Source organism: Rossellomorea vietnamensis, from assembly GCF_025398035.1.
GTDB classification, from domain to species: Bacteria; Bacillota; Bacilli; order Bacillales; family Bacillaceae_B; genus Rossellomorea; species Rossellomorea vietnamensis_B.
In genome coordinates this window covers 746,251-803,921 of sequence record NZ_CP104558.1, presented here as the reverse complement: position 1 = coordinate 803,921, position 57,671 = coordinate 746,251, and the positions used below count along the sequence as shown (strand labels likewise).

General features: G+C 41.8%; 54 protein-coding genes, 1 tRNA gene, 1 riboswitch and 1 other annotated feature (2 of these 57 only partly in view). Of the genes, 48 read left to right on the top strand and 7 right to left on the bottom strand.

The genetic code is table 11. The features are described 5' to 3' along the window. From N5C46_RS04260 to spoVK, 4 genes are all read left to right on the top strand, one after another. Positions 1–321, top strand: partial view of a penicillin acylase family protein gene (locus N5C46_RS04260; protein ID WP_261752278.1) — the 3' end only. 2,049 nt of this gene lie to the left of the window's left edge; 321 of the gene's 2,370 nt are visible here — the last part of the coding sequence; its start codon lies beyond the left edge, outside the window; the stop codon is at positions 319–321. Between the two features lie 224 nt (positions 322–545). Beyond that, the gene (miaA, locus tag N5C46_RS04255) at positions 546–1,505 is read left to right on the top strand and encodes a tRNA (adenosine(37)-N6)-dimethylallyltransferase MiaA (RefSeq protein ID WP_272501225.1); all 960 of its coding nucleotides are present in this window, start codon (positions 546–548) and stop codon (positions 1,503–1,505) included. A 27-nt stretch (positions 1,506–1,532) separates the two neighbouring features. Continuing rightward, on the top strand, positions 1,533–1,766 hold the full coding sequence (hfq, locus tag N5C46_RS04250) for an RNA chaperone Hfq (RefSeq protein ID WP_079534150.1): 234 nt from the start codon (positions 1,533–1,535) through the stop codon (positions 1,764–1,766). Positions 1,767–2,150: 384 nt separating this feature from the next. Beyond that, positions 2,151–3,107, top strand: coding sequence for a stage V sporulation protein K (gene spoVK, locus N5C46_RS04245; RefSeq protein WP_061811328.1), 957 nt, complete (start codon positions 2,151–2,153; stop codon positions 3,105–3,107). A 119-nt stretch (positions 3,108–3,226) separates the two neighbouring features. On the opposite strand, the gene N5C46_RS04240 is transcribed toward spoVK, so the two are convergent. Together N5C46_RS04240 and N5C46_RS04235 are read right to left on the bottom strand one after the other, a co-directional pair. Continuing rightward, positions 3,227–4,582 (bottom strand): IS1182 family transposase, encoded by a 1,356-nt coding sequence (locus tag N5C46_RS04240; protein ID WP_261748840.1) that lies wholly within the window; start codon positions 4,580–4,582, stop codon positions 3,227–3,229. 119 nt (positions 4,583–4,701) lie between these two features. After that, on the bottom strand, positions 4,702–5,310 hold the full coding sequence (locus N5C46_RS04235) for a trimeric intracellular cation channel family protein (RefSeq protein ID WP_261751060.1): 609 nt from the start codon (positions 5,308–5,310) through the stop codon (positions 4,702–4,704). Positions 5,311–5,513: 203 nt separating this feature from the next. On the opposite strand from N5C46_RS04235, the gene hflX reads away from it, so the two are divergent. The 4 genes from hflX (at position 5,514) to glnA (ending at position 9,990) form a co-directional block, all read left to right on the top strand. After that, positions 5,514–6,767 (top strand): GTPase HflX, encoded by a 1,254-nt coding sequence (hflX, locus tag N5C46_RS04230; protein WP_261751059.1) that lies wholly within the window; start codon positions 5,514–5,516, stop codon positions 6,765–6,767. Positions 6,768–6,784: 17 nt separating this feature from the next. Then, the gene (locus N5C46_RS04225; protein WP_261751058.1) at positions 6,785–8,053 is read left to right on the top strand and encodes a methionine gamma-lyase family protein; all 1,269 of its coding nucleotides are present in this window, start codon (positions 6,785–6,787) and stop codon (positions 8,051–8,053) included. Positions 8,054–8,201: 148 nt separating this feature from the next. Continuing rightward, positions 8,202–8,618, top strand: coding sequence for a MerR family transcriptional regulator (locus N5C46_RS04220; protein ID WP_060673272.1), 417 nt, complete (start codon positions 8,202–8,204; stop codon positions 8,616–8,618). Positions 8,619–8,655: 37 nt separating this feature from the next. Continuing rightward, positions 8,656–9,990 (top strand): type I glutamate--ammonia ligase, encoded by a 1,335-nt coding sequence (gene glnA, locus N5C46_RS04215; RefSeq protein ID WP_159361917.1) that lies wholly within the window; start codon positions 8,656–8,658, stop codon positions 9,988–9,990. A 195-nt stretch (positions 9,991–10,185) separates the two neighbouring features. On the opposite strand, the gene lexA is transcribed toward glnA, so the two are convergent. Beyond that, positions 10,186–10,806 (bottom strand): transcriptional repressor LexA, encoded by a 621-nt coding sequence (gene lexA / locus N5C46_RS04210; protein ID WP_034759911.1) that lies wholly within the window; start codon positions 10,804–10,806, stop codon positions 10,186–10,188. A gap of 155 nt (positions 10,807–10,961) precedes the next feature. On the opposite strand from lexA, the gene yneA reads away from it, so the two are divergent. The 9 genes from yneA to N5C46_RS04165 all read left to right on the top strand — a co-directional run bounded on the left by yneA (position 10,962) and on the right by N5C46_RS04165 (position 20,490). Continuing rightward, the gene (gene yneA / locus N5C46_RS04205; protein WP_261751057.1) at positions 10,962–11,288 is read left to right on the top strand and encodes a cell division suppressor protein YneA; all 327 of its coding nucleotides are present in this window, start codon (positions 10,962–10,964) and stop codon (positions 11,286–11,288) included. Between the two features lie 11 nt (positions 11,289–11,299). Further along, on the top strand, positions 11,300–11,950 hold the full coding sequence (locus N5C46_RS04200; RefSeq protein ID WP_261751056.1) for a YneB family resolvase-like protein: 651 nt from the start codon (positions 11,300–11,302) through the stop codon (positions 11,948–11,950). 104 nt (positions 11,951–12,054) lie between these two features. Further along, positions 12,055–12,288, top strand: coding sequence for a DUF896 domain-containing protein (locus N5C46_RS04195; protein WP_061811332.1), 234 nt, complete (start codon positions 12,055–12,057; stop codon positions 12,286–12,288). A gap of 188 nt (positions 12,289–12,476) precedes the next feature. Next, positions 12,477–14,480: a transketolase gene (gene tkt, locus N5C46_RS04190; RefSeq protein WP_261751055.1), complete on the top strand. Its 2,004-nt coding sequence runs from the start codon at positions 12,477–12,479 to the stop codon at positions 14,478–14,480. A gap of 253 nt (positions 14,481–14,733) precedes the next feature. Beyond that, a complete protein-coding gene (gene sirA, locus N5C46_RS04185) occupies positions 14,734–15,171 on the top strand; it encodes a sporulation inhibitor of replication protein SirA (RefSeq protein WP_034759904.1) in 438 nt (145 codons plus the stop codon). Positions 15,172–15,255: 84 nt separating this feature from the next. After that, a complete protein-coding gene (locus N5C46_RS04180) occupies positions 15,256–15,477 on the top strand; it encodes a YneF family protein (protein WP_034759902.1) in 222 nt (73 codons plus the stop codon). Positions 15,478–15,665: 188 nt separating this feature from the next. Continuing rightward, complete coding sequence (locus N5C46_RS04175; protein WP_079534371.1) at positions 15,666–16,787, top strand: CamS family sex pheromone protein; 1,122 nt, start codon at positions 15,666–15,668, stop codon at positions 16,785–16,787. Between the two features lie 148 nt (positions 16,788–16,935). Further along, entirely contained in the window at positions 16,936–18,681 is a 1,746-nt protein-coding gene (locus tag N5C46_RS04170; RefSeq protein ID WP_261751054.1) for an ABC transporter transmembrane domain-containing protein, read from the top strand. A 3-nt stretch (positions 18,682–18,684) separates the two neighbouring features. Then, a complete protein-coding gene (locus N5C46_RS04165) occupies positions 18,685–20,490 on the top strand; it encodes an ABC transporter ATP-binding protein (protein WP_261751053.1) in 1,806 nt (601 codons plus the stop codon). 95 nt (positions 20,491–20,585) lie between these two features. Here N5C46_RS04165 and N5C46_RS04160 read toward each other — a convergent pair whose 3' ends face one another. Next, on the bottom strand, positions 20,586–20,765 hold the full coding sequence (locus N5C46_RS04160; RefSeq protein WP_061811297.1) for an aspartyl-phosphate phosphatase Spo0E family protein: 180 nt from the start codon (positions 20,763–20,765) through the stop codon (positions 20,586–20,588). A 265-nt stretch (positions 20,766–21,030) separates the two neighbouring features. On the opposite strand from N5C46_RS04160, the gene N5C46_RS04155 reads away from it, so the two are divergent. From N5C46_RS04155 to N5C46_RS04140, 4 genes are all read left to right on the top strand, one after another. After that, positions 21,031–21,738 (top strand): cytochrome c biogenesis CcdA family protein, encoded by a 708-nt coding sequence (locus tag N5C46_RS04155; protein WP_261751052.1) that lies wholly within the window; start codon positions 21,031–21,033, stop codon positions 21,736–21,738. A gap of 126 nt (positions 21,739–21,864) precedes the next feature. Then, entirely contained in the window at positions 21,865–22,224 is a 360-nt protein-coding gene (locus N5C46_RS04150; RefSeq protein WP_272501224.1) for a response regulator, read from the top strand. A 120-nt stretch (positions 22,225–22,344) separates the two neighbouring features. After that, on the top strand, positions 22,345–22,824 hold the full coding sequence (locus N5C46_RS04145; protein WP_034759886.1) for a CcdC family protein: 480 nt from the start codon (positions 22,345–22,347) through the stop codon (positions 22,822–22,824). 163 nt (positions 22,825–22,987) lie between these two features. Then, complete coding sequence (locus N5C46_RS04140) at positions 22,988–23,467, top strand: site-2 protease family protein (RefSeq protein ID WP_034759883.1); 480 nt, start codon at positions 22,988–22,990, stop codon at positions 23,465–23,467. 150 nt (positions 23,468–23,617) lie between these two features. Here the strand turns inward: N5C46_RS04140 and N5C46_RS04135 are convergent, their stop codons facing one another. After that, entirely contained in the window at positions 23,618–24,043 is a 426-nt protein-coding gene (locus tag N5C46_RS04135) for a DUF2621 domain-containing protein (RefSeq protein WP_261751051.1), read from the bottom strand. Positions 24,044–24,240: 197 nt separating this feature from the next. Between N5C46_RS04135 and N5C46_RS04130 the strand changes: the two genes are divergently transcribed. Continuing rightward, entirely contained in the window at positions 24,241–25,563 is a 1,323-nt protein-coding gene (locus tag N5C46_RS04130; RefSeq protein WP_224520169.1) for an ATP-binding protein, read from the top strand. Between the two features lie 65 nt (positions 25,564–25,628). On the opposite strand, the gene N5C46_RS04125 is transcribed toward N5C46_RS04130, so the two are convergent. Next, positions 25,629–25,724 (bottom strand) — tRNA-Sec (locus tag N5C46_RS04125). Positions 25,725–26,019: 295 nt separating this feature from the next. Between N5C46_RS04125 and N5C46_RS04120 the strand changes: the two genes are divergently transcribed. The 25 genes from N5C46_RS04120 to N5C46_RS04000 all read left to right on the top strand — a co-directional run bounded on the left by N5C46_RS04120 (position 26,020) and on the right by N5C46_RS04000 (position 56,291). After that, on the top strand, positions 26,020–26,544 hold the full coding sequence (locus N5C46_RS04120) for a hypothetical protein (RefSeq protein WP_261751050.1): 525 nt from the start codon (positions 26,020–26,022) through the stop codon (positions 26,542–26,544). 136 nt (positions 26,545–26,680) lie between these two features. Continuing rightward, entirely contained in the window at positions 26,681–26,818 is a 138-nt protein-coding gene (locus tag N5C46_RS04115) for a YvrJ family protein (protein WP_034759872.1), read from the top strand. Positions 26,819–26,971: 153 nt separating this feature from the next. Next, positions 26,972–28,117, top strand: a complete 1,146-nt coding sequence (locus tag N5C46_RS04110) for an exonuclease SbcCD subunit D (protein ID WP_261751049.1) — start codon at positions 26,972–26,974, stop codon at positions 28,115–28,117. Next, the gene (locus tag N5C46_RS04105) at positions 28,114–31,248 is read left to right on the top strand and encodes an AAA family ATPase (RefSeq protein ID WP_261751048.1); all 3,135 of its coding nucleotides are present in this window, start codon (positions 28,114–28,116) and stop codon (positions 31,246–31,248) included. Before N5C46_RS04110 ends, N5C46_RS04105 begins: the two co-directional genes overlap by 4 nt. 142 nt (positions 31,249–31,390) lie before the next feature. Next, positions 31,391–32,470: a spore germination protein gene (locus N5C46_RS04100; RefSeq protein WP_261751047.1), complete on the top strand. Its 1,080-nt coding sequence runs from the start codon at positions 31,391–31,393 to the stop codon at positions 32,468–32,470. Positions 32,471–32,525: 55 nt separating this feature from the next. Then, positions 32,526–34,004, top strand: coding sequence for a spore germination protein (locus tag N5C46_RS04095; protein ID WP_261751046.1), 1,479 nt, complete (start codon positions 32,526–32,528; stop codon positions 34,002–34,004). Further along, positions 33,985–35,145: a Ger(x)C family spore germination protein gene (locus N5C46_RS04090; RefSeq protein WP_261751045.1), complete on the top strand. Its 1,161-nt coding sequence runs from the start codon at positions 33,985–33,987 to the stop codon at positions 35,143–35,145. Before N5C46_RS04095 ends, N5C46_RS04090 begins: the two co-directional genes overlap by 20 nt. A gap of 103 nt (positions 35,146–35,248) precedes the next feature. Further along, positions 35,249–35,545, top strand: a complete 297-nt coding sequence (locus N5C46_RS04085) for a hypothetical protein (RefSeq protein ID WP_098440646.1) — start codon at positions 35,249–35,251, stop codon at positions 35,543–35,545. Positions 35,546–35,707: 162 nt separating this feature from the next. After that, the gene (locus N5C46_RS04080; RefSeq protein WP_261751044.1) at positions 35,708–36,304 is read left to right on the top strand and encodes an SCO family protein; all 597 of its coding nucleotides are present in this window, start codon (positions 35,708–35,710) and stop codon (positions 36,302–36,304) included. Between the two features lie 112 nt (positions 36,305–36,416). Beyond that, the gene (locus N5C46_RS04075; protein ID WP_420720437.1) at positions 36,417–36,953 is read left to right on the top strand and encodes a GNAT family N-acetyltransferase; all 537 of its coding nucleotides are present in this window, start codon (positions 36,417–36,419) and stop codon (positions 36,951–36,953) included. 203 nt (positions 36,954–37,156) lie between these two features. Then, entirely contained in the window at positions 37,157–39,052 is a 1,896-nt protein-coding gene (gene selB / locus N5C46_RS04070) for a selenocysteine-specific translation elongation factor (RefSeq protein ID WP_261751042.1), read from the top strand. 94 nt (positions 39,053–39,146) lie between these two features. Beyond that, positions 39,147–39,698 carry a VanZ family protein gene (locus N5C46_RS04065; protein WP_261751041.1) on the top strand — a complete coding sequence of 184 codons (552 nt, stop codon included), beginning with the start codon at positions 39,147–39,149 and terminating at the stop codon, positions 39,696–39,698. A gap of 130 nt (positions 39,699–39,828) precedes the next feature. Beyond that, positions 39,829–41,040 carry a cardiolipin synthase gene (gene cls / locus N5C46_RS04060; protein WP_261751040.1) on the top strand — a complete coding sequence of 404 codons (1,212 nt, stop codon included), beginning with the start codon at positions 39,829–39,831 and terminating at the stop codon, positions 41,038–41,040. Positions 41,041–41,154: 114 nt separating this feature from the next. Beyond that, positions 41,155–41,334 (top strand): hypothetical protein, encoded by a 180-nt coding sequence (locus N5C46_RS04055; RefSeq protein WP_034759848.1) that lies wholly within the window; start codon positions 41,155–41,157, stop codon positions 41,332–41,334. Positions 41,335–41,544: 210 nt separating this feature from the next. After that, positions 41,545–42,201 carry an HAD family hydrolase gene (locus N5C46_RS04050; protein ID WP_261751039.1) on the top strand — a complete coding sequence of 219 codons (657 nt, stop codon included), beginning with the start codon at positions 41,545–41,547 and terminating at the stop codon, positions 42,199–42,201. Positions 42,202–42,223: 22 nt separating this feature from the next. Continuing rightward, a complete protein-coding gene (locus N5C46_RS04045) occupies positions 42,224–42,850 on the top strand; it encodes an NUDIX hydrolase (RefSeq protein WP_261751038.1) in 627 nt (208 codons plus the stop codon). 94 nt (positions 42,851–42,944) lie between these two features. Then, positions 42,945–43,571 carry a metal-dependent hydrolase gene (locus tag N5C46_RS04040; protein ID WP_261751037.1) on the top strand — a complete coding sequence of 209 codons (627 nt, stop codon included), beginning with the start codon at positions 42,945–42,947 and terminating at the stop codon, positions 43,569–43,571. Between the two features lie 66 nt (positions 43,572–43,637). Next, positions 43,638–43,879 (top strand) — a binding site (T-box leader). Positions 43,880–43,939: 60 nt separating this feature from the next. Further along, positions 43,940–44,938: a tryptophan--tRNA ligase gene (locus tag N5C46_RS04035; RefSeq protein WP_261751036.1), complete on the top strand. Its 999-nt coding sequence runs from the start codon at positions 43,940–43,942 to the stop codon at positions 44,936–44,938. Between the two features lie 107 nt (positions 44,939–45,045). Then, a riboswitch (SAM riboswitch) is annotated at positions 45,046–45,155 on the top strand. 91 nt (positions 45,156–45,246) lie between these two features. Next, positions 45,247–46,371 carry a methionine biosynthesis PLP-dependent protein gene (locus N5C46_RS04030; protein ID WP_261751035.1) on the top strand — a complete coding sequence of 375 codons (1,125 nt, stop codon included), beginning with the start codon at positions 45,247–45,249 and terminating at the stop codon, positions 46,369–46,371. Beyond that, positions 46,364–47,548: a cystathionine beta-lyase gene (gene metC, locus N5C46_RS04025; protein WP_261751034.1), complete on the top strand. Its 1,185-nt coding sequence runs from the start codon at positions 46,364–46,366 to the stop codon at positions 47,546–47,548. The genes N5C46_RS04030 and metC overlap by 8 nt, the downstream gene beginning before the upstream one ends. A gap of 16 nt (positions 47,549–47,564) precedes the next feature. After that, positions 47,565–49,415 (top strand): bifunctional homocysteine S-methyltransferase/methylenetetrahydrofolate reductase, encoded by a 1,851-nt coding sequence (locus N5C46_RS04020; RefSeq protein ID WP_261751033.1) that lies wholly within the window; start codon positions 47,565–47,567, stop codon positions 49,413–49,415. Continuing rightward, positions 49,396–52,842 (top strand): methionine synthase, encoded by a 3,447-nt coding sequence (gene metH / locus N5C46_RS04015; protein ID WP_261751032.1) that lies wholly within the window; start codon positions 49,396–49,398, stop codon positions 52,840–52,842. Before N5C46_RS04020 ends, metH begins: the two co-directional genes overlap by 20 nt. Positions 52,843–53,675: 833 nt before the next feature. Further along, complete coding sequence (locus N5C46_RS04010; protein WP_261751031.1) at positions 53,676–54,518, top strand: STAS domain-containing protein; 843 nt, start codon at positions 53,676–53,678, stop codon at positions 54,516–54,518. A gap of 173 nt (positions 54,519–54,691) precedes the next feature. Beyond that, positions 54,692–55,672: a ring-cleaving dioxygenase gene (locus N5C46_RS04005; protein WP_261751030.1), complete on the top strand. Its 981-nt coding sequence runs from the start codon at positions 54,692–54,694 to the stop codon at positions 55,670–55,672. 13 nt (positions 55,673–55,685) lie between these two features. Continuing rightward, positions 55,686–56,291, top strand: coding sequence for an alpha/beta hydrolase (locus tag N5C46_RS04000; RefSeq protein WP_261751029.1), 606 nt, complete (start codon positions 55,686–55,688; stop codon positions 56,289–56,291). A gap of 71 nt (positions 56,292–56,362) precedes the next feature. Here N5C46_RS04000 and N5C46_RS03995 read toward each other — a convergent pair whose 3' ends face one another. Continuing rightward, complete coding sequence (locus N5C46_RS03995) at positions 56,363–57,280, bottom strand: hypothetical protein (protein ID WP_261751028.1); 918 nt, start codon at positions 57,278–57,280, stop codon at positions 56,363–56,365. A 190-nt stretch (positions 57,281–57,470) separates the two neighbouring features. Here N5C46_RS03995 and N5C46_RS03990 point away from each other — a divergent pair, with 190 nt between their 5' ends. Beyond that, positions 57,471–57,671, top strand: the 5' portion of a protein-coding gene (locus tag N5C46_RS03990; protein ID WP_261751027.1) for a bifunctional transcriptional activator/DNA repair enzyme AdaA. 867 nt of this gene lie beyond the right edge of the window; the window shows 201 of its 1,068 coding nt (coding positions 1–201); its start codon is at positions 57,471–57,473; its stop codon lies off the right edge, out of view.

Sequence of the window (57,671 nt, the reverse complement as noted above, 5' to 3'; positions counted from 1 at the left end):
TTCGAACATCCATTGTCAAGCGCTTCCCCTATTTTAAAAAGGTTCTTAAATGAAAAAGATCCTGTACCTGTAGGTGGGAGCAGGGTCACAGTGGAAGCTGCAAGTTATAATGACGAAGGTATCGTGAATCACGGAGCTTCATGGAGATTCGCGATCGATACTTCCGATATGGAGAACGGCTATCATATTGTCGGCCCGGGACAGGCGGGGCATTACAAGAGTGAATGGTATCAAGATCAAATTGACGCCTGGGTAGATGGAGATTATCATAAAACCTCACTTGCAGGCTCGAAAGGAGATCAATTGATATTAAAACCGTAAAAAATCTAATCTGCTTAAAGGGAATTCCCTTTAAGCAGTTTTATTATCCTCGTTACAGCCATTACGTTTTATAGTGTTAAGAAAAGGGTACATTCACTCCATGGCAAGTTGTTTTTGAATAAGACAGGTGTAAATGGAAATACTGACAAGATGTGATTTCAAACCGTCTATTATTATGGTACGATAATATGTAAAGAAACATTTACATAGAAAGCAGTGAACGTATGACAAGTATGAATAAAGAGAAAGTGATTGTCCTTATTGGTCCGACTGCTGTAGGAAAAACCAGTACAAGCATAAGCCTTGCAAAACGATTCGATGGAGAAGTCATCAGTGGGGACTCCATGCAAATCTATAAGAGGATGGACATCGGAACTGCAAAAATCAGGGAAGAAGAGATGGAAGGCATACCCCACCACTTGATCGATATAAAAAACCCTGAAGACTCTTTTTCAGTGGCGGAGTTTCAAAATCTTGTAAGAAAGAAAATAACCGACATTCATTCACGGGGGAAAATCCCCTTGATCGTGGGTGGAACGGGTCTTTACATCCAGTCAGTCCTATATGATTATCAATTCACAGAAACACCAGGCGATGAACATTATCGTGCAAAGTTAGAATCAGAGCTTGAAGAGAATGGAGCTGAACAGCTTCATCATAAGCTGGTTAAGGTGGACCCGGTTTCAGCCGGGAACATTCATCCTAATAATACGAGGCGTGTGATCCGTGCATTGGAGATTTTCCATTGTACCGGTAAGACGATGAGTGAGTATCAAAGCTCCCAAACCCATGAGCTTCAATATGATGTTGCGTTAATTGGTTTAACCATGGATCGTGAAAAACTGTATGAGAGAATCAATCTTAGGGTAGACCTGATGATGCAAGAAGGGCTTTTAGCAGAAGTGAAAGCGTTATATGATGATGGCCTGAGAAACGTTCAATCTGTACAGGCGATAGGATATAAAGAACTTTATGACTACTTCAAAGGTACCCTCAGCCTGGAGACGGCCATAGAGAACCTTAAGCAAAACTCCAGAAGGTACGCCAAACGTCAGCTTACCTGGTTCCGAAACAAAATGGATGTTGCCTGGTACGATATGACAGAAGAAAGTTTGCACTGCAAAAATATTGAGGACATTTCAGAATTTATTGCAGGAAAGCTTCAATTAAAGTCGAATAAGTAATGTAGAGATAGAAGAGGAGGACTAACCATGAAACAATCCATTAATATCCAAGATCAATTCCTAAATCAATTGCGAAAAGACGGTTCACTCGTAACGGTATTCCTTTTAAATGGCTTTCAGATTCGCGGTCAGGTAAAAGGGTTTGATAATTTTACCGTCCTTTTTGAAACAGAAGGTAAACAGCAACTGGTATATAAACATGCCATTTCAACTTTCGCCCCGCAGCGAAATGTTCAAATAAATTTTGAAGAGCAAAATTAATGTTCGTGTGAAAGCTGCCCTTTGTGGCAGCTTTTTATATTGGGTCTGACTGTTGAATGTAAGAATAATTAATGAAATGTACGGTAAGTGAATAGGATAATAGAGAGGCTTAAATCTTCATCACCCTATGACTTTAAAAATAAAAAATGGACCCTGAGAAAGTAATCACTTAGGGGCTTTTGGAGAGTACCAAATTGTATTCCAAAATGATAAGTAAGTTCGAAATTAAAAATGCATTCACAGCGTAATTCTATTTATTTCTCGGGAAAGCGCAGGAATAGACAGGATTCTTTTTATTTGTCGAAAAAAATAAGAGACGACAAGCGTTTATCACCCTTATATCTTACATGTGTATATTGTCTTTAGAATGGTGAGGTGAAATCTTTGGATCAACCAATGAGAATGAAAAACAACGGGCAAATCAGTATAGTACTGAATTCACAAAAAAGAAGTTCAGTACGGGAAACGGTAGATTCGGCTCCTCAGTCCCTTCCCCAAGAACATGTAGCGTTGAAAGAAATTGAAGAAGAACTTGGCTCTCTTGTCGGAATGGAAGAAATGAAAAAAATGGTGAAAGAAATTTATGCATGGATATATGTGAATAAAAAACGGGAAGCCATGGGGCTGAAGGCCGGAAAACAAGCTCTTCATATGATGTTTAAAGGGAATCCGGGGACTGGTAAAACGACAGTAGCGAGAATCATCGGAAAACTGTTCTTAAAGATGAACGTGCTTTCGAAAGGACACTTAATCGAAGCAGAGAGGGCTGATCTGGTCGGTGAATATATAGGTCATACGGCACAGAAAACAAGGGATTTGGTGAAAAAAGCACTGGGAGGGATCCTATTCATTGATGAGGCGTATTCACTGGGCAGAGGTGGAGAAAAGGATTTTGGAAAAGAGGCCATTGATACCCTTGTGAAACATATGGAAGATAGGCAGCATGACTTTATCTTGATCCTGGCAGGGTATTCAAGGGAAATGGAGCACTTCCTAACCTTGAATCCAGGATTGCAATCACGATTTCCCCTTGTGTTTCATTTCCCTGATTATTCTGTAGATCAGCTGATGGAAATCGGGAAAAGGATGCTGGATGAAAAGCAGTACTTATTGAGTCATGATGCCGAAAGGAAAATCCGTGAACATTTAAGTGCAGCGAAAAACACCTTATCTCCAATGGCGTTTTCCAATGGACGGTATGTTCGGAATGTACTCGAAAAATCGATACGATCTCAAGCGATGAGGCTGTTGTTGGAGAATTGCTACGATCGGCACGATCTCTTGACCATCCGCAGCAATGACCTGGTCTTTACTAAAACGGCTTCGGATCACCATACTTAGTAAATCTAAAGACAAAAAAATGCATTCACTTGTGAATGCATCAGACTGTAGACAAACCCCACCTTCACTTTAACCGAAGGTGGGGTTTTCTGATATTTTAAAAGATTTTTCTCCTGTTTCTAGGCTGGACATGGCCCTCGCCATGTCCAGTTTGCCAACTTCTTAAGATTCATGGCAGCGAATGTAAGCATCGCCTGCATTGAAACTTTTTTAAGACCTCTTAAGGTCGTCCAACGCATGCCATGCTTTTCTTTTGCGTCCGCAAAGACCCGTTCGATCGTTTCTTTGCGTTTCGCATATAGAGTTTTATTAAGTTCTGTATGTCTCAAATGTTCTACTTCATCTATGTAATCCTGCCACACATGTCGATGAATCATCTTGGTGTGATTCTTACTTTGTGTACAACGTTCTAACAGAGGACAGTCTTTACATTCCAAAGGATTTGAAGCGTATTGTTTGTACCCGTCTCTTGTGGTAGTACGGTAAGGTAAAATTTGTCCTTCGGGACAAAGATAGGAGTCAAAATATTCATCGTAAACGTATTCGTATTTCCTAAGATATCCGTCTTTCGTTCTCGGCCGTGTATAAGGCATAACGGGTCTGATTTCTTGGTCCATGAGGAATTTAGCGATGTGGGGTGTTTTATATCCTGCATCAACAGCGACAGAACTGGGCTTACCGACTTTATCCGTGACTTGAGTGACGAGCTTGTCCAACATCCGACTATCGTGAACATTTCCTCCCGTGACAAGAGATCCTAAGATAAAACCCCGGGAGTCGCTTGCCGTATGAAAAGAATACGCAAACAGCTTTTCGCGCTCATCTTTTACGTAATACCCACTTTCAGGGTCTGTCGTGCTGACCTTTATTTCTTTTGACTCTTCTTTATTCTGTGGGGGGAAGGGCTTTTTTCCGTGTTCCTCTCGGTCAATGTTGATCTCTTTATCCAGCTGATCCTGATACGTTCTAGTTTCGACTCGGGCTATTTTCTTTTCGAATTTCTTCTTATTCGCATTCGCTTTTACATGAGTAGAATCTATAAACGCAACGGATGGATCCACCAATCCTTTGGTCATCGCTTCTTTCAAAATGCGGTAGAAAATTTGTTCAAAGAGATCCGTATCGTGGAAGCGCCTAACGTAGTTTTTACCGAAGGTTGAAAAGTGAGGGATTTTCTCTTTGAACGAATACCCAATAAACCATCGATAAGCAACGTTGGTTTCGATTTCTTTGATGGTTTGACGCATGGAGCGTATGCCAAAGAGGTATTGGGTAAAGACCATTTTAATGAGAACAACGGGATCAATACCAGGCCGCCCATTGTCTAAACAATATTTATCTTCTACTAAGTCATAAATAAATTCAAAATCAATCGCTTGTTCAACTTTCCTAACTAGATGATCCTCAGGAACAAGTTCATCTAGCGCAACCATTTCAATTTGATTTCTTCCTTCTTTAGTGTGTTTTGATAACATTTTTATCCCCCACAAAAGCTTTATTCCTTTCTATTATACAAAAAAAGCTTGTAGACTTGGTCTAATTCTTAGACTTTGTCTACAAGCTGATGCATTCACTTGTGAATGCATTTTTATCATTAAACATGAGCCCGTAAACTTCTATTTGGCAACCTCCATTTATATAGGTAGGAGAGTACCCGTAAAGCGGTCGTAATGACGAAAAGGGAATATAGTTCTAATGCTGAATTGACTATACCAAGTCCGATCGCCGCTCCACACAAAACTGCCCATACCGCATAAATTTCCGATCTGAGGACTAAAGGTTTCCGGCCAGCCAGAAGGTCACGGATCATTCCACCACCACTACCGGTTAAAACGGCAGCCACGATGATCGCACTGATGGGGTGGTTCATTTCAGAAGCATATAACGCCCCCTGAATCGCAAAAGCCGATAGACCAATGGCGTCAAAGAAATTCCCCCACTTCCTCCAATGTTTCAAAAGATTATTGGGGAACAGAAAGACCGCTGTAATGGAGAGAAGGGCAATCTGAAACAACATTCCCTGCTCCCATAAAGCAGAAACGGGTACACCGATCAGTAAATTCCGGATGGCGCCTCCCCCGAACGCAGTGACAATTCCTAATATATAAACACCGAGGATATCATATTCCTCTTCCATGGCAATGATAGCTCCTGAAATAGCAAAAGCAATGGTACCGATGATACTCAGTACTTCCCACGTCATACACATTCCTCCTCACCCTATTACAATATGCTACATGCCATTATGTAGAATCTTGAAGTAGTGTTATGTCATAATCAAACATACTGATTTTAACACGTATTTGCTTATTTGCAACCATTTTTCATTGCTTTTTACATAGAGTTTACGATGTGGATTTGATATGATGGGAAATAGAATGAAACGGAAAGAAAGAAGGTTGTTTTTTGAAGAATGAAAATCTAGAAAAAGTCATTCTGGTGGGATGTCAACTGGACGATGATGACCTGCATTTTCAGTATAGTTTAACGGAACTTGCGGAGCTGACAGCAACAGCTCAAGGTCAAGTTGCTGCCACCCTTATTCAAAAGCGTGACAGGATCCATCCAAGTACGTATATCGGAAAGGGTAAAGTGGAGGAACTGGTTCTATTGGAAGAACAGTTTGAAGCGGACATCATCATCTTTAATGATGAACTATCCCCCAGTCAGATTCGGAACTTATCAAAAGAATTAAACGGCAGGGTGATTGACCGTACACAACTAATATTGGACATTTTTGCACAGCGTGCCCGCTCAAGAGAAGGGAAATTACAAGTAGAACTTGCCCAGCTTCAGTACTTGCTGCCGAGACTCATCGGTCAGGGGGCGTCCCTCTCGAGGCTTGGCGGCGGGATAGGCACCAGGGGACCAGGTGAAACGAAGCTCGAAAGTGATCGGCGTCACATCCATAAAAGGATTGACGATATTAAGAAGCAATTACAAACCATAGTTGATCATAGAGAAAGGTACCGCGGGAGAAGAAAGCGGAACAAAGCTTTCCAGATTGCACTCGTCGGATACACAAACGCTGGAAAATCCACGTTGTTCAATCGGATTTCACTGGCTGATTCCTATGAAGAAAATCAATTATTTGCTACCTTGGATCCGATGACGAGGAAAATGCCTTTGCCCAGTGGATATTCCACGTTACTGACAGATACCGTAGGGTTCATTCAAGATTTACCGACCACATTGGTTGCGGCATTTCGCTCTACCCTTGAAGAAGTAAAGGAGGCAGACCTCCTTCTTCATATTGTGGACAGTTCAAATCCCGACTACAGTCAGCACGAAAAGACAGTGCAATCCTTATTGAAAGATCTGGAAATGGATGGACTGCAGCAGCTCACGGTATACAACAAGCGGGATGAGATGGATCCCGAATTTGTTCCCGACAGCGAATCAGATACCATCCTCATAAGTGCCTTGAACGAAGAGGACAGAGTGGAGCTGCTGATTAAAATAGAAGAAATCGTAAAGAATCAAATGATACCTTATCATGTATTTGTCCCTGTGAAGGAAGGGAAGCTGCTATCCCAATTAAAGAGTGAAACCATCTTGAGTAAATTGGAATTCCAGGAAGCGAGTCAAGAATATGAAATGACCGGATTTCACCTTGAAGATCATCCGATCGCAGGAAGCATCAAGAAATTTCAAAAGTAGAAGGGAACCAACACCAAATGTTTGAACAATTAGTAAATGGAACGGCATTACAATCACTTGTAACGAAAGTGGAAGCAGATATCAAAGACATACATAAAAAAATCGATGAACGGTCTGAAAGCAACCAGTTCAACGTTTTAAGAGCATTTCAGAAGCACCGGGTAAGCGATTCTCACTTCATCCCGTCCACAGGCTATGGCTATGACGATGCTGGAAGGGATACCCTTGAATGCATATATGCAGATGTATTTGGAGGGGAAGCAGGGCTTGTGCGTCCACAGATCATTTCTGGTACCCATGCCATCTCCATCGCTTTGTTCGGTATACTCCGGCCGGGAGATGAATTAGTGTACATAACAGGGAAACCTTATGATACATTAGAAGAAATTGTAGGAAGCCGGGGAAAGGGTACTGGTTCACTCAAAGACTTTCATATCGACTATCAGAGCGTTGATTTAGATGAGTCAGGAAAAGTCGATTTCGAAAAGGTGGCACGGACCATTTCAACAAAGACAAAAATGGTTGGGATCCAGCGATCAAAAGGGTATGCCAACCGCCCATCCTTTACAATTGAAGAAATTAAGGAAATGATTGATTTCATTAAAGAAATTGATCCTGGAATTGTTGTGTTCGTAGATAACTGCTACGGGGAATTTGTCGAAGTGAAAGAACCCTGTCACGTCGGGGCGGATCTAATGGCGGGCTCCCTTATTAAAAATCCTGGTGGCGGCCTTGCGAAAACAGGTGGATATATCGTCGGGAAGAAAGAGTATGTAGAAGCCTGTTCCTTCCGTATGACCTCGCCGGGAATCGGGGCGGAGGCTGGGGCATCTCTCTACAGCCTTCAAGAAATGTATCAAGGATTCTTTTTGGCGCCTCATGTGGTTGCGCAATCATTAAAAGGAGCGGTTTTCACTTCTGCACTACTGACCGCGCTTGGCATGAACACAGACCCTTCACCTCATTCCAGGCGCACGGACTTAATACAATCGGTGCAATTTGATGACAGGGAAAAGATGATCGCTTTCTGTCAGGCAATCCAATCTGCCTCACCGATCAATTCGCATTTCACGCCTTATCCGAACTATATGCCGGGCTATGAGGATGATGTCATCATGGCCGCAGGAACGTTCATTCAGGGAGCGAGCATTGAATTATCGGCGGATGGACCTATAAGACCACCTTATATAGCTTATGTTCAAGGCGGGTTGACATACTCCCATGTAAAAATCGCCGTTTGCTCTGCGGTGGACAACTTAATTGAAAAAGGTTTAATCACCATTTAAAAAGGATATTAAAGGAGTAATTGGATAGTCTAAAGTGGACTATCCAATTCTTTTGATTACTTATGTAAGAAAAACTCACATTTGATTGACAGAACTCCTGACATTACATATAATGAATTCAAGAAGGAAAACAAAAGGAGGAATCAAGATGAGCGGAAGTGAAATTCGTCGAACGATGGCATTATTTCCAATCAGTATTGTCATGCAGCTCACGGACTTAACGGCTCGTCAGATTCGATACTACGAAGAGCATCAACTGATAAACCCGGCAAGGACCGAGGGGAATCGCCGGCTCTTTTCCTTGAATGACATTGATAAGTTATTAGAAGTGAAGGATCTGTTAGATCAAGGTATCAACATGGCAGGGATTAAGAAGATCTTTTCTGTATCCGGTCATAATGAAAGCAAAGTCGTATCTGACGTAAGTAATGAAAAGGAAGAAAAAGCAAGACAGGATCTATCTGACGACGAGCTGCGTAAATTACTTCGCAATGAATTGATCCATTCCGGTCGATTCAATCGATCATCTCTGCGTCAAGGAGATATGTCCCGCTTCTTTCATTAAATAAACCCTTTAATAAACTTGAGGAGGAATTACGTAAATGGCAAAGTATACTAAGGAAGATGTTGCAAGATTAGCGAATGAAGAAGGAGTTAAGTTCATTCGACTACAATTCACCGACATTTTAGGGACGATCAAGAACGTAGAAATCCCTCTAAGTCAGCTTGAAAAAGCTTTAGATAACAAAATGATGTTTGATGGTTCTTCCATTGAAGGATTTGTCCGTATCGAAGAATCAGATATGTATCTTTTCCCTGATTTAGACACATGGTTGGTTTTCCCTTGGACAGCTGAAAAAGGGAAGGTAGCCCGTCTGATCTGTGATATTTACAATCCTGATGGCACTCCGTTTGAGGGAGATCCCCGTAATAACCTAAAACGCATTTTAGGTGAAATGGAGGAACTTGGGTTCACTGACTTCAATCTTGGGCCAGAGCCGGAATTCTTCCTCTTTAAATTAGATGTAAATGGCGAACCAACGTTGGAATTAAATGATAACGGTGGCTATTTCGACCTCGCCCCTACCGATTTAGGGGAGAACTGCCGTCGTGATATCGCTTTAGAACTTGAAGAAATGGGCTTTGAAATCGAAGCATCTCACCATGAAGTAGCTCCTGGCCAACATGAGATCGACTTCAAATATGCAAATGCATTAAAAGCTTGTGATGATATTCAGACATTCAAACTGGTAGTTAAAACGATTGCCCGTAAACACGGTTTGCACGCTACATTCATGCCGAAACCATTATTCGGTGTTAATGGTTCAGGAATGCACTGTAATATGTCCCTGTTCAAAAATGGAGTGAACTCTTTCTTTGATGAAAAAGGTGACTTGCAACTAAGCGATACTGCGCGTCAATTCCTTGCTGGTATCATTAAGCACGCCACTGCTTTTACAGCGATTACCAACCCGACTGTAAATTCTTATAAGCGCTTAGTACCTGGATACGAAGCACCTTGCTATGTTGCCTGGTCTGCGCGTAATCGTAGCCCGTTAATCCGTATCCCGGCTTCCCGCGGCTTGAGCACACGCGTTGAAGTCCGCAGCGTCGACCCTGCAGCAAATCCTTACCTTGCTATGGCTGTATTACTTGCGGCTGGATTAGATGGAATCAAGAATAACCTACCGGCTCCTAAGCCGATTGACCGCAACATCTATGTCATGGACAAAAAAGAGCGTGAGGAAGCAGGTATCGTGGATCTTCCTGCAACTTTACATGCGGCTCTTGAAACATTAAAAACGAATGAAGTCATCGTTAAGTCCCTTGGCGAACACATATTCGAACACTTTGTGGAAGCGAAGGAAATCGAGTGGGATATGTTCCGTACACAAGTACACCCTTGGGAACGTGAACAATACATTCAAATGTATTAATAACCAGAAACCCTCAACGATCTATCGTTGAGGGTTTTTTGTACGAAGTTAAGGCTCAGAGGGGAATCAGGGAAGGAAACGATATGAAAAAAGCCTGGGGATGGAAATTTCGGCTTCCAACCTCAGGCTTTTTCATTATTATGAGAACTGGTTGAAAATGGGATCCGGAATGCCCTATGCATACCGATGCCATTTTCAATGAACTTGACGATACACCCCTACCACTTTACCCAATATGGAGACGTTTCGCAAAATGATTGGTTCCATTGTTGAGTTCTCTGGCTGCAGACGTACATAATCCTTTTCTTTGAAGAAGCGCTTTACCGTTGCTTCATCTTCATCGGTCATGGCAACGACGATATCTCCGTTGTTCGCTGTCTGCTGCTGGCGAACAATGACAAAATCCCCATCCAATATGCCGGCTTCGATCATACTGTCTCCCATGATTTCAAGCATGAAGACCTGCTCATCCGAAGGGGCCATCCGCTCGGGCAATGGGAAAAATTCCTCCACATTTTCAACAGCCGTAATCGGTTGACCTGCTGTGACTTTACCGATTAAAGGAACGTTTACTACACGTTGTCGCGGAATCGTATCTTCTTCAAGGTCCAGAATTTCAATCGCTCTCGGCTTAGTCGGATCACGACGGATCAGACCTTTACTTTCAAGCCTCGCTAAATGTCCATGTACAGTGGAACTGGAAGCAAGACCGACGGCTTCCCCGATTTCACGTACGGAAGGGGGATACCCTTTTTCTCTGACTGCAACTTTAATATATTGTAGTATGTCCTGCTGTCTCTTCGACAATTTTGTCATGTTCACGCACCTCTATTATAGATCTTATGTTCCCATTATAGCATGTCACGATTATTGATACAAACATAAGTTCGAATTTTGTTGACACCAAACGAGTGTTCGTATTACAATGAAAATAACAAAACAGAACAAACATTCGTATGGGGGGTAATTTTATGTTAACACATATTTGGAATCGATTCTCTTACATTATTATATTATTTGTTTTAGTCCTTTCAGCATCTTGCTATTTATTAATCAATATGACAAATCAACCTTCCTACCAAAGTATCACAGTAGAGGAGGGTGATACTCTCTGGACTATTGCCAAACAGTATAATGAAGAATATTCTATGACAGTGGAAGAATTTATCGCCTGGGTTGGGGAAGAGAACGAATTAAACTCTTTTGCCATCAAACCTGGTGAATCACTTGTGTTACCGATTGAAAATCCAACAATATCAACTCAATCAGATTTCGAACTGGTCATGAACGAAGAATAGAGGGATAGAAGATGAAAGCAGTCATATACTGCAGGGTAAGTACCAAGAAAAACACACAGGAAACATCATTGGAGCGGCAGGAAGAAGAACTCGTTAAATTGGCAAACGAACATCATTATGAAGTAAGTTCGGTCATCAGGGATCAGGCGAGTGGCTTTGAATTGGACCGTCCAGGTGTTTTGGAACTTTTGGACCTGGTCAGGGATAAATCAATCGAGGCAGTGCTTATTCAGGACGAAACAAGGATCGGCAGGGGAAATGCCAAGATCGCCCTTATCCACTGTCTGTTAAAAGAAGAAGTGAAAATCATCAGTCAGACTCATAGTGGTGAATTACACTTATCCGAATCCGATTCTATGGTCATCAACATAGTCAGCATGGTTGAGGAATATCAACGTAAGCTTCATAACCTTAAAATTAAGCGGGGCATGAAGCGGGCTGTTGAAAATGGCTTTCAGCCTCATAAAAATTTAAAAAATAAAGGGAATGTAGAAGGAAGGGAACGCATTGAAGTGCCGGTCGAGGAAATCGTGCGATTAAGGAAAAATGAACTAACCTTCGCGGAGATTGCAGCTACTCTCAGGGGATTCGGATACGATGTATCCAAAGCTACCGTACATAGACGCTTCAAGGAATATATGTCGTCCCGTGATCATGCATAACCCTTGTTTTATCTCCTTTATTCTAGTAACATGACGGTAGTGTGATACACTGCTTTTAGAATGTTTTAGATTTTGCAAACTATGCAATAAAGGAGTTTTTATAGATGCTTTCAAAATCAAAAATGAATAGAATCAATGAACTTGCCAAAAAGTCCAAAAGTAGCGGACTTACTGAACAGGAAGCGAAAGAACAGACCAAACTTAGAAAAGAATATCTAGAAACGTTCCGTCAATCCATGAAGGGAACAATTGAAAATACAAGAATCTTTGATCCTGAAGGAAATGAAGTAACACCTAAAAAAATCCAAGATATACAGACTAAGAAAAAAATGCATTAATCAAAAAACTTCCAGGCCAACTTTGAAAGGTCCTGGAAGTTTTTTGATTCATTTTCCTCCCTTATGATATTTAAAGGTTTTTTTATTTTCAACGATCATAAAGTCATGTTATCATTCAAGATAGTTGTATAAACTATCAAAGAAGATTAATATTAATAAGGTACATTAAAAGGAAGGATGTCTGACATATGTTTGATAACACAGATCAATTAGCAATTAATACAATTCGTACATTATCAATCGATGCGATTGAAAAAGCAGGTTCCGGGCACCCGGGAATGCCTATGGGGGCAGCTCCAATGGCGTATGCACTTTGGACAAGATTCATGAATCATAACCCTAAAAATCCAGAATGGTTCAACCGCGACCGTTTTGTTTTATCTGCGGGACACGGTTCTATGCTGTTATACAGCCTACTTCATCTTTCTGGGTACGATGTTTCAATGGAAGATCTTAAAAATTTCCGCCAATGGGGAAGTAAGACTCCAGGACATCCCGAGTACAAACACACTCCTGGTGTAGAAGCAACAACTGGTCCGCTTGGACAAGGGATTGCAATGGCAGTAGGTATGGCATTAGCTGAAAGACATTTGGCCACTACATATAACAAAGACCAATATAATATGGTCGATCACTTTACATACTCCATTTGTGGGGATGGGGACTTAATGGAAGGTGTTTCCTCTGAAGCTGCTTCATTGGCTGCACATCTAAAATTAGGACGCCTTGTTGTTCTTTATGATTCCAATGATATTTCACTTGACGGAGACTTGGATAAGTCCTTCTCTGAGAGTGTTAAGGGTCGATTTGAATCATACGGATGGCAGTATATCCGTGTTGAAGATGGAAATGATCTAGATGAAATATCCAAGGCAATCGAAGAAGGCCAAGGAGATACATCCCGCCCGACAATGATTGAAGTTAAGACAGTCATTGGTTACGGAGCCCCGAATAAATCAGGTAAATCTGCCGTTCATGGTGCACCTCTGGGTGAAGATGAAATGAAGCTTACCAAAGAAGCCTACAAGTGGACATTCGATCAGGATTTCCACGTGCCTGATGAGGTTTACAGCCGCTTTGAGGAAAAAATCCAACAAGCTGGCTCTGAGAAAGAACAAGATTGGGCAAACCAATTCATTAAATACAAAGAGGAACATCCTGAACTGGCCACTCAATTAGAAGCGGCGATCAAAGGCGAACTACCTCAAGGATGGGATAAAGACATCCCGGTATATGAGGAAGGAAAAGCATTGGCAAGCCGAGCTTCTTCAGGAGAAGTATTAAACGCCATCGCCAAAAATCTTCCTTCATTCATCGGTGGTTCCGCTGACCTTGCCGGTTCCAACAAAACGATGATCAAAGATGAGAAAGATTTCATGCCTGAATCCTATGAAGGCCGAAATATCTGGTTCGGAGTCCGTGAATTCGGTATGGGTGGTGCCATGAATGGTATGGCTCTACACGGAGGGCTTCATGTATTCGGTGGCACATTCTTCGTATTCAGTGACTATCTAAGACCTGCTATCCGTCTGGCGGCTCTAATGGGCTTACCTGTGACATATGTGTTCACACATGATAGTATCGCTGTGGGAGAAGACGGACCTACCCATGAACCTGTTGAACAGCTTGCCTCCCTTCGCGCAATGCCTAACCTGTCAGTCATTCGCCCTGGTGACGGTAATGAAGTGGCGGCAGCCTGGAGATTATCGTTAGAATCGAAAGATCAGCCTACGATGCTTGTTCTGTCCCGTCAGGACCTTCCGACGCTTAAAGGTACGGCTGATAAAGCCTATAACGGTGTAAATAAAGGAGCTTATGTGGTTTCTGCTTCAGGTAAAGAACAGCCTGATGCCCTGTTGATTGCAACTGGTTCTGAAGTACATCTTGCGGTAGAAGCGCAAAATGCCCTTGAAAAAGACGGTATCAGTGTTTCAGTTGTGAGCATGCCTTCTTGGGATCGTTTCGAAAAGCAATCAAAAGAATACAAAGAATCCATCCTGCCTAAGAGCGTGAAAAAACGCCTGGCTATCGAAATGGGATCTCCAATGGGCTGGGATCGCTACGTTGGCGATGAAGGTGACATCCTGGCGATCAATGGTTATGGTGCATCTGCCCCAGGAGCTAAAGTAATGGAAGAATATGGATTCACTTCTGAAAATGTAGTATCCAGAATCAAAGCTTTACTTCAATAATCGTGAATGGAAAAGGTCGGCTCCTTACACTCTCTAAGGAGTTGGCCTTTTTCTTTTGTGCGAGTACAATAGGAGTAAAGGTGGAAGAGATTGGGTATAGAACAAGTAACGTGTAAATACTTCGATACACCCCTTTCATTCAGGGGAAATAGAATAGGTTCGACAAAACTAGTGCAGATTTTCAACAATTTATGACAATGACTCCCTTCTAGTTGATTTATACTATATGAAAGAAAGGTAGGAGGGAGTAATGGTGCGAAATTATCAAATCTATTGGATTGAAGAGTTGTTTGTTCAACATTACTATGGTCGTGAAAGAATGTTCTATCAATTGTTTTCTGATTGGGAAGCGAGTACAGGTGATCTTCACGATATCGTCTCGAAACAAGTAGATTACATTACCAAACCGATTCCATACCTTCCTACCCAAAGACTCCTTCAGCATGAAATCACGAAGGTTGAAGGGGCAGCCTGGATAAACTCCGTTGCGACAATCGAAAGAGAAGAATCAGGGGCGACACTCGTCTTGAATGAAAAGTCGATGTCTTTGAATGCCTGGGGGCACGATGAATCTGAATATATCTTTTTTGAAATTTTACGGAGGAATATGGGCCAGCTACTGGCAATGGATATCAAAAATGAACGTTTTGGCTGGTTAAAACCGATAAAACAAAGAAAGTTTATATATTAATATGAAATTTAGACCAAAATATTGTATAATGTTTCAGGGTTTAGTACACTTTTAAAAGGACAACATGAAGGAGGAAGTAAGAGTATGGGAACGACTGGATTACTTATTCTAGTAGGCGTTCTGGCATTACTTGCCGGAGTTGCACTAGGATTTTTCATTGCTCGTAAATATATGATGAGCTACCTAAAGAAAAATCCACCAATTAACGAGCAAATGTTACGCATGATGATGATGCAAATGGGGCAAAAACCATCCCAGAAGAAAATCAATCAAATGATGAATGCAATGAATAAGAACATGAAGTAATAGGTGGAAGCACTCAGGTGATGAGTGCTTTTTCTATTGTTCGGGCATCCTGATTTCATGAAGTGTAGGGGAGATATTAAAAGATCAGGTAGGATAATGGGATTATTTTCGTGAATTCATAAAAACTTAAAGATTATCAGGCGGATTGAAATGTAATGTATGATAAAATATAATCCGGAGGGAGTCATATGAAAAAATGGATGATTGTATCTCTGTCCCTTTTGATTCTTATTGCCGGATGCAGCAATAAGCCTCAAGAAGTGATAGATGAAGAAACGCTTGAAATTCAAAATAGTGCAGCAAGCGATGCACGTGAATATTTAAACTATAAAGTAAACAAAGAAAAAAAATCGGTGAATCGCGGCCTGATTACAATGACGATCAATAACCGCAGTGATATGGATGAAATTGAGACGGGCCTTATGTCTTTATCCACTGAACATTTTTCCCCTGAAAAATATGTCTACCAGGAAGGGCAGTATTTAAAGAATTTAAACTCATGGTTAGGGAGGAAGTCTAAAACCAATAAGGCAGGACTTAACCCTGAATTGAAGATCACCGATGATATGACATGGGAACAGCAGATGGAGATGGAAAAGAAAAATCCAATGTACCTTGCTTATATTCATGAGCAGAATTATGTAGATTCAGAAGGGAAGATCAAGGGGATTTCCCTTGGCCTTGCGATGAATTCCATTGATTATATCAGGGTGGAAGATGATAAGAAGCTGATGCATTTTGACGAAGCCAATATTAACGAGAAGATGATGGAAGAATACGGAAAGAAAGTCGCCGGTACAGTCGCCAGTCGTGTTAGGGCAAACAAAGAATTGAAGAATGTACCCATCATGATTTCGATTTTCAAACTACAACCTTTAAACAGTGTTGTTCCAGGAAACTATATTGCCACGACCTATTTAGATGAGAACGATAGGAAAATCAAAAAGTGGGACGATGTTTCCGACAAATATTATTACTTCCCGAGTGATGAAGGCGAAGAGAAAGACCGCGATTTATATAACCGAATCAGGGATCTGGAAGATTATGTGTCAAAGTATTTCTCTCATCAGGATATTGAGTTTGTCGGTAAAGGACTGTATCAGAAGGAAACGCTAAATAAACTGGTCATCGATGTACATACAGGAATGGTGAAAGAAACCGAATTAATAGGGTTTGCCCAGGCGATTGGTCCTGAAATCGTCGATTACTTCCCTCACACACCGGTTTACCTTTATGTCAAAACCCCTAAAGGCCTTAAAGCCACCATCGTCAAAGAAGTGGACCAGGAACCATTTGTTCAAATACATTAAAATATTTCTATACGAAAGAGCCTCCCTTATCTAATTAGGGAGGCTCTTTCGTATAGTCCCTAGAAACGTTTTCTGAAAAAAGATTTCTCATTATTATGAAATTTGGTAAAATAAAGAGTCGATTTAATCATGAGGCGGGGGAGACAGTATGAAAGTCTTTTATGATTTGAAATGGTTTTTTCTTCAGGAGAAAAAGTCATATATAACGGGAACCATCCTTCTATTATTGGTGGCGTTCCTTCAATTGATCCCACCTAAGATCGTAGGGATCGTGGTCGACCGGATAAAGGCACATTCGTTGACCACAGAAGATATGTTGAAATGGATCCTGATTTTGATATTCACCGCACTGGCCATGTATGGTCTCCGTTATGTATGGAGAATCATGATTTTTGGTTCGGCCACCAAGCTTTCCAGGTTGCTGAGGGACGAACTTTATCATCATTTTACCAAAATGTCCCCGGCTTTCTATCAAAGGAAGCGGACAGGGGATTTAATGGCCCATGCAACAAATGACATTCAAGCGATTCAACAGACTGCGGGGGTAGGAGTATTGACCCTTGTTGATTCCCTGTCTACTGGAGGATTTGTCGTTGCGGCCATGGCGTTCACAATCAGTTGGAAGCTGACCCTTATTGCACTGATACCGATGCCGTTCATGGCGGTTTTGACTAGTTATTATGGAACATTACTCCATAAACGATTTCATAAAGCTCAAGAAGCATTTTCGGCCCTGAATGATAAGACGCAGGAAAGTGTAGCGGGAATGAAAGTCCTGAAAACCTTTGGGCAGGAGAAAGAGGATATTGAGTCTTTCAGGAAACAATCGGAAGAAGTGGTTCAGAAGAATATCTCTGTTGCAAGAGTGGACTCGTTATTTGATCCCACCATCTCGATCATTGTCGGCATCTCCTTCTTTTTATCGATTGTATTTGGTTCAAAGTATGTCCTGGAAGGGGAGCTGACGATTGGAGACTTGATTTCCTTCACCACATACCTCGGGCTCTTAATCTGGCCGATGCTTGCATTCGGATGGCTATTTAACATTGTGGAGAGGGGCCGTGCTTCTTATGATCGAGTGGCAGGGTTATTGAATGAAAAGATAGATATACAGGATGCTGGGGAATTGGAGTACGCCCCGACAGGAGATATCGAGTTCCGGATTTCCTCTTTTTCATACCCGGATGAAGAGGTGCGTGCCCTGGAAGATGTTCAGCTTACCATGAAAAAGGGTCAAACCATCGGAATCGTTGGAAAAACGGGTGCGGGAAAGACAACTCTTCTCAAACTTCTCCTGAGGGAATTTGAAGGGTATAAGGGGAAGGTGGAATTTGGAGGGAATTTGATACAAGAGTATAAATTAAATCATTTGCGTGAATCCGTCGGATACGTGCCTCAGGATCACTTTCTATTTTCTGCCACGATTTTTGAAAACATTGCGTTCGCAAACCCCCTATCTTCAAGGGAAAAGGTGGAGGAGGCAGCTATACTTGCCCATATCCATGATGATATCAGCCGATTCTCATTAGGCTATGCCACAGTCGTCGGGGAAAGAGGTGTTTCTTTGTCGGGTGGTCAGAAGCAGAGGATATCGATTGCAAGGGCTCTCTTAATGGATCCTGAAGTACTTATCCTGGATGATTCCCTGTCAGCCGTAGATGCCAGTACAGAAGAATCGATCCTGACTTCCCTGAAGCAGAATCGAGCAGGGAGGACAACGGTGATCACGTCACATCGGCTAAGTGCGATTCAACATGCTGACCTGATCATAGTCCTTGAAGAAGGCAAACTCGTCGAGAAAGGCACGCACTTTCAGCTGATGAAAAATAAAGGCAGGTACAGAGACATGTATCTTCGCCAGCAGTTGGAAAAACTTGTGGAACGGGGAGGATAAGAAATGGACCGTATACAGACTATGACACCTAAAGAGCAGCGGAAGATCTTTTACCGCCTAATGGGATATGCAAAGCCTTATAAAAGGTCGTTAATCGCCGCTTTTTCTTTATTGCTTCTCACAACCATTGGAGACGTCTTTGGACCGATCATCATCAAGGTCTTCATTGATGACTATTTAACTCCCAGGGTGTTTCCGTATGGTCCACTTGCCGGTTTGGCTGCCGCATATCTATTGATTCAGATTGGGAATGTATTGATTTCCTACTTTCAATTACTTAAGTTTCAGGAAATCGCCCTCAGGATCATTCAACAATTGAGGGTGGATGTGTTTACGAAGGTTCAAGGGCTTGGAATGAAGTACTTTGATCATACCCCTGCCGGAGGGGTGGTCTCCAGGGTAACGAATGACACGGAAGCGATCAAGGATATGTTCGTAAGTGTATTGGTATCATTCATTCAAGGGGTATTTCTTTTAACGGGGATCTTCATTGCCATGTTTATCCTGAATACCAGGTTAGCCTTCTTTTGCCTATTCATACTCCCTGTTATTTTTATCATTATGAAAATGTATCGTGCATATAGCTCCATCTTCTATCAGGACATGCGTGAAAGATTGAGTCAACTGAATGCCAAGTTAAGTGAATCGCTGCAGGGAATGTCAATCATCCAAGTATTCAGACAGGAAAAAAGACTAAGACATGAGTTTGGGGATATCAATGAAAAACACTATTGGGCTGGGATGAAGAATATTAAGGTGGATGGGTTATTATTGAGACCGGCAATCGATCTTGTATATGTTGCTGCCTTAATTGTGGTATTGAGCTATTTCGGAATAACATCATTCACTCAGCCGATTGAAATTGGTGTGCTGTATGCATTTATTAATTATTTGGACCGTTTTTTTGAACCAGTCAATCAAATCATGATGAGGTTATCTATGTTTCAACAAGCGATCATAGCGTCTTCGCGCGTATTCAAGCTGTTGGATGAAGAAGAGCTGTCCCCGGGACAAACCATAGAAAACGGAAAAAGGGAAACGATCGGGAAAGGGGAAATTACCTTTGAGAACGTGTCATTCTCTTATGATGGTGAGAATGATGCCCTTAAGAAAATCTCTTTTACCGTAAACCCTGGTGAAACCGTCGCACTTGTCGGACATACAGGAAGCGGAAAGAGCTCAATCATCAATTTATTTATGAGGTTCTATGAATTCGACCGGGGTGACATATTAGTAGATGGAAGAAGCATCAAAATGTATCCAATGGCAGAACTTAGGCAAAAGATTGGGTTGGTCCTACAGGATCCATTCCTGTTCTATGGTGATATAAAAGATAATATTAAGCTTCATGACGAGGAGATGTCTGATAAGGAAGTGGAAGAAGCAGCTGAATTTGTACGGGCGAATACGTTTATTGAGAAACTTCCTGGCGGGTATTCTCACCCCGTGGTCGAAAGGGGTTCAACCCTATCAAGTGGACAGCGCCAATTGATTGCATTTGCCCGGACGATGGCAACCAAACCGAAGATCCTTGTCCTCGATGAAGCAACTGCGAATATCGATACAGAAACGGAAGAACAGATCCAAAATGCCCTGAGGAGAATGAGAAACGGCAGAACAACCATTGCCATTGCTCATAGGCTATCAACCATTCAGGATGCCGATCTCATCCTGGTATTGCAGCAAGGGGAAATAGTAGAGCGTGGCAGCCACCAGGAATTACTTCATCAAAAAGGGATTTATCATAAAATGTATCTTCTTCAGAATGGTTTGGTCGAGGATATGGAGGATGCCACCTCAGAAAGGTAAATAGGGTGCTCATTCAACAGGGAGACCCTGATTCGGGTCTCCCTGTTCATATTTAGCATTATATTAGTATCATTTATTTGAATGAAAGGTTTAGTTCAGCTCATTTGGGGTGTGTAGCATTTTTTTATGTATTGAGAGTTGTAGCTATTTAACAGACGATCAAGTTCCTGACTAAATTGAATAGCTTGAGGTGACGTCAGTCCATTTTCAGCAACAATATCAATTAATTGAGCACGCTTTTTTTCAATTCGTTCTAGAAGCTCTTTTTTAGACACGGCTGTTTCCTTTCTTTTGTATGTCCTGACAAGTGGAATACAAAACTAGTAATAACTGTAACTTTTTATTAGTATAACGAAAATAGACCATTTTTTCAAAGTAAAATTAACGGATTTAAAAAAAGAAAAGAGACTTTAATACAAATGAAAGAGTAAAAGGTGATTGTAATAAGATGGTCACAAATCTTTCACATAAACATCCCTCATAGTTTGGCGCATTGTTTGATAGAATAGACATATATACTGAATTTTAGGAGATGTGGAAATGTCTGATATTAATATTTTTTTAGCATTCGGTGCAGGATTCCTAAGCTTCATTTCCCCGTGCTGCTTACCTTTGTATCCCGCCTTTCTTTCATACATAACCGGCATGAGTGTCAATGAATTGAAAACCGATAATGCCATGTTGCAGAGGAGAAGTTTACTCCATACATTATTTTTCTTAGTTGGTTTCTCAGCCATCTTTATCGCGATCGGTTTTGGGGCTTCCTTAATTGGAAACTTCTTTTTAAATTATAAAGATCTTATTCGACAGCTAGGGGCTATTTTCATCGTCATATTTGGCTTGGTCGTCATTGGGGTGTTCACCCCGGAATCCTTGATGAAGGATCGCAGATTTGAATTCAAGAACAGGCCCGCGGGCTTTATCGGTTCCATCTTGATCGGAATGGCATTTGCCGCAGGATGGACACCCTGTACTGGTCCGATCCTTGCGTCAGTGCTTGCACTCGCCGCAACAAATCCCGGGTCAGGTGTGATGTACATGACAGCATACGTATTAGGCTTTGCCATTCCTTTCTTCATTCTTTCATTCTTCATAGGGAGGATGCGGTGGATCAGAAAGAACAGTGGAAGGATTGTAAAAGTAGGGGGATACGTCATGATTGCTGTAGGGATCATGCTGTTCTTTGACTGGATGACCGTCATCCTTGCTTACTTTACGACGGTATTCGGAGGCTTTCAGGGATTTTAATAGATATAAGGTAATAATTAACAGAAAAAATTGAATAAACATTACGTTTTATGGTATAGTTTAATTGGATGAATTAGGTAAAAAGACTCAATAGACATCGATAGTGTGTACGAGGAGGAAACATCTGTGGCGACGATACTTGTAGTGGATGATGCGAAATTTATGAGATTGACCCTTGGAAACATGCTTTCATCCAGCGGGCATGAGGTCGTGGGAGAAGCTGAGAATGGCGTGATTGCCGTGGAGAAGTATCGTGAGCTTCACCCTGACCTGGTAACGATGGATATCACCATGCCGGACATGAATGGAATTGAGGCGGTTAAGAAGATCCTTACCGAATTCCCTCAAGCCAAGATCATTATGTGTTCGGCGATGGGACAACAAAAGGTGGTAGTGGAAGCAATTGAAGCAGGGGCGAAGGACTTCATAGTTAAGCCCTTTGACGAGGTACGTGTAGACGAAGCCATCAAAAGAGTGTTAGGGTGATAAACCGAGAGAGAATGAATCTTCCATTCATTCTCTCTTTTTTCTGTTTTCGTTTTTCCTGCATTTGGGCTATAATAAGGGAAGGTATGAAAGTAGATTATAAAAGGATGATGATGCTTTATGATGATTGCTTCATCCATTGTAGCGATTTGCATGGGATTTATGGTGATATTTATCAGGATGAAGGCTCAGAAAAGGCCGGTAAGCGGTAAGAAGATTATTTTACCCCCTCTCTTTATGAGTACGGGTGCCTTGATGTTCTTATTTCCTGTCTTTCGGGTCAATGTGAGTGAGTTTTTAGAGGCGATTACTGTCGGAATGGTATTCTCACTGCTGTTAATCAAGACATCCAAGTTTGAAATCCGTGAAAATGATATTTATTTAAAGCGTTCCAAAGCGTTTGCCTTCATTTTGATCGGTCTTCTGTTAATTCGAATTGTAGCAAAGTCGATCCTTAGTACTTCAATTGATTACGGAGAACTGAGCGGGATGTTCTGGATCCTTGCTTTTGGCATGATCGTTCCATGGAGGATAACCATGTATTTTCAATATAGAAAGCTGCATCAGGAAAATCAGGACTTAACTACGAATTCAATTTAAAACACCGCTAAAAAGCAGGGAGACGCCCTGCTTTTTTAATTTGTGTATTTTACGGGAAGGTGACGGTTTTGTGACAATGCAGACGAAATTGAATAAGAATAGATCTTTTAGGGCAAAGAGGGAGAAGATGAAGGAATAATAAATGATATTGGTGGGATTACGATTGTTTACATTAGCAGATATTTGGACTTTTTTCCTGGCCTTCTTTCTGACATTGCCACTTGTCACCATTGTACACGAATTGGGTCATATCTTGATTGCACGAATATTTGGTGCGAAGATCAAGTTTGCCATCGGAACCGGTAAACACCTGATAAATATTGGCCCTTTAGAAGTGAAGAGAATGTACTTTATGGAGGGGTGGTGTCAATACCGGGAGTTGAAGTACAACAAGGTATGGGTGCATGTCCTGATCTATTTATCGGGAAGCTTGTTCAACCTGGTGGCGATACTATTCATTAACTATTTGATTTATGAAGGTGTGATACCTGTTCACATCTTTTTCTATCAATTTGTGTATTTTTCGGTGTACTTTATCTTTTTCTCATTGTTTCCTTACAGGAACGGGGACGGAAAACCGAGTGATGGCCAAGCGATTCTAGACGTCATTCGCTTTGGCAAAGCAGAGGATCCCATTGATTAAGTGACCATATAAAAAAGGTAAACGTTTAACGTTTACCTTTTTTTGCATTCTTCCATTTCACATACAAAATAGCAGCCCCAACAATAAAGATTACATATAATACAATTGGAATGACAAGTATCGATCCCATTTTATTCCCTGCCTGTTTTATTAGAATAAATGCTCATAGGGTGTCACTTCTATCTGCATTTCATCAAGTTTTTTTCTCAAAAATTTATGATCTCGCTTTGGAGTCGCCAAAATATATCCTCTGATGACTAATTCTTTCGTTATGGCTGCAGCTCTTTCTTTTAAAGCCAATTCACCGATCTTTCCGGCGATTTTCTGTTTTGCCACGTCCCTGAATAATTCCGGAACCGGAGTAACCAGCTCATTCAGCATTTTCTTTTCATCTTCACCCCATAAATGGATGGTTTCCTTCACATAATGTTCTTCCCAGTCCAAGTCAGATTTGCCATCTTCCTTAGGGAATCTCTTTAAGAATTTCCGGAACATAAAGAATCCACCGATCGCAAACGAAGCCACTAAAAAAACGACCCAAAAAAGGATGAAATATAAGAACCAACCTTCTAGCATGTTTTTCACCTCAGTTTAAAAGCATATCCTATTCAATTATAGACAAGGACTCAGTGTGTGACAAGAATATCACAGATTTTATAAAGAACTCTATACTGTTCTTAATTAGAAATGATATACTAATAAATAACAAATATCGTGAAAATTCTTTCTATTTCGATTGTTTTTTAAGCTTGTGCAAATAGGAGGCTAGTAGGATGAAGTATACCGGCAGGATCGTATCGTTACTTACTGGACTATTATTAATCATAACGTGGGATTTCATATATTACTTTGTTCTACATTATCCGGTGGATTTAAAGGTGGATATGGTGTTTACTATACTGATCCTTTTTATCAGCTATTATATGGGGAAAAGTTATGATATCAGCCATACGACGTTGGCAGCCCTCAGAACGAGTGAAGAAAGGGTGAAGCTGCTGAATGAAGAAATGCAGCACGTCCTTCAAAGTATTGATGAAGTGGTGTTTCACACAAATGCCAAGGGAGAATTTCAATTCCTCAATCAATCCTGGGAAGAATTTACGGGATATACGGTCAAAGAAAGTCTGCATAAGAATGCCCTCCATTTCATTTCCCTCCATGAACGTCATGAAATCCTCCGATTGGTAAGGCAAAGCATCGGTTTACATAGGGAGAAAACCAGGATGGACATCCCCTATCAAAAAAGGGACGGGCAGTTTCGTTGGGGAGAGGTCAATATTAAGCTGAACTATAATGGGAATGGTGAGCTGCTGGGTACAGTGGGGACCATTTCAGACATTACCGAAAGAGTACATAACGAGGAAGAATTGATGGAAATGAATGAAACCCTGGCTATTGAATCTCAAAAACTTTCTGTTGCCGGTCAATTAGCAGCAGGGATTGCTCATGAAGTCCGCAACCCTTTGACTTCAATCAATGGATTTCTACAACTTTTAAGAGATGAAGCCGATGAGAAAACGAAGGAATACTTAGGGATTGTCTTTTCTGAAATCAAGCGGATCGAACTTGTACTGAGCGAGTTGTTGATCCTTGCTAAACCGCAATCCGTTACGTATAAACGAATTAATATCATCGAAACACTGGATCATGTCTCGAAATTACTGAATACGAATGCCATCTTATATAATATCGAAATCCAAACGGAGTTTCATGAGAGAGAGCTGTATATCCGCGGCGATGAAAATCAATTAAAGCAGGTTTTTATTAACTTAATAAAAAATGCGATAGAAGCGATGCCTCATGGAGGGACAATCACCATTCATGCAGATTTCAATTCCCATAATAAGGTGCAATTGATGTTTAAGGATGAGGGGGTAGGGATGAAGAAGGAAACCCTTGATAAACTGGGAGAGCCATTCTTCACAACAAAAACAAAAGGAACAGGTCTCGGCCTTACGATATGCCTTCGGATCCTTCGCGACCATGGTGCGGATATCCGGGTGCAAAGTGAACAGGGAGAGGGCACAACATTTCATATTATGTTTGACGGCGTTCAGTCGTCCGAGAGGAAGAAACGGGAAGTGCTCCAGAGATAGAGAAAAAGAACCCTTATGGCTAACGTAAGGGTTCTTTTATATGTTTACGGATGTATTCTTCTAAATGGCGGGACTGCCTGGGAATCGAACCCAGCGGAGACGGCACGCGCCTCCCGAAAGTTTTGAAGACTTGGGCAAGCACCAGCTCAACAATCAGCCCCGTAAAGTAAGTATATATAAGTTATACCACGGGAACTAAACTTGTTCAAATGTTTGAAAAATGCATTCGTACTAATGACCTAGTAAAGGAAGAGTCTTGGAACCGGATGAATGCTGTTTATTTGAAATATTTACAAGATTTAAACTTTGGAGAAATCTGCAAATATTTCTTTACCATTGGTTTATCTCCGTGATAAGATACTTTTTGCCGGCTTATTATAGACGAAGTAAGCGTTTCCTGTTGGAATTGCTTATTGTACTTGAACTTATAGATATAGACAGAGAGGGGAAACAAACATGAAAAAAGTATGGGTATTAGGTCTTGGTTTATCATTGGCACTTGCAGGATGTTCTGATTCCGGTTCAGATAAGGAGAAGAAGGATGAGGCATCAAAGGCTGAAGAAAACACGGATACCGCTGGGGAATTAATGGATTATTACTTGAATTTAACAACGACCGTTAACGGGGTTGATATTGATTTAAATGGTTATGAAGAAGCGATGGCAGGTGAAGAGCCTCCAGCCGGGGACGAACTGGCAGCATTGAAAGAATCTGCTCAAGCATCAGCGAAAGCATCTGCAGAAGCAGTAGAAGGAATGGAGATCCCCGATGGTCTTGGAGACCAAAAGGATGCAGTTGAATCTTTCCAATCCACACTGGCAGAATCATATAATATGAAAGCTGATGAACTGGCTAAAGATGGCGAAGCAGATTTCACTGCAGCAGATGAAAAATTGAACGAAGCAGAAAACCAAATCAAAAAAGTGTTAGATGAAGCTGGCCTGGTAAGTTCAAGCCTGATCAGTGATTTAAACGGTTAATACTTAAGTATATAGGTCTATTGCGACCATCTATTGTTGTGAAAAGCGAATCCGATTTGTCCAGGATGCGCTTTTTTCTGTATAGGTACCCCTTTTCTCTCCGACTTCCTATATAGAGGAAGAGAGGAGGGAGAGAATGGAGTCGATTATTTCCTTTGTGTCTGAAGTAGGGTTTCCGATTGTGGTCACGATGTATCTTCTTTATCGAATCGAGACAAAGCTTGATGCTGTCATCACTTCAATTCAAACGCTACCTCGGCAACTCAAAGAATAATGGGAATGGGACCGCTACTGGTGGTCCTATTTTTTATGAAGATTGTGAAAAGGATAGCTACGCGCCACTTTCCATGTTTTCCTTACACTGTGACCCTGTGAGTTTGATATAATTCAGATAGAAACCAGCATGTCCGGAGAGGAGAAAATAGTAGTGAAATTCATTCATACCGCTGATTGGCACCTGGGTAAATTGGTGCATGGCATATATATGACAGAAGAACAACGATACATATTGGAGGAATTCATAGAACTTGTGAAAGAGGAAGAGCCCGATGCAGTCGTCATCGCAGGCGATCTCTATGATCGATCTGTGCCGCCTACAGAAGCAGTGGAGCTATTAGATGAAGTATTATTCCGGATAAATGTGGAGCTCGACACACCGATTGTAGCTGTTTCAGGCAACCATGATAGTGCAGAGAGGCTGTCATTTGGGTCTTCATGGTACAAGCATAGTCAATTTTATTTAAAGGGGAAGATCTCGGCTGATTTCACACCCATCCATATAAAAGGGGTGAACTTTCACTGCGTTCCATACGCTGAGCCTGGTACCGTCAGACAAGTCCTTGATGATGACTCGATCAATAGTCATCATGCAGCAATGGAAGCCATCGTCAATAGAATCGAAGAGCACATGAACCCGGATGAACCACATGTTTTTGTCGGACATGCATTTGTACTGGGAGGAAAAACGACGGATTCTGAGCGGACTCTTTCAGTCGGGGGGTCGGGTTGTGTGGGGGCAGACGTATTCAAACCATTCCATTACACCGCCCTGGGTCACCTTCATAGTCCAGACGCGATTAGGCATAAAAGCATCAGGTATTCAGGTTCACTGTTGAAATACTCTTTTTCAGAAGCTGCTCAGAGGAAATCTGTCACTATTGTAGAAATGGGGGAAGATGGGACCTTTGAATGCCGGGAAAAGGTGTTACAGCCTAAACAGGATATGAGGGAACTGCATGGGCATATGGAAGAGTTACTCGATCCCGCTTTCTATCAGTCTCAGAAGGTGAATGACTATCTAAAGATTACCCTTCATGATGAAGGGACATTAATCGATCCCATCAATCAACTGAGACAAGTCTACCCAAACGTGCTTCATCTTGAGCGAAAAAGGGATTTGACCGATGCTAAAAAGAAGAACTCGTTCCAAATTTTAGAGGATAAAAAACGGTCCGAACTGGACTTATTTAAAGAATTTTACAAGGACATGACCACAGGTGAATTCAACGGTGAAAAGGAAAATGTGGTACGGAATGTGATTGATATCGCCAGAAGGGAGGTTGATCATGCATGAAACCACTTAAACTAGTGATGCAGGCGTTTGGACCGTATGCCGGTAGAGAAACCATCGACTTCCGGGAGCTGGATAACCGCACCATGTTCGTGATTTCCGGTAAAACAGGGGCTGGTAAGACAACGATTTTCGATGGGATTTCCTACGCGATCTATGGAAAAGCCAGCGGGGAAGACCGCAATCCGACAGAATTAAGAAGCCAATTTGCCAATCATGATGATAGTACAGAAGTAGATCTTCTATTCAGTTTACGCGGTAGAACGTATCGCATTTGGCGTTCACCCCAGCAGGAAAAAAAGAAAGCAAGGGGGGAGGGCTATACTACCATCAATGCCCGGTCTGAATTATATGTATACGATGAAGACGGGAAAGAACAGCTTCTTGCGGCAAACGTGAGAGAGGTGGATGAGAAGATCAAAGAATTGATCCAACTCGATGCCAATCAATTCAGACAGATTCTTATGATCCCACAGGGGGAGTTTCGGAAACTCCTTACATCGGATAGTAAAGATAAAGAACTCATATTGCAACGCCTCTTTCATACGGAGCTATACAAGACGATCCAGGAAAAATTGAAATCCGAGGCTGACGGATTGAAAAGGTCTGTTGAATCTTCCATAGAAGAACGAACAAGGGAATTAGTAAGAATCCATTTTGAAGAAAATGAAGAACTTCAATCTCTTTTATTGGAAAATCCGTTAAATGATCATCGCATTCTGCACCTTCTAGCCCCTCATATTGAAGGAATGGAAAAGAAGGAGAAGAAGCTCAGACAACAATATGAGAACGTTCAGGTGAAAAGGGATGCGTATCAGAAGGATCTCGCAGAGGCTAAAAGTCTGGTTGATCAATACAATCTTCAGGAAAAACTTAAGAATCAGAAAAAATCCCTTCTAGCATTGAAGCCTGAAATTGAATCGATCGATCACGAGATTGTATTGGCCAGGAGAGCTTCCCATTTGGTTCAACAAGATGAATATTGCCACAAACTTAATCGGAATCTCAATGAACTGAAGAGTCAATTAGCCACACTATCCGAAGAGAAACAAACAATCACAGAAAAGCTACTGACAGCCACAAAGATTTTTGAAGAAGAAACAAAAAATGAACCTCTCAGGGAGCAAGCTTCAAAAAGAGTGACACAACTTGAAAATATGGAAAAAGATATAGACTCGTTGGATACGTTAATGAACGAAACGGGTGACTTGAAAGAAAGATACGAAAAACAGCAGGGTATTGTAACCAAACAAAACGAGCAGATTTCATTTTTACAAAAGGGTATAAAGGAACGGGAAATACGTGTCAAAGAAGGAGAAAGTGGTCAGGAAAATGTTTTTCAACTTGAAAAAAACGTACAAGAGAAACTTTCCCTGCTGGAACAGATAAATGACATGAATCAATTGGAACAAAATCTTCAGCGTGTCAAAACGGAGCGTGATCAATTAAAGACCCGATATAGTCAACTTGAGGATCGTCTTCAGGATGCGTCTGAAACCCTGACATTTTTGGAGGGGAAGTGGAATTCTGCTCAGGCGGCATTGCTCGCGAAAGGATTGGCAGATGATGCTCCCTGCCCGGTCTGCGGTTCGGAACATCATCCAAATCCTGCTGTAGAGGCAGATTCTATTCCATCCGGGGAAGATCTTAAGGAGGCCAAAGGGAAGCTGCAGGAATTGGAAACGGAAGAGAAAAAATTAAGCCTCGCCATTGCCCAGGAGGAAACGAAAATCCAAGGCATTCAAGAGCAGGTCGAAAATATCAACAAGAAAATATGTGAAAAGAAACGTGACTTTAATCAGTTTGAAATCGGGGAGACCCGTTCCCTGCTGATGACAGAAATCGAATCATTGAAGACGGACATCGCTTCGAAGAAAAAAGAAGTGGAAAAAGTAAAAGTCATGGCAGAAGAGATTAGAAAGGGCAGAGAGAAACTTGAAGAACTTGAAGGGGCAAGAGAGAAGAATCAAGACATGCTTCAAGAACTCAATACGCTCTTTCACACCAAAAATACGACCCTGGAAAAGGTGAAGGAATCCATCCCCCTCGATCTCAGGACAAAAGCTCAATTTGAACAAGTGTTAGAAAAAGAGAAACAAAGATTGAAAGAATTAAAGACATCCTTTGAACATTCTCAGAAACAGTACTATGAGCTGTTGAACCAAAATAGTGTAAAGGATTCTCAAGTCAGAGATAAAGAGATCCACATAGAGAATGTGAATATGGAGATGAAAGCCGAACGAGATGCATTCCTTAAGCTACTCACAGAACAGGGCTTCTCCCACTATAAAGCCTTTCTGGAAGCGAAAAAGTCAGAAGCGGAAGTCACGGCTCTTCAGGAAAAAGTGAAGAAGTACGGGGAGGAGCTTCGCTCAGTCACTGACCGTCTATCCGATATTGAAGGAATCTTAAAGGATAAACAGCGGCCTGACCTTCAAAGGATCGAAGAAGACATCATCAAGGTTACAGATGAATTGAAAGAGGTAAATAGTCATTTGAACAGGGTCATGACAAACAGAAAGGAAAATGAGCTCATCCTCACCAGGGTGACAGCCATAAATGAAGGAATCAGGGATTTAGAATCAAGATATCAAACGGTCGGACATTTAGCTGAAGTTGCCAGGGGTCAGAATGCCAACCGGATCACATTTGAAAGGTATGTTCTGGCATCATTCCTTGAAGACATCCTTGGAGTAGCGAATGAGAGATTAATCAAGATGACTTCAGGCCGATATCAGTTGATCCGGAAAACGGACCGAAGCAAGGGGAATGTTCAGAGCGGTTTGGAACTTCTGGTCTTTGACCAATATACAGGGCAGGAGCGACATGTCAAAACCTTATCAGGAGGGGAAAGCTTCAAGGCCTCCCTGGCTTTAGCACTCGGACTTGCTGATGTGGTTCAGCAATATGCAGGGGGAGTTTCACTGGAAACGATGTTCATCGATGAAGGGTTCGGGACACTCGATCCGGAATCACTTGATCAGGCAATCGAAGCATTAATGGATATTCAAAGCAGCGGGCGATTAGTAGGATTAATATCGCATGTTCCAGAGCTGAAAGAGAGAATTGATGCACGCCTGGAAGTCATTTCCTCACAGAATGGAAGCCGGACGGAATTCCGGTTTTTAGCGTAGGACCGCCCAAGAAAAAGGTCAAGGATCATCATCCTTGACCTTTTTTATATGAAATTAGAGTAGCCTGTCCCTCTTCGATGTTTTTAAACACGTTGACTGGGACATAAATAGAGGATAACGACTAATCAAGTGGAGAGTTCAAATGAAAAGTATTCGTAAAATCTTAATCCCGAGACAGTTACTATTGCTGTTGATCCTCTCAACAGGCTTACTAAATCATGTCATGTTGATCCCGAGTATCTTTCAGGCGGCCGGACGGGATGGGTGGATCAGTATCCTTGCTGCCTATCCCATACTCATCCTCATGACATTTCTGATCTTTTACATCATCAAGCACTCCCCTAAGGAAGGCTTCTTTCACTTGCTTCAACAGAAATGGCCGAGATGGGCCGTCTTATTGTTTTCTCTACCGATCGGCTTATTTTTACTTTCAAGTGCATACATAACCTTTGTTGATTTAATACTATGGCTAAGTGCTTATTTTCTGGCGGATGTGCCTTCTTTCATTGTCTGGGGAGGTATTTTTATCATTTGCTTCCTGATTACATGGGCCGGGATTAAACACATGGCGATCGCCAGTGGGATACTGTTACCCCTTGTTATGATCTTCGGGTTTTTCATAGCGATTACCAATACGAATTTAAAGGATCCAAGCTTATTGTTTCCAATTATGAGCAATGGATATGAGCCGATCATAAAAGGAATGATCTATGTATTGAGCGGGCTGCTCGAGCTATATTTGATCGTCTTAATACAACCATATAGTGAAGGGAAAATAAAGTTGCATCATTTAATCGTTATTGGCTTGATCTTTATGGGCCTGATGTTCGGTCCCCTTACAGCATCCATTATGGAATTCGGGCCAGTAGAATCAGCGAACTTGAGATACCCTGCGTATGAGCAATGGAGGATTCTTTCCATAGGGGAATTCATCACCCACCTGGATTTCTTTGCCCTCTATCAGTGGTTGAGTGGGGCATTGATCAGAATCAGTCTGTTTATGTTCCTTTTAGGTGCACTCCTTATGAAAAAGAAGAATCAACATCGGATCTCTTTAAAGGTATTGATACCGATCTTTATCGTCTTTTTCGGACTGGCACTGTTCAGGCTTGATACATATGATTTTTATATGTTTTTGTTTCATCTATTTTTTCCATTGACGGTCATCCTCTTCATGGTACAAATCATTGTTTCAGCCATCATTTTACGATTGGTAAAATAAATGGATGGATCCACCAAGAATAAAAACAGAGTGAGTTAAGTAAAGGATGTTTTCAATGAAGAAAGCCCCTAAAGAAAAGACAACAAGTAAGGAATCCAAAGGAGCAACCCTGGCAGAATTGAGGGAATTATTCTCACATAGTCAGGATTTATTGATCAAGGCCCATTTCTTTAATGGGACGGAAACGACCATCGTTTATTTTGATAGTCTCGTGGATCGGCATTATTTAGATCAATATATTTTTCCAAAGGTTAAAGAAACCTCCCATGTAACCTTCGTTGAAAAAATCAAGAGTTTGTTTCAGACAGATGAAATCACACAGGGCTCGATTGAAGAATGGTCTTCCGCTCTATTTTCAGGGTTTGTCCTTCTCTTTGTTGAAGAAAGGGTTATTTCCATCCACGCAGGAAATTTACCGAAAAGATTACCGGAAGAATCATCTTTGGAAACTTCGATCCGGGGACCTAAAGACGGATTCGTGGAAGATTTGAATACGAATATTTCTTTAATCAGAAGGAGATTGTTCACCCCCTCCCTATGTGTAGAAAAATATAAGATTGGAACAAGGTCACATACTGAAGTAGCGATTTTGTATCTGGATGATGTTATCGATAAGAGTGTGCTGAATGAATTATACACAAGGCTTGATAAGATAGACATCGACGTATTGACGGGGAATCAGCATCTTGAATCACTTATTGATGATAATCCTTATTCAATATTTACAAGTTTCGACTACACAGGAAGACCGGATTTCATCGTCGACTCGTTAAATCAGGGAAGGTTTGCACTGATTGTCGATGGTTTTCCGACTATTTCTTTGGCTCCGGTCAATTTATTGATGCAAATTAAGTCTCCGGAAGACTCAAGCATCAATTATGTGTACGTGTCCCTTGAAAGAGTCATAAGGATGGTGGGAATATTAATTTCTGCATTCTTACCTGGGATTTGGGTGGCTTTCTCTGCCTATAACATTGAACAAATCCCTTATCTGCTTGTGGCAACCATCTCCATGTCTCGTTTCGGACTGCCTCTGTCAGCACCGGTGGAAATGTTCATTGTCCTGTTTTTATTCGAGTTCTTCAATGAAGCGGGTGTACGTCTTCCGAGGGCAATCGGACAAACCGTGTCGGTATTGGGAGGGTTGATTGTAGGGGATGCGGCTATCAGGGCAGGCATGACATCACCAACCATGCTGGTCATTGGTGCCATTACATATATATCTTCCTTCACCCTCGTCAATCAATCCTTGAAATATGGGACGACGGTACTCAGGTTCCTTGTATTACTGGTAAGTACGTTCTTTGGCTTGTTTGGTGTTGTCATGATCTTCATCCTGACGGTCCTTTATTTATCCACCCTCTCATCTTTCGGTGCACCTTATTTAGGGACGGTTGCTCCTATTGGATGGAACGAAGCCATACGATCCTTTCTAAGGATGCCAATCCAGTTCTATAAGCAGCGAACGTCTTCCACTAATCCCGTAGACCAAACGAGGAAAGGTAATCATCCAAATGAACAACAAGATAACTAAATTCATGATCATTCTTTTGATGCTTGCTTTATCGGGTTGTACTGGATCAAAAAACATCCAGGACTTAACCTATATTGTCGCAATTGGTTTGGATTATGATGAAATAAAAGATGAATATACTGCATACATCCAGGGATTGAATTTTGCAAATGTCGCGAAGCAGGAGGGAAGCAGATCAACTGATCCGATCCCGACCTTTGTAGGCTCTGCCAAAGGGAAAACCTTGAACATAGCAGTCAGTAACTTATATAAAGTATCGAGACCGCCATTATTTTTTGGACACACCAAAACGCTTGTCTTGTCCAAGAATCTATTGAAGTATAAATTCAAAGAAGTATTAGAGGACGTTGGCAGAAACCGTTCCCTGCGGCCCAGCCTCGAACTGTTTGTAACAGATACGAATATTGAAGATATTTTTAGTGCGAAGGGATTATTTGATTACCCGCCTGTATACACGGTTCTCCTGACCGAAGAAAAATCAGAGGGAATCGAAAATGACATCGATTCAACGAGCTTGATGCACTTCTTAAGGGAATATTATGAACCGATGGGTACTGCGCTGATTCCAAATATAGCAATCGACCGTCAATCATGGCATGCAGATGAGGAAGTAGCTTCTCTCTATTTAGATGGATATAGCGTCTTTCAAGATGAAACATTCAAAGGGGAAATTTCGGCGAGTGAATCCATGACTGTGGACTGGCTTCAGAATAAGAAAAATTCACTCGATTATGCCTTATATGAAGAGGGTGAGGTCCTGTCGACATTTAAATTAACAGCAGATGAACCGAAAGTGAAATATCATGAAGATCATGCGAATTTCCCGAAATTTTCGTTGGAAGTAAGCGTGGAAGCTGAATTGTTAGAAAAGATAAATGATATGCCTCTCAAAGATTTACAGGCTAATCTTCAAAAATCGTTAGAAGAAAAGATTACGAAGACTTATCAACTTGGTTTCGAGAAGAAGATGGATCTATTCGATGTGGGTGAACGGTGGTATCGTTCCCATCCTGAAAAGTTCAATGATTTGGAAAATGATGGTGACAGATTTTACCTATCAGACAATTCACTAAAAAAAGTAAATGTGAAAGTTGAGATCAAACATTTCAATGCCTACCGATATATAAAAGAAACGAGATAATAAAGAGAAGGAAATCACCACATGAATTTCCTTTTTCTCTTTCTTTTTCCAATTGAATTGCATAACATGAAGGTAGGTCTTAGGGAATGGAGGAACAATCACTGTGCAAATAAGTATTTATATCATGTTATTAGTAGTATCTGCTGTCATTGCGATCGGTTGGAGCTGGAAGAGATTATTGGATTTCAATTCTTATAAGAAACCATTTTTAGAAGGAGTCGCCCTTCAATTTGTTTTTCTTATCTTTGCATCTGTATGGTGGCTTATCACAGAGGACATTTCAGACGGGGTGATGGGTGTATTCTATTATTTCCTTGCATTCCTAACGATTATGGTCGTTCATGGGTTCACCCTGCATTATCTCTTTTCAAAGAAGAAGATGAAGGAGCGGGAAGAATAAATGCTATAGAGATCGGAATTCAGTTGTACATCATTCATATAATAAGCTCAGGAACAGAGGTTTCACAAAATAGACAATGAATCTTATCATCAGGAATTGTTTTTTTATCCTCTTTTTACTAACATAGAATGGGAGAGACAGATAAAGTCGGAGGAGATAAAGATGTCAAAAACCAAAACATTCATTGTGGTGATGACCATCATCGGGGTACTCCTTGCAGGTTGCAGCAACAGTGACTTTCAAGCAGAAACGGATTATGAAGTGGAAGAATTTTCCTATACGAATCAGAACAATAAACAAGTCAGCTTAAAAGATTTAAAGGGACAGGTCTGGATAGCCGACTTCATCTTTACCAGTTGCGAAACAGTTTGCCCGCCAATGACCTTCAACTTGACAAAGCTGCAAAAGAAGTTAAAAGAAGAAGGGGTAAAAGATTATAAAATCGTTTCCTTCAGTGTGGATCCGGAAACAGATACACCAGACGCATTAAAAGAGTACATATCAAATTTCGAAGCAGACACAAGTAAATGGGAGCTTTTGACCGGTTATGAATTCGATGAAGTGAAGGACCTTGCGGAACACTCCTTCCGTTCAATCGTAGCGGACGATCCTAATTCCGATCAGATGATTCATGGGACCAGCTTCTATCTGGTGAACCAGAAAGGGACTGTCGTTAAAACATACAGTGGCAACAGCGATGTTCCGTATGATGAAATCGTTCAGGATATGGAAACATTAATTAAAGAAGGATCTGAATAAATCATACTAAGAGAATCACAGGATGCGTGATTCTCTTTTTTTTTTGCGATTTTTCATTCCAATATTAGGATGCTAACGATTATAATGATGAAAAGGAATGGGAGTTGACATGATGAAAATTCGTCCGATCGAAGTGAAAGATGCTGAAAGAATAGTAGAAATCATGCGCCAAAAGACGGTTCTACCCAATATCATCGCGTTACCGAGTTTGAGGGTCGAGAAGTTTGAATCGAGATTGAAGAACCCTTCAACCAACCAGCATGATTTTATAGCAGAAGTGGATGGGATGGTAGTGGGGCTCTGCGGATTAAGCCAAGGCCTCGGCAGACGTTCCCACACGGGAAGTTTATTCGTATTTATTGATGAGCAATATCATGGGAGGGGAATCGGAACCAGCCTCATTCAGAATGCCATCGATTTGGCGGATAATTGGTTGATGATCGAGCGTATTGAGCTGACAGTCATAGACGTTAATACCAAAGCGAAAGCTTTATATGAGAGATTGGGATTTGAAGATGAGGGGTTCAAACATGCCTCCATTGTCCAGAATGGCCGATTTGCGGGGGAATATTGCATGGCGAGATTTCGTCCGGGTGGTGCTGTTAAGAGGGAATATGATAATGTTAAGGAATCTACAGCTAAATTATAGAACAGCAGGTGAGTGCAAATTCGAAATTCTAAGGGAATGCTGATAATTGATATACTGATCACATTATTCATTTTTATATGGGTAGTGAAATCCTTTTCAGACGGGGAAGTATGGAAGGGAGTTCTGTTTGCCGTTTGTTTTGCTATCATGGCAGGGGTACTGGTATTCAGATTCAAGAAGAAATGATAGAAAGTGGGGAGAGGATGAGAAAGGACCATTACACGATTGGAATGGCCGGACATATCGATCATGGAAAAACCACTCTCACAAAGGCACTGACTTCGGTTGACACCGATCGGCTTAAAGAGGAAAAGGAGCGGAGTATCTCAATTGAACCTGGATTCGCTCCTTTGTATGAGGATGATACGATTGAGATTTCTGTAGTGGATGTGCCGGGTCACGAACGCTTCATCCGTCAAATGATTGCAGGTGTAGCGGGAATCGATCTTGTTGTACTCGCAGTTGCAGCTGATGAAGGAGTGATGCCGCAAACGAAAGAGCATCTAGATATTCTGTCCCTACTTGGAATAAGTCAATGCATTGTCGTCTTGACAAAAATTTCTAAAGTCGAAGAAGATTTGAGAGAGATCGCCCGGGAAGAAGTCAGCGAAGAATTGAAGGGAACCGAATTTGAAGGCTCTCCCATACTATCGGCCGACGGATTGACAGGCGAAGGAGTGACGGCCCTTAAAGAAACCATCATTTCCTCCTTGAAAGGTCTGCCTTCAAGGAATACCGCAGGGGATTTTCGATTGCCTGTTGATCAGGTCTTTACTGTAAAGGGGCAGGGAACGGTGGTGAGAGGAACGATTTATGAAGGAAGTCTGGAGACGGGTCAGGATCTGACCATTCTCCCACTGGGGATACATACAAAAGCGAAACAAATTCAGGTTCACCACCGTAAGGCAGAAATGGGATACGCCGGTCAACGGGCTGCTGTCAACCTTCCCGGTGTGGACCATAAATCCCTTAAACGGGGAAATGTACTTGTCTCTTCCCCTCACCTTTTTACGGCAAACACTATTGACGTTTGCATTCAAGTACTACATACTGTCCGTTATGAAATCAAGCAGAGAATGCGGGTCATGATCCATACAGGAACGTCTGAGGTCTTCGGGAAGCTTGTGTTCTTTGATCGAAATAAAGTGGAAGTAGGTATAGACACCGACACGATTCTATGCCAGATACGCCTTGATGAATCCATCATGGTTAAACGTGGAGACCGTTTTATTATCAGGAGGCCCTCACCGGTTGAAACCATCGGTGGAGGGTGGATCATACAGCCGAACGGAGGCAATTACCGGTTTGGAGAAGAAACGATTGGCTACCTTAAATCCCTGATTGAAGGAACCCCGGGTGAAAGGGCACTAAGAGTACTTGATCGATATAAATCCCTTGATAGGGAAACGTTGAAAAAGGAAGGATCCCTTTCAGAAGAATGTATGGCTGAGTTACTTAAGGAACAGGAATGGATTCAACTTTCTGATTCAACCATAACCCATTGTAAAATCGTTAAAGAATGCCGGAATGCGATTAAATATTTCCTATTGACGTTTCATGAGAAATTTCCCTTATTGAGGGGAGTGAATCGTGCAGAATTAAAGCAACGCTTGAGTGAATATCCTGAAAGTCTGGCAGATTATGTGTTGGAGGACGGGAATTTGGTCGAGGGAAAAGGTCTTGTTCGTTTGGTTGGTTTCACACCCCGTCTGCCACCAGCTTGGGAGAAGCGATGCAATCAGCTTCTCGATTTACTGGAAAGGGACGGCACACAGGTAAAAGACATGGAAGAGTATTTTGAGAGGGTAGGGATACCGGAGAAGTGGCAATCGGACTTCAATCGATTCTTCGTACAGGAAAAGAAAATAATACCCCTGGACGATAAGAAAGCTTATTCATCTGGGGTGTTTAACGATGCAACCATTCGCTTGAGGAAGCATACAGATGAAGCATTTCAAGTAGGGGAAGCGAAAGAAATACTCGGCTTATCCAGAAAATATATGATTCCTTTCCTGGAAAAGCTTGATAAAGAAGGGGTGACGCTTCGCATAGAAGGGAAACGAAAATGGATGGGCTATAATGATAAGGATAAAGAATAAGTGGGAAGGAAGTATATTCTGGTTGATCAACATAACTAAAGTACAAATTGCTGCTGATCATTCTGTGGCATAGTAGAAAGTAGGATAGGAAATTATGAAAGAGTTATGGAGCGCATTTGGCTGGGTGCTTCCGATAATGATCTTTGTGACGGTTACCCTTATCTTTGCGATCTCCTTTTGGAAGAAAAGAAGGGGTAAGGGCAGCTGGCTGAACTTACTCCCTGTATTATTTACATGTATTTCAATCGGTGGCATCTGTCTGATCACCTTGACTCCATTGGAAAACGTTTCAGAGGGATCAGTGAATTTCGATCCTTTCTCCAATTTAAAGTTGAATCTGTTGTACCGTAATCATTTGGATGTACCAATCCGTAATCTCCTTGCCAATATTATATTGTTTATTCCCTTCACCTTTTTTCTTGCCTGGTGGATGAGACAATCCAAACAATTAATATTGATGGTCACTTTCCTTGGGGGGATCTTTTCATTTGGAATTGAGTTGGCTCAATACTACTTGCATTTAGGAAGAGCAACGGATATTGATGATTGGATGATGAACACAATGGGATCATTTATAGGCGGCATTCTGTTCGTCATCGCCCGCTATATCTATACATTGTTGAAAATCAATAAGAAAATCAAGTAAGAGCGTCGACGTTATGTTGACGCTCTTTTATTGCTTCTCATTTAGCCTGTTCATCGATAAACTTTGACCACGGATGTATAGTCCTTCCCTATAAACAAAAGCTATCAATACCATGAAAGGGGGGATTCTCGTGTTGAAGAAAATAATAATAGCCATGATGGCCGTGACTGCGATATCCGTGGTATTGATTCTTATCATGCAATGGGATGTAAAACAAGGTGTGAAAAACTATACGAGAACCCACCCGATGACAGAAACCCTTTCAAGTAATGCTTCAATTGACGTTTATAATACAGGAAAAAGCTTTTATCAAAACCTTTTTAAGGATATTGAGTCCGCTGAACAATATGTTTGGATCCACTTCTTTATCATTCGGGATGACGAAGTCTCTCAAGAGTTTTTTGATGTATTGACGAAAAAAGCTCAAACGGGTGTGGATGTCCGTCTATCTGTTGACTTTCTTGGGTCAGATATTCAGAAAAAGTCCATCAAGAGGCTGGAAAAGGCCGGAGTAAAGGTTACGAAAAGCAGACCCATTAAATTTAAGAATATTTTCTATTCCCTTCACCATCGGAACCATCGCAGGCTTATTTCCATTGATGAAAGCATTGCCTATATTGGAGGATTCAACATGGGGGATGAATATCTCGGAAAAGATCCAAAGCTTGGCTACTGGAGGGACTACCATATTCGGTTGGCCGGCGATGCGGGGAAAGAAGTATATAAGCAGTTCAAAAAAGATTGGACAGAGGACGGTGGCGAGAGTATAAAGAGTGCTCCTCGACCATACACGTCAGCAAGCTCTGAAGGCACTGTTCATTTCATTTTTTCTACTGGAGATCCTCTTATTGAAAGAACCATTGACTGGATAAATGAAGCAGAAACGAGTGTGACCATCACAACGCCATATTTTATCCCCAACAGTAAGCTTATCACCGCATTGAAAGATGCAGTGAAGAGAGGGGTCGAGGTGAATATCCTTGTACCGGATAATACGGATGCCTGGTTCACCAAACCCGTTAGTTACAGAATAGAAAAGAGCCTTTTAGAAGAAGGAGTGAAATTATATCTGTATCAGAAGGGGTTTTTTCACGGTAAGGTGATGGTTGTAGATCATGCATGGGCCGATGTAGGGACAGCCAATTGGGATCCGCGCAGCTTTTACTTAAATGATGAGAGCAACTGCATCATTCGGGACGAAAAAGTGGCGAAACATTTGGAATCCCTAATTGAAAATGATATGAAGGATAGTGAAAAGCTGACCATGGAAGCTTTCGATGAGCTGCCCTCCTGGGAAAAAGCCTTACAAAAGACACCCCCCTGGCTTTATTATTACTTCTAGTTCAATCTGGATTCATGATGTACCGAGGTAAAAATTTTTGTTGAATAAGAAAATATGGTAAAGTGTTCTCATATAGTTTAGATATAAACACCTTAATAAAGAAAGGGATTGTCCATGAGCGAGCTCTTGTTTATAGCTTTGTTTGTTCTTTCGTTAATGGCATTTACGTTTTTTAATGTGTCAAAGAAGAAACATGTTTCAAAGTATCACAAGTCGATAGCAGTCACAATTGTCATCTTCTCTGTGATCGGCATGATGTTGGCGGTCCTTCTTTACCTTCCGAACGCTTCTTAGAAAACGGAGAATACTGAAAAAGCAAAAGACACAAGAGGAAGGTCTCACGTGTCTTTTTTTTATGTCTGAGGATGCTGGACCAACCTACTTATAGATTGTTTGCCTCACAGTGGGCGGAAATTTGATATGATTAGATATAGCTTAGTGCTCGTGGAAAGATCGAATCATCATGGATACTGACTGTGCGTATGGCAATAAAGGAGAATACAGATGAAAGCAGCAATGATTTTTGATATGGATGGTACATTATTTCAAACAGACCGCATTCTTGAGGCTTCACTTCATGATACATTCCAATTACTTAGAGATGAAGAAATGTGGGAGGGGGATACACCTCTCGAAAAATATAGAGAAATAATGGGTGTCCCCCTTTCTGATGTGTGGAGGACCCTATTGCCCCTGCATCCCTTGCAGACACATGAAAGAGTAAATGAAGTATTTCAGGATAAATTGATTCAAAACATATTGGATGGAATGGGCGCCCTCTATCCCCATACAGAGGACCTCTTAGCCTATTTGTCCGAAAGGGGATTTCCGATTTTTGTGGCAAGTAACGGCTATCCACGTTATCTGGAGGCAATCGTGGAATATTACGGGTTGGATCGATGGATCTTATCCTGCTATAGTATTGAGGATATTGACTCTGAGGATAAGGGTGAACTCATTCGGAAAGTGAAGGTGGATCACAATCTCAGTCACGGAATTGTGATCGGAGACAGACGATCTGACTTTAAAGGAGCCGAGGCGAATGAGTTCCTCTCCATCGGATGTGCTTTTGATTTTTCTCAGGAAAATGAGTTACATGAAGCAGACATCGTGGTCGGTGAATTGATTGAAATCAGAGAATATTTAGAGAAGGTGAAATGAAATAAGAGAGAGGAGTGATCGAGTGGAGGAGGAAAAACTGGCCATTTTTAATGAGAATGGAGATAGGTTAGGGGTCACGAGCCGTTCGGAGGTGCACGCGAAGGGTTACTGGCATGAGACCTTTCACTGCTGGTTTGTTCATTATGACGAGGATTTGAAGGAAACTTTCATCTATTTTCAGCTAAGAAGTGACGATAAGAAGGATTTTCCCGGTCTTTTGGATATTACGGCCGCCGGACATATTTTGTCCGATGAGAAGATTGAAGACGGTGTGAGGGAAGTCCATGAAGAGTTGGGAATCAAGGTCAAATTTGAGGAATTGGAGGATCTGGGGGTGGTAAAAGGGGAACTCATTCAAGAAAATATGATAGACAGGGAGCATACCAATGTATTCCTCTATACCAAGCCGGTCTCATACGAGGAATTTCAGCTTCAGACGGAGGAAGTTTCAGGTATTTTACGTTCAAGCCTGTCCGATTTCAAATCGCTTATTCAACATGATAAAGCAGAAATCGAACTGGAAGGATTTGTTGTCACTAAAGATGGGGTGAAGAACGATATCAGCAAAAAGGCCGGTTATCATCATTTCGTCCCTCATGAAAGGCCCTACCTTATCGAAATCATCGATCGAATAGAACAGAAAATGTAAGAAAGTAATTCCTCTTTCCCATAGCGGGAATGGATGATGAAGGCTATCATGAATATTTGGTACATACATACTGTGAAAGAGAGTAGGAGAAACATTGAACGGCACAGCGCACATGGCAATTGGAGCAGCAACAGGTTTTATCGTGGCGAACTCATTTGGATCCGGCCCGGGTGCGACAGCCGCACTTGTAGCAATCGGCGGGATATCCGGACTCATACCTGATTTGGATATTGATGGAAAGCTTAGTAACAAAGTTACTTTCTCCCCCAAAATGATCAGGTCGGTGGCGCAAATCATCGGCTTTCTCATGATGGTGTACAGCTATCTTGAAGGCAGTGGGAAAGAACGGTGGCTTGGGATTGGCTATGGGGGAGGAATGATGTTACTCACAAGCTTCATCACCCAGAGAAGAATGCTGATGATTACCGGCATAGGTGTGACGGCATGTGGATGGCAATTAAATGAAATATGGTTATGGTTACTGGGCATCTATATATTTATTGCTTCCTTCGTGTCACATCGCAGTTATACCCACTCTGTAATGGGGTTAATATACTATGCTATCATCGCTCGTTATCTCGAGACTTCTATCCTGATTGATGGAGTATTTGAAGCATGTGTCATCGGATATGCGAGTCATTTGATCGCGGATATGAAGTTTCTCCCTTTTAATAAGAGAGGTATTAAGCTCTTCCTTCCTCTTTCGTCAAAAGAAATCTAAAATGTGTTTATACCCACTTGACCATTATTTACCTATCCATTAAAATAATGGGAACACAATAAATGGTTAAATGCAATGAAGAAGAAGAGTAGACGATCGAAACATTTAAGAGAGCTGATGGATGGTGAGAATCAGTATGGGAAATCGTTGAATGGGCTTTTGAGCATCCAGGCTGAAATAAAGTAGGTTTTGGCGGAAGGTCTCACCGATAAAAGGGACGATGTATAGAACGTGATTTCTGTACAGATGAGTGCGTTTACTGAAGTGTAAACGAATGAAGGTGGCACCACGGGTTTCCCGTCCTTTTTAGAGGACGGGAAGCCCTTTTTGTGTTTTCTGATTATTTTTCAACGGAGGGTATGATGGGGATGAAAAAACAAGTTCTGACTGGTATCAAGCCAACTGGCCGTATACATTTGGGGAATTATATTGGTGCGATTAAACCGGCTTTGGGATTGGCGGAGAACCAATCATATAACACCGCTTATTTTGTTGCGGATTATCATGGTTTAACAAAAATCCATGATCCCATTGAAATGAAGGAACTTTCTTATGGGGTGGCGGCAGCGTGGTTAGCGTTAGGGTTGAATCCTGATTCAGCGATTTTTTACCGTCAATCTGATGTGCCTGAAATCTTTGAGCTGAGCTGGATTCTTTCTTGTTTTGCACCAAAAGGATTATTAAACCGGTCTCACGCATATAAATCAATGGTTGAAGAAAATAAAGAAAGCGGGAGAAATGTTGATGCTGGAGTCAATATGGGATTATTTACGTATCCCATTTTAATGGCTGCGGATATCCTCCTTTTTCAAACCGAGTTGGTCCCTGTCGGAAAAGATCAAATACAGCATGTGGAAATTGCCAGAGACATAGCTGAAAGCTTTAACAATCAATATGGAGAAACATTTGTCATCCCTGAATACGTCATCCAGGAAGAAACGGCCGTTCTACCTGGACTGGACGGCCGCAAGATGAGTAAAAGTTATAATAACACCATTCCTTTATTTGAAGAACCAAAAAAGCTTCAAAAATTGATCAATAAAATCAAAACGGATTCTTCACTTCCTGAAGAACCTAAGGATCCTGACGATTCAATCATTTTTGGTCTTTACAAAGAATTTGCAACCACTGATCAATCGGAAAAAATGAGAAGGAGATTTCAACAAGGAATAGGCTGGGGGGAAGCGAAGAAAGAACTTTTCGACGTAATGAATTCATTCATCGAAGTACCAAGGTCGGAATATGAAGACCTATTGAACAATTGGGATAGACTGGATGCCATCTTACTGAATGGAGCCACAAAAGCACGAAAAAAAACAATCCCATTCATGAAAGAGATTAAAAGGAAAATAGGATTGTATCATTGAAAAAGAAAAAATGATCATGATGTTTTTCAGATAATTCATAATTGTCATTGACATTTCTATGTCTTTGTTATAAGTTATGAGAAAGCATTTTAACAATTTCATATTGTTTCTTATCAAGAGAGGTAGAGGGACTGGCCCGAAGACACCTCAGCAACCAGCCGCAGTAACAGGTATGGTGCTAATTCCAGCAAGTTGATGTCAACTTGGACGATAAGAGGGAGAACGAACGTATAAAACCTTCTTATTTTCATAAGAAGGTTTTTTGTTTCTTCCCCTTTTCATTTTCTAGGGACGAAAAGGAGAGAAGGATGTTGAAAAAACATATTGATACATTGCTTGTCCAGGCAGGCAATCGGAAGGATTCAGCGACTGGTGCCGTAAGCCTGCCCATTCATCTATCGACAGCATATGAACATAAAGGGATCGGTGAATCAACCGGATATGATTATACGAGAACTGGTAATCCAACCAGGGCGACCCTTGAAGAAACATTGGCTCAATTGGAAGAAGGGCATAGAGGATTTGCATTCAGTTCGGGAATGGCTGCCATTCAAGCAATCCTTGGTTTATTCTCATATGGGGATGAATTGATTGTATCGAAGGATCTTTACGGAGGAAGCTACCGCTTATTTGTTCAGTATGAAGCCCAATATAATATCAAATTTCATTTTGTTGATACAAGTGATACTCATTCTATAGAAGAACACATATCGAAGAGGACGAAGGCTATTTTTCTTGAAACACCAACCAATCCATTAATGAATGAAGCATGTATCTCTGAGGTTGCTGCCATTTCAAAGAGGAATGGATTGCTCTTGATCGTCGATAATACCTTTTATACACCCATTCTGCAAAAACCGATTAAAGAGGGAGCGGACTTGGTTATCCATAGCGCTACCAAATACTTAGGAGGCCATAATGACGTTCTGGCTGGAGTTGTGGTTGTCAACACAGAGGACTTGGCTGAAAGGATCTATACCATTCAAAATTCAATCGGCGCAGTCCTTGCCCCATTTGATTGTTGGCTTTTAATAAGAGGGATGAAGACCCTTAGTCTCAGAATGGCCCAGCATGAAAAAAATGCACGAAAATTAGCCCAGTATCTTAAAAGGCATGACTGTGTAGCAGACGTCTTATATCCGGGGAAAGGAGGCATGCTATCCTTTCGCATTGCCAAGGAAGAATGGGTCGGCCCATTCCTCCAACATCTGAAGGTTATAACATTTGCTGAAAGTTTAGGAGGGGTTGAAAGCTTTATCACCTATCCTGCCACCCAGACCCATGCCGACATTCCTGAAGAAGAACGAAATAGACTTGGCATCTGTAACAGATTGCTCAGGTTTTCTGTAGGAATAGAATTTATCGACGACCTGATCGAAGACTTGGAGAATGTTTTTCAACAATTGGAAAAAGAGGTGTTAACGTATGAGTAAAAAACCATTTTCACTTCAGACGTCACTCATCCATTCCCGCGGATTTGATAAAGAGACAGGAGCTGTTTCTACGCCGATTCATCATGCTACAACCTTTCATCAACAGGATTTTGATCAGTATGGTACGTATGACTACAGCCGTTCGGGGAATCCAACAAGGGAAACAGTCGAAGAAACGATAGCGGAATTAGAACGCGGGGTAAGGGGTTTTGCCTTTTCATCCGGTATGGCTGCCATCTCAACAAGCTTTCTATTATTGTCGAGTGGGGATCACGTACTCGTCTCGGAGGAAGTATATGGGGGGACCTACAGGATGATCACGGAAGTCCTTACTAAATTTGATATAGAATACTCCTTTGTGAATATGAAAGATCTTCATGAGGTGGCTTGTGCAATTAAGCACAATACGAAGGTGATTTATATGGAAACCCCGTCAAACCCCTTATTGAATATCACCGATATTGAAGGGGTCGTGAAGCTTGCCAAGGCAAATGACTGCTTAACATTTCTGGATAATACATTCATGACGCCATTGCTGCAAAGGCCAATCAGTCTCGGTGTGGATGTTGTCCTGCACAGTGCGACGAAGTTTCTTGCCGGACATAGTGACGTCTTGGCAGGGCTTGCGGTAACGGGAGATGAAGAGATTGCCGGGAAACTTGCTTTCCTGCAGAATTCGTTTGGGGCAGTACTTGGGGTACAGGATTGCTGGCTGCTCTTAAGGGGGCTGAAAACATTGCATGTCCGATTGAAGGAATCATCGGAGTCGGCTTATAAGATTGCAAGCTTCCTAGAAGGCAGAAAGGAAGTAGAAGAAGTGTATTACCCGGGATTGAGCTATCATCCCGGTCGTGAAATTCAAGTCCGGCAGGCAGAGGGTCCAGGAGCGGTACTTTCCTTCCGATTAAAAGGGGAAGAGGAAGTGAAGCAACTCATCAAACATGTAAACATTCCCGTATTCGCCGTCAGTTTAGGAGCGGTCGAATCGATTCTATCCTATCCATCAAGAATGTCACATGCTTCCATGCCTAAGGCTGAAAGAGAGAGAAGAGGAATTACAGATGGGTTATTGCGATTATCCGTTGGTCTTGAAAACGCGGATGAATTAATTAAGGATCTTCAAAAAGGTTTAGACAGTATACAACAAATCAATCGAAGCAACGTGATCAATTTGTGAAGGGGGAGGAAGGATCATGAAGCCATTGCTGGAAGCATTGAAAGAGAGAATCTTGATTGCAGATGGAGCGATCGGAACATTGTTGTATTCATATGGAGTGGACAGATGCTTTGAAGAACTGAATCTTTCTCACCCAAATGAAGTGTTGAAAGTGCATAAAGAGTATATCGATGCAGGAGCCGATATCATACAGACCAATACGTACGGGGCCAATTATCAAAAGCTTTCGAGATATGGACTAGAGGATTCGGTTAAGGAAATCAATACAGCCGCTGTGCGTCTCGCAAGAAAGGCAGCCGCTAAAAACACTTATATTCTCGGCACCATCGGAGGAATCAGGGGCATTAGACAAAATGTGTCAGTCGAAGAGATCAAAAGAAGCTTTCGGGAACAGCTTTACTGTTTATTATTAGAGGGTGTTGATGGCATTCTGCTGGAAACCTATTATGATTTCGAGGAATTGACCACCGTGCTGAACATTGCCAAACGTGAAGCGGATATTCCCGTCATTGCTCAGGTTTCCCTTCATGAAACAGGAGTCCTTCAAAATGGAATGGAAATCAAAGATGCTCTTCAACAATTGGAATTATTGGGGGCGGATGTTGTCGGAATCAATTGCCGGATGGGACCATTTCACATGGTGAATTCATTAGAGGAAGTTCCCCTGCCGAAAAGGGCATTTCTATCCGTCTATCCTAACGCGAGTCTCCCAAACTATGAAGAAGGTCGATTCTATTACTCTGCTGAGCCTGATTACTTTGGGGATATCAGCAATGAATTGAGGCTCCAGGGTGCGAGAATCATTGGGGGGTGTTGTGGAACCACACCCGATCACATTCGTTCTGTAGCTTCAAGATTGAAAAGCCGGGAGCCTGTGAAGGAAAAAAAGGTGAAAAAGAAAAAAGTAGTTCAGTTGTCTTCACCATCCATCAGTGGAAGCTTGCTGCATGAGCAAGTAAGAGAAAAGAAAACGGTCATCGTTGAACTAGATCCACCGAAGCATCTCGACACGAAATTGTTCTTCCAGGGAGCGTCAGCACTTAAGGAAGCCGGCATCGACGCACTTACCCTTGCCGACAATCCGCTGGCATCACCAAGGATTAGTAATGACGCAATCGGGAGTCTGGTAAAGTCGAAATACGACCTTACACCTCTCGTTCACATCACTTGCCGGGATCGAAACCTGATCGGACTTCAATCCCATTTAATGGGCTTGCACACATTAGGGATACACAACTTATTAGCAATAACGGGTGATCCTGCCAAAATCGGTGATTTTCCCGGTGCTGCATCCGTATATGACCTTTCTTCCTTGGAACTAATTGAACTTATTAAACAGAATAATGAGGGAATATCGTTTTCCGGCAAATCACTTCGGGAGCGGACTCAATTTTCAGTTGGGGCAGCCTTTAATCCGAACTTCCGTCATTTAGACGCCTCTGTGAAAAGGCTTGAAAAGAAAAAGAAAGCCGGAGCTGACTATTTTATTTCTCAACCGATCTTTGGGAAAGAACAACTGATCCAAGTGTATGAAGCGACGAAGCATCTGGATGTTCCGATCTTCATCGGTATCATGCCGTTGATCAGTTCAAGAAACGCAGAATTTCTTCACCATGAAGTACCAGGAATCAATGTGCCGGAAGAAACTAGACAAAGAATGAAGGAAGCAGGGAATGATCCCGTCAAAGCTCGGGCAGTCGGGATGGAGATAGCCAAAGACTTGCTGGATACGGCAATCCAGCTGTTTAATGGCATTTATCTGATTACACCTTTTGTAAGATATGATATGAGCGTTGAACTGATTCATCATATACAAGAGAAAACCAACACGGAAAGAGAGGTTCCCTATGGCCATCACATTGTTTGAAGAGCAGCTTAGAAAGAAAATACTCGTACTTGATGGAGCAATGGGGACGATGCTTCAACAAGCAAATTTATCCCCGGAGGATTTCGGAGGGGAAGAACTTGAAGGATGTAATGAAAATCTTGTATTGACAGCGCCGGAGGTCATCTATCAGATCCATCTGGAATATTTGAAAGCGGGGGCTGATGTGATTGAAACAAATACCTTTGGTGCAACCCCCATCGTACTGGACGAATATGATTTAGGTTATAAAGCATATGAAATTAACAAAGTAGCAGCTGAAATCGCCAGGAAAGCAGTAGAAGATGTCTCGACTTCCGAATGGCCAAGGTTCGTTGCTGGATCGCTTGGTCCTACTACGAAAACGTTATCCGTGACAGGTGGAGTGAGCTTTGATGAAATGGCAGATAACTACCGTGTCCAGGCAGAAGGCCTTCTCGATGGCGGAGTTGATGTGCTATTACTTGAAACGAGTCAAGATGCTTTAAATGTAAAAGCAGCGAACATCGGCATTCGAACGGCTTTTGAATCCAGAAGGAAAGAAATCCCAATTCTGTTATCCGGAACCATTGAGCCTATGGGCACTACACTGGCCGGGCAAACAATCGAATCTTTCTATTTATCCCTTGAACATTTAAACCCTTTGGTCGTTGGCCTTAACTGTGCAACGGGACCTGAATTCATGCGTGACCACGTCCGTTCGTTATCGGATTTGGCCACTACCTATGTAAGCTGTTATCCGAATGCCGGTCTCCCGGATGAAGAAGGGAACTACAATGAGACAGCGGATTCCCTGAGTGTAAAGATGAAAGGTTTCGCTGAGAAAGGGTGGCTGAATCTTGTAGGAGGGTGCTGCGGGACGACACCGGAGCATATACGTGCCCTTTCAGAGGTGGTGAAGGGATTCCCGCCACGAAAACCCAATGTGTCTCATCCCCATGCGGTGTCGGGAATTGAAGCCTTCATCTATGAGGATGAAGACAGAAGACCGATTCTGGTCGGAGAACGGACGAATGTCATCGGTTCACGTAAATTCAAACGATTGATTGCAGAGAATAAGATAGAAGAAGCTTCTGAGATTGCAAGGGCGCAGGTGAAAAACGGTGCCCAGGTAATCGATATCTGCCTTGCCGACCCAGACCGGGAAGAAGTAGAGGACATGAATGTTTTTATCCAGGAAGTGGTGAAGAAAGTTAAGGTCCCACTTGTCATCGATTCAACGGATGAGAAGGTGCTTGAGGCCGCGTTGAAATTTTCTCAAGGAAAAGTGATCATTAATTCAATTAACCTGGAAGACGGAGAAGAAAGATTTGCAAAGGTCGCTAAATTGATGAAAGCCTACGGAGCGGCAGTGGTGGTCGGGACGATCGATGAGAAGGGAATGGGGGTGTCAGTGGAGCGAAAGGTGGACATTGCTCTTCGTTCCCATAGATTGTTAACCGAGAAATATGGGATTGCTTCTGAAGATATCATCTTTGACCCTCTCGTATTCCCGGTCGGTACGGGGGATCAGCAATATATAGGATCAGCCAATAGTACGGTGGAAGGGATCAAGAAGATTAAAGAAGCCTTGCCTGATTGCCCTCATATACTTGGCGTCAGCAATGTTTCATTCGGGCTTCCCCCTGTGGGAAGGGAAGTCCTCAATGCTGTGTATCTTTATCACTGTACAAAGGCTGGACTCGACTATGCCATAGTCAACACGGAAAAGTTAGAGCGCTTTGCCTCTATTCCCCCGGAAGAAGTCCGAATGGCTGAAAAGCTTTTATTTGAAACGACGGATGAATCCCTTGCTGAATTTACAGCATTTTATAGGGGGAAAAAGAAAGAAGTAAAGGCTCCAGTAAACACAATGACCTTAGAAGAACGTTTGGCTCATTATGTAGTGGAAGGCACGAAAGAGGGGTTGATAGCTGATTTAAACATGGCTTTGGAACAATATGAGGCTCCCCTTGATATCATCAATGGCCCGCTTATGGACGGAATGAGTGAAGTTGGAAGATTATTTAATGATAATCAGCTGATTGTTGCGGAGGTGTTACAGAGTGCCGAGGTCATGAAAGCGTCCGTCGCTCATCTGGAACCATATATGGAACAAACGGAAAGTTCCTCTTCCAAGGGCAAAGTGATTTTGGCTACGGTTAAGGGGGATGTGCATGATATCGGTAAAAATCTTGTGGATATCATCCTCAGCAATAATGGGTATGAAGTGATTGATCTAGGTATTAAAGTAACTCCGCAGGAACTGATTCAAGTCATTAGGGAAGAAAAGCCCGACATCGTAGGTTTGTCAGGTCTCCTGGTAAAGTCTGCACAACAAATGGTCATCACGGCTCAAGATTTAAAGCAGTCCGATATTTCAGTCCCTCTGGTCGTCGGGGGAGCAGCACTCACCCGAAAGTTCACTACAAACAAAATCGGGAAGGAATACGAAGGGCTGGTCCTTTATGCCAAGGATGCAATGGATGGATTGAGTATCATGAATGGAATTCAACATGAAGAAACAAGACTGCAACTGGAAGAGGAAAGCCGTGAGAAACAAAGCCTACTCTCAGTACATGAAGAACCGTCAAGTCGGGCCGCATCATCCATTGCAGTGATAACACGTTCTACCGTATCTAAGGAAGTTAAGGTTCATGTTCCATCAGACTTGATACCTCATACGATAAAGGAATTTTCATTGGATCAGATCCATCCCTATATCAATCAGCAAATGCTTCTTGGTCACCACTTGGGCATTAAAGGGAAAATTACAAGATTGCTGGAAGAAGGGGACGAACGAACGATCAGCCTTAAAGCCGTGACGGATGAGTTGTTCCAAAAAGCAAAAAGGCAAGGAATGATCCATGCATCTGCACGATATCAATTCTTTCCTGCTCAGTCCGATGGTGATGATGTTATCATTTATCACCCGGAAGATTCTTCAATGGAAATGGAACGATTTCATTTTCCGAGGCAATCAGGGAATCAGCATCTGTGTTTAGCGGATTACTTGAAATCGGTTGAAAGTGGAGAAATGGATTATGTCGGATTCTTCGCCGTAACGGCCGGGGTGAAAATCAGGCAGTGGGCTAAGGAGTTGAAAGAAGAAGGGAGGTTCCTGGAAAGTCATGCATTGCAGGCCCTTGCCTTGGAAACAGCAGAAGGATTGGCTGAAAGGGTTCATGAAATGATGAGAAGCAGATGGGGTTTCCCTGATCCCGTAGACTTTACGATGCAGGATCGTTTCCGTACCCATTATCAAGGTCAACGTTTTTCATTTGGGTATCCCGCGTGTCCAGAGCTTGAGGATCAGAAGAAGCTGTTTAAGCTTCTCGAACCTGAAAAAATTGGGATCCAACTAACAGACGGATGCATGATGGAACCTGAAGCATCGGTAACGGCCATGGTCTTCGCCCATCCGGAAGCAAGATATTTCAATGTATTATGATTATCCTATCAAAAAGGCAACTCCCAAAAAATGGAGTTGCCTTTTTCTTTCTGTTTATGGTCATTCCTGAAAGTTAACTGCTATTTATGGATATGTTGGAAATGGCAGAACGTAATGTTAGAGATGAAGGGAAATCGGCTTGTAGAGTAATAAAGGGGAAACACAGAGTTAGAAAGAGTGATCTTCTGTTTTTACACTTTGATTACTAAACTTTGTTTCAAGTATTTCAAGAATCTTTTCTTCAGAAAATCCTGTGATCATCGTCAAATTAAGTAAACTCGGTTTGAGACCGATAGTCTCGCAAAAATGATAGGCACTTTGGATAGCAAGCGTTTCGATACACTTTCTTGTCAGATTGTTACTCATTCTCTCATCAGCTCCCAACTATTTTGACATATGACTAAGTAGTAAGAATACGACATCATATTAAGATTAGAGGTTGGTTTCTAATAGGAGATCCCTATACATCAAAATAGTATATCGAGACATACCCTTGCTGTCTGTTTCTCTGGTAATACCCCCATTATACACTTTATATTGTGAATTGTAGAGGGTATTTACAAAATAATGTAATATTATTTGAAAATGCTTATTATTCTTACTTTATTTTTTCAGTAAAATGAGACGCTTTTTTCCTTGCCTTTTCACATTGTATTTATTCCTATGGTGGCCTCTGAATGACATTGATGCATGAATGTGTTATATAATAGAAGGAGATATAAGATAGTTTTGAACATTCTACTTGAAAAGAGTATGATTTCCCGACTACTCATAACGTCAGAAGGGGAAGAGGAAACGGAACATTTTGATGGATATTATAGGAGGAATCATACATGCATAGAAACAAAGAAGTACATACATTTTTATTGAGCAAGGCTCGTCAATTGACAGATGAATGGTATGAATCGCTGGACAAAAGTGCAACCAGTGGGGTTTATTCTTCCACTGATCCGAAAGTGATTGAAAAATTAAAAAAGCAAAATTTTGATTTTCACGGCGTTCTCTGTAACGTGTTTGCGGAAGATAGAGAAACATTTAGTAAGAATATTGATGAATGGGTCTTAAACCTGGCCAACGATAAGGAACATTTAAATACACCTACCCATCATATCCTCAAGGAATTCATGAGGGTGAGAAATCAATACTTGGATTTTATAAAAGAATTTGCAGATTCTCATTCAGATGATGGTATATTTAATCAATTCAATCTATGGAGCAAGGTGATCATTGAAGCATTCGATCGGGTCATGTTGCGTTTTGTGGAGTTACAGTCTGAAGTTGTGGAGCAGCAGCTCCAGAATCAGCAGGAAATCATAAATGAACTAAGCTCACCGGTCATTTCCCTGAATGCAGAAACGGCGCTATTGCCTCTTGTAGGAAACATCGATCCTTCGAGGGCGGAACTGATTTTAGAAAATGCCTTGGAGCAATGTGTTGATATGGAAGTTTCCCAACTGTTCATCGATTTATCCGGTGTCGTATTAATTGATACGATGGTAGCTCATCAGATATTTCAGCTGATCGACGCACTTCAATTAATTGGTGTGAAACCAATTCTTTCAGGACTGCGACCTGAAATCGCTCAAACGGCCGTTCAACTTGGATTGAATTTCGAACACCTCACCATTACCTCAACATTGTCACAAGCATTAACAATCAAAAACAATGAAATATAATCAAGCAGATAAAAAGCATCCTTACATCTTGTATGGATGTTTTTTTATATTCAATGCGCTTCTTTTCTTTGTATGAAGTGATAGAAACTCTGAAATAAAATATCTTGAATTAAAGATAATTATCGTGTATGATAGAACTATAAGGTAATACTATCTCTTGAGGAGTGAAAAAATTGAACCTAAAACCATTAAAAGGGCAGCATCATGTTTCTGCCATAACAGCAAATGCAAAGAAAAACTATGAATTTTATACAAAAACACTGGGATTAAGATTAGTGAAAAAATCCATCAATCAAGATGACACCTCTGTATATCACCTGTTTTATGCAGATGAAAGAGGGAATCCAGGGACGGACCTTACATTCTTTGAGATTCCACATGCAGGAAACACATATAAGGGAACGAACAGTATTTCATTGACGGCACTAAGGGTAAAGACGGATGACTCACTGTCTTATTGGAAACAGCGCTTTGAAGAGCTCGGTGTCGATCATGATGATATATCCCATCACACCGGGCGATCTACGTTACGTTTCCGTGATTTCGAAGGTCAGCGGCTCATGCTTGTATCTGATGAAACTAATGAAGGAGTACCAGGCGGGAAGCCATGGGATAAGAGTCCGGTTCCAGTTGAACATGGGGTTGTCGGTTTAGGTCCTATCACATTAACCGTCGCCCGTGGGGAAAGCACAGCAGCTGTACTCAAAGATGTTCTGGGCTTTGAAGAAACTGGAAGCTTTCCATCAGACATAGAAGGCCAGGCAGACATCCGGGTATTTGAAACAGGAGAAGGCGGAACAGGTGGAGAAGTGTATCTTGAAGAACGAAATGATCTTCCCGTGGAAAGACCGGGAAGAGGAAGCGTCCACCACGTAGCATTCCGGGTTGAAGATGAAACTGAGTTGCAAAAATGGGTAAACTGGATTACAGAAAACCGCCTGCCGAACTCAGGGTTTGTGGAGCGCTACTATTTCCGTTCCCTCTATTTCCGTGAACCAAATGGTATTCTATTCGAACTTGCAACAGATGGTCCAGGCTTTGAAACGGATGAGGACTTTGATACATTAGGACAAAATTTATCACTTCCACCATATTTCGAAGCCCAAAGAGAATCGATTGAAGCGAAGTTAAAACCATTGGATACGAAAGAATAAGGAGGACAATTTCTTGAAACATATCTTTAAGCAAGGAAACAATGAACTCCCTACACTTTTATTGTTGCATGGTACAGGGGGAGATGAACGTGATTTACTTCCCCTTGCCGAAATGATTGCACCGGAAGCCTCCGTTTTAAGTGTGAAAGGGAACGTGGATGAGAATGGAATGGCCCGTTTTTTTGCCCGCTTACGTGAAGGGGTCTTTGATGAAGAGGATTTAGTATTCCGTACCAATGAATTGAAGCAATTCATTGATGAAAGCGCGAATGACTATGAATTTGACCGTGGAAATGTGGTAGCCTTGGGCTATTCCAATGGAGCAAATATAGCAGCAAGCATGATGTACCATATAAAAGAATCATTGAAAGCCGGAATTTTGTTTCATGCCATGGTACCAAGACGCGGGATCGAACTGCCGGATTTATCTGGTGTCCCGGTCTTTATTGGCGCCGGTAAGCGGGATCCCCTCATTCCCATGAATGAAACAAAGGAACTGGTTGAAAACTTGAAAAAAGCCCATTCTTCCGTTACGGAGTTCTGGACAGATGGAGGTCATGAGCTTCGTCGGGAAGAGGTGGATGAAGCGAAGAAATGGTTCGAAAAGAATTTTATGTGATGGTGAAAAACTCCGGAAGACAGTTGTCTTTCGGAGTTTTTTTGTGGAATACAATAGACGAATCTTATCTTTCAAATCGTCACAAGCATATGATGCGCTTTGAAGACTTTTAACATTTCCAAGGTCAAAATTCCCCTCCATTCCGTTTCCGCATCAGGCCATGTTTCTTCGTAGTGCCCGAACCATGACCAAGTGGGCTGCCAGAACCCGTCATGATGTTGCGATTCTAACTCCTTCCCCAATTGTATCTGTACAACATCCTCCAATATCTCATAAAAGGGTGATGAAGGTTCACTGGCTACCTGAAGCGGTTTTGCTACATATTCATTCCACCTCTCCGGATCCGTGCAAACCGTTTTACGCACATTCGTCGAGAGGATGTTGAATAGAGTGGATTTGTTTTTCCCCTCCACTTCATTTAATAACTTCTCGTAACAGAGGAAATCATGCATGTCGATTGGCTCGACTAATCCAGTAAGTTCAATGATCGCCTTTTCCGTCCATTCTTTAAGACGGGGATGATCCGGTTGAAACCGATGGAAATACCCTACGATTTCCGCGTTTGGATTTGCCCAAGTCGTTTGGACGCCGCAATGACCTCTCTCAAGATCAAAATGCCACCATGGTGCATGAGGCACTGAATTGACCTTTTCGGGTACAGCATTCCATCCTTCGTTTTCTTCATTGTATTCGTTCTGTAAATAATTCATCGCCTTTTGAACGATAGGATGACTGGCGGTGAGTTTTAATTCCTTTGCTTTTTGTAACCCAATGGTGGTAGCAAGCGGGGAGGAACTGTCCAGGCGAAAGTCAGGTTCGATTGACCGGCCGAATCCCCCATCCTCATTTTGATAGCAAGATAACTCATGAATGGCTTCGTCCTTACTTCCTTCTTCAAAGTGATAGTTGAATAACTTCTGTTCAAGGGGTCTGGCATTCTGTTGGACATAATCTTTTGCCTTTTTCCATTGTCCGGGGGAAAGGTTCATATGAAAAACTCCTTAGATTAAATAATTGGTTATAGTAATAGATTATCTATTGGGAGGGGGAATCCCTGCTTATTAAGTGAAATATTCAGAGGTCCGTCCCTTTAAAAAAATCGATGCCTGATTTTCGGCTGCATCGGATTTGGATGAATGTATAATAGGATTATGAAAAGGATGCAGGGGGGACTAGAGGTTGATTTCGCATAAATTGCAAACAGAGTATTATAAGGCATTGGTAGAAAAGAGAGCGGATTATGAAGGTGTATTTTTCGTAGGAGTGAAAACAACCGGAGTGTTTTGCCGACCTTCTTGTCCAGCCAGAAAACCGAAATTTGAGAACTGTGAATTCTTTGAGACAGCAGAGCAAGCGTTGCTTTCATCTTATCGTCCTTGT

Excerpts from the sequence above, each read along its gene's own strand:
- N5C46_RS04010 (WP_261751031.1), top strand. The coding sequence starts at position 53,676 with ATGCATAGAAACAAAGAAGTACATACATTTTTATTGAGCAAGGCTCGT.
- N5C46_RS04155 (WP_261751052.1), top strand. The coding sequence starts at position 21,031 with ATGTCTGATATTAATATTTTTTTAGCATTCGGTGCAGGATTCCTAAGC.
- N5C46_RS04240 (WP_261748840.1), bottom strand. The coding sequence starts at position 4,582 with ATGTTATCAAAACACACTAAAGAAGGAAGAAATCAAATTGAAATGGTT.
- N5C46_RS04075 (WP_420720437.1), top strand. The coding sequence starts at position 36,417 with ATGAAAATTCGTCCGATCGAAGTGAAAGATGCTGAAAGAATAGTAGAA.
- N5C46_RS04225 (WP_261751058.1), top strand. The coding sequence starts at position 6,785 with ATGTTTGAACAATTAGTAAATGGAACGGCATTACAATCACTTGTAACG.
- yneA (WP_261751057.1), top strand. The coding sequence starts at position 10,962 with ATGTTAACACATATTTGGAATCGATTCTCTTACATTATTATATTATTT.
- glnA (WP_159361917.1), top strand. The coding sequence starts at position 8,656 with ATGGCAAAGTATACTAAGGAAGATGTTGCAAGATTAGCGAATGAAGAA.
- N5C46_RS04165 (WP_261751053.1), top strand. The coding sequence starts at position 18,685 with ATGGACCGTATACAGACTATGACACCTAAAGAGCAGCGGAAGATCTTT.
- N5C46_RS04135 (WP_261751051.1), bottom strand. The coding sequence starts at position 24,043 with ATGCTAGAAGGTTGGTTCTTATATTTCATCCTTTTTTGGGTCGTTTTT.
- N5C46_RS04050 (WP_261751039.1), top strand. The coding sequence starts at position 41,545 with ATGAAAGCAGCAATGATTTTTGATATGGATGGTACATTATTTCAAACA.
- N5C46_RS04100 (WP_261751047.1), top strand. The coding sequence starts at position 31,391 with ATGAAAAGTATTCGTAAAATCTTAATCCCGAGACAGTTACTATTGCTG.
- N5C46_RS04115 (WP_034759872.1), top strand. The coding sequence starts at position 26,681 with ATGGAGTCGATTATTTCCTTTGTGTCTGAAGTAGGGTTTCCGATTGTG.
- miaA (WP_272501225.1), top strand. The coding sequence starts at position 546 with ATGACAAGTATGAATAAAGAGAAAGTGATTGTCCTTATTGGTCCGACT.
- N5C46_RS04175 (WP_079534371.1), top strand. The coding sequence starts at position 15,666 with ATGAAAAAATGGATGATTGTATCTCTGTCCCTTTTGATTCTTATTGCC.
- N5C46_RS04180 (WP_034759902.1), top strand. The coding sequence starts at position 15,256 with ATGGGAACGACTGGATTACTTATTCTAGTAGGCGTTCTGGCATTACTT.
- N5C46_RS04065 (WP_261751041.1), top strand. The coding sequence starts at position 39,147 with ATGAAAGAGTTATGGAGCGCATTTGGCTGGGTGCTTCCGATAATGATC.
- metC (WP_261751034.1), top strand. The coding sequence starts at position 46,364 with ATGAGTAAAAAACCATTTTCACTTCAGACGTCACTCATCCATTCCCGC.
- N5C46_RS03995 (WP_261751028.1), bottom strand. The coding sequence starts at position 57,280 with ATGAACCTTTCCCCCGGACAATGGAAAAAGGCAAAAGATTATGTCCAA.
- metH (WP_261751032.1), top strand. The coding sequence starts at position 49,396 with ATGGCCATCACATTGTTTGAAGAGCAGCTTAGAAAGAAAATACTCGTA.
- lexA (WP_034759911.1), bottom strand. The coding sequence starts at position 10,806 with ATGACAAAATTGTCGAAGAGACAGCAGGACATACTACAATATATTAAA.
- N5C46_RS04170 (WP_261751054.1), top strand. The coding sequence starts at position 16,936 with ATGAAAGTCTTTTATGATTTGAAATGGTTTTTTCTTCAGGAGAAAAAG.
- N5C46_RS04090 (WP_261751045.1), top strand. The coding sequence starts at position 33,985 with ATGAACAACAAGATAACTAAATTCATGATCATTCTTTTGATGCTTGCT.
- N5C46_RS04095 (WP_261751046.1), top strand. The coding sequence starts at position 32,526 with ATGAAGAAAGCCCCTAAAGAAAAGACAACAAGTAAGGAATCCAAAGGA.
- N5C46_RS04080 (WP_261751044.1), top strand. The coding sequence starts at position 35,708 with ATGTCAAAAACCAAAACATTCATTGTGGTGATGACCATCATCGGGGTA.
- N5C46_RS04130 (WP_224520169.1), top strand. The coding sequence starts at position 24,241 with ATGAAGTATACCGGCAGGATCGTATCGTTACTTACTGGACTATTATTA.
- selB (WP_261751042.1), top strand. The coding sequence starts at position 37,157 with ATGAGAAAGGACCATTACACGATTGGAATGGCCGGACATATCGATCAT.
- N5C46_RS04195 (WP_061811332.1), top strand. The coding sequence starts at position 12,055 with ATGCTTTCAAAATCAAAAATGAATAGAATCAATGAACTTGCCAAAAAG.
- N5C46_RS04055 (WP_034759848.1), top strand. The coding sequence starts at position 41,155 with ATGAGCGAGCTCTTGTTTATAGCTTTGTTTGTTCTTTCGTTAATGGCA.
- N5C46_RS04200 (WP_261751056.1), top strand. The coding sequence starts at position 11,300 with ATGAAAGCAGTCATATACTGCAGGGTAAGTACCAAGAAAAACACACAG.
- N5C46_RS04120 (WP_261751050.1), top strand. The coding sequence starts at position 26,020 with ATGAAAAAAGTATGGGTATTAGGTCTTGGTTTATCATTGGCACTTGCA.
- hfq (WP_079534150.1), top strand. The coding sequence starts at position 1,533 with ATGAAACAATCCATTAATATCCAAGATCAATTCCTAAATCAATTGCGA.
- N5C46_RS04105 (WP_261751048.1), top strand. The coding sequence starts at position 28,114 with ATGAAACCACTTAAACTAGTGATGCAGGCGTTTGGACCGTATGCCGGT.
- tkt (WP_261751055.1), top strand. The coding sequence starts at position 12,477 with ATGTTTGATAACACAGATCAATTAGCAATTAATACAATTCGTACATTA.
- N5C46_RS04030 (WP_261751035.1), top strand. The coding sequence starts at position 45,247 with ATGTTGAAAAAACATATTGATACATTGCTTGTCCAGGCAGGCAATCGG.
- N5C46_RS04020 (WP_261751033.1), top strand. The coding sequence starts at position 47,565 with ATGAAGCCATTGCTGGAAGCATTGAAAGAGAGAATCTTGATTGCAGAT.
- N5C46_RS04235 (WP_261751060.1), bottom strand. The coding sequence starts at position 5,310 with ATGACGTGGGAAGTACTGAGTATCATCGGTACCATTGCTTTTGCTATT.
- N5C46_RS04145 (WP_034759886.1), top strand. The coding sequence starts at position 22,345 with ATGATGATTGCTTCATCCATTGTAGCGATTTGCATGGGATTTATGGTG.
- N5C46_RS04035 (WP_261751036.1), top strand. The coding sequence starts at position 43,940 with ATGAAAAAACAAGTTCTGACTGGTATCAAGCCAACTGGCCGTATACAT.
- N5C46_RS04220 (WP_060673272.1), top strand. The coding sequence starts at position 8,202 with ATGAGCGGAAGTGAAATTCGTCGAACGATGGCATTATTTCCAATCAGT.